The 57671-nt window shown below is 64.9% G+C and carries 54 protein-coding genes and 2 tRNA genes (2 of these 56 running past the window's edge); 27 read left to right on the forward strand and 29 right to left on the reverse strand.

Features of this window, described 5'->3' with window-relative positions; all coding sequences use genetic code 11:
• The 7 genes from IPK69_01835 to katG all read left to right on the forward strand — a co-directional run.
• A protein-coding gene (locus tag IPK69_01835; protein ID QQS09390.1) for an acetyl-CoA carboxylase carboxyltransferase subunit beta crosses the window boundary here: on the forward strand, positions 1-319 show its end. The gene continues 551 nt to the left of window position 1, outside the view; 319 of the gene's 870 nt are visible here — the last part of the coding sequence; its start codon lies beyond the left edge, outside the window; the stop codon is at positions 317-319.
• A complete protein-coding gene (gene lnt / locus IPK69_01840; GenBank protein ID QQS09391.1) occupies positions 319-2115 on the forward strand; it encodes an apolipoprotein N-acyltransferase in 1797 nt (598 codons plus the stop codon). Before IPK69_01835 ends, lnt begins: the two co-directional genes overlap by 1 nt.
• Positions 2116-2161: 46 nt before the next feature.
• The gene (locus IPK69_01845; protein QQS09392.1) at positions 2162-3232 is read left to right on the forward strand and encodes a HEAT repeat domain-containing protein; all 1071 of its coding nucleotides are present in this window, start codon (positions 2162-2164) and stop codon (positions 3230-3232) included.
• Positions 3233-3603: 371 nt separating this feature from the next.
• Positions 3604-4464 carry a hypothetical protein gene (locus IPK69_01850; protein ID QQS09393.1) on the forward strand — a complete coding sequence of 287 codons (861 nt, stop codon included), beginning with the start codon at positions 3604-3606 and terminating at the stop codon, positions 4462-4464.
• A gap of 27 nt (positions 4465-4491) precedes the next feature.
• Positions 4492-4710: a hypothetical protein gene (locus tag IPK69_01855; protein QQS09394.1), complete on the forward strand. Its 219-nt coding sequence runs from the start codon at positions 4492-4494 to the stop codon at positions 4708-4710.
• Positions 4711-4816: 106 nt separating this feature from the next.
• Positions 4817-4890: transfer RNA gene (locus tag IPK69_01860), tRNA-Asp, on the forward strand.
• 421 nt (positions 4891-5311) lie between these two features.
• Positions 5312-7534 carry a catalase/peroxidase HPI gene (gene katG, locus IPK69_01865; protein ID QQS09395.1) on the forward strand — a complete coding sequence of 741 codons (2223 nt, stop codon included), beginning with the start codon at positions 5312-5314 and terminating at the stop codon, positions 7532-7534.
• 277 nt (positions 7535-7811) lie between these two features.
• Here the strand turns inward: katG and IPK69_01870 are convergent, their stop codons facing one another.
• Together IPK69_01870 and IPK69_01875 are read right to left on the reverse strand one after the other, a co-directional pair.
• Positions 7812-8789, reverse strand: coding sequence for a hypothetical protein (locus IPK69_01870; protein ID QQS09396.1), 978 nt, complete (start codon positions 8787-8789; stop codon positions 7812-7814).
• A 14-nt stretch (positions 8790-8803) separates the two neighbouring features.
• The gene (locus IPK69_01875) at positions 8804-10177 is read right to left on the reverse strand and encodes a DNA cytosine methyltransferase (protein ID QQS09397.1); all 1374 of its coding nucleotides are present in this window, start codon (positions 10175-10177) and stop codon (positions 8804-8806) included.
• Positions 10178-10339: 162 nt separating this feature from the next.
• On the opposite strand from IPK69_01875, the gene IPK69_01880 reads away from it, so the two are divergent.
• The 3 genes from IPK69_01880 to IPK69_01890 all read left to right on the forward strand — a co-directional run bounded on the left by IPK69_01880 (position 10340) and on the right by IPK69_01890 (position 12331).
• Positions 10340-10579: a hypothetical protein gene (locus IPK69_01880; protein ID QQS09398.1), complete on the forward strand. Its 240-nt coding sequence runs from the start codon at positions 10340-10342 to the stop codon at positions 10577-10579.
• 323 nt (positions 10580-10902) lie between these two features.
• Complete coding sequence (locus tag IPK69_01885) at positions 10903-11646, forward strand: hypothetical protein (GenBank protein ID QQS09399.1); 744 nt, start codon at positions 10903-10905, stop codon at positions 11644-11646.
• Between the two features lie 157 nt (positions 11647-11803).
• Positions 11804-12331, forward strand: coding sequence for a hypothetical protein (locus IPK69_01890; GenBank protein ID QQS09400.1), 528 nt, complete (start codon positions 11804-11806; stop codon positions 12329-12331).
• Positions 12332-12363: 32 nt separating this feature from the next.
• On the opposite strand, the gene IPK69_01895 is transcribed toward IPK69_01890, so the two are convergent.
• From IPK69_01895 to IPK69_01905, 3 genes are read right to left on the reverse strand one after another with little or no spacing between them, the layout of a single operon-like run.
• On the reverse strand, positions 12364-13947 hold the full coding sequence (locus tag IPK69_01895) for an acetate--CoA ligase family protein (GenBank protein QQS09401.1): 1584 nt from the start codon (positions 13945-13947) through the stop codon (positions 12364-12366).
• Positions 13948-13998: 51 nt separating this feature from the next.
• Complete coding sequence (locus IPK69_01900) at positions 13999-14652, reverse strand: response regulator transcription factor (protein ID QQS09402.1); 654 nt, start codon at positions 14650-14652, stop codon at positions 13999-14001.
• Complete coding sequence (locus IPK69_01905; GenBank protein QQS09403.1) at positions 14649-15554, reverse strand: sensor histidine kinase; 906 nt, start codon at positions 15552-15554, stop codon at positions 14649-14651. The genes IPK69_01900 and IPK69_01905 overlap by 4 nt, the downstream gene beginning before the upstream one ends.
• Positions 15555-16069: 515 nt before the next feature.
• Here IPK69_01905 and IPK69_01910 point away from each other — a divergent pair.
• The gene (locus IPK69_01910; GenBank protein QQS09404.1) at positions 16070-16984 is read left to right on the forward strand and encodes a pentapeptide repeat-containing protein; all 915 of its coding nucleotides are present in this window, start codon (positions 16070-16072) and stop codon (positions 16982-16984) included.
• A 77-nt stretch (positions 16985-17061) separates the two neighbouring features.
• On the opposite strand, the gene IPK69_01915 is transcribed toward IPK69_01910, so the two are convergent.
• Together IPK69_01915 and IPK69_01920 are read right to left on the reverse strand one after the other, a co-directional pair.
• Positions 17062-17847: a transposase gene (locus IPK69_01915; protein ID QQS09405.1), complete on the reverse strand. Its 786-nt coding sequence runs from the start codon at positions 17845-17847 to the stop codon at positions 17062-17064.
• Between the two features lie 625 nt (positions 17848-18472).
• Positions 18473-18547: transfer RNA gene (locus tag IPK69_01920), tRNA-Pro, on the reverse strand.
• A 227-nt stretch (positions 18548-18774) separates the two neighbouring features.
• Here IPK69_01920 and IPK69_01925 point away from each other — a divergent pair.
• The 4 genes from IPK69_01925 (at position 18775) to IPK69_01940 (ending at position 24344) form a co-directional block, all read left to right on the forward strand.
• Complete coding sequence (locus tag IPK69_01925) at positions 18775-20109, forward strand: dihydroorotase (GenBank protein ID QQS09406.1); 1335 nt, start codon at positions 18775-18777, stop codon at positions 20107-20109.
• Between the two features lie 132 nt (positions 20110-20241).
• Positions 20242-22149, forward strand: a complete 1908-nt coding sequence (locus IPK69_01930; protein ID QQS09407.1) for a redoxin domain-containing protein — start codon at positions 20242-20244, stop codon at positions 22147-22149.
• A 16-nt stretch (positions 22150-22165) separates the two neighbouring features.
• Positions 22166-23134, forward strand: a complete 969-nt coding sequence (locus IPK69_01935; GenBank protein QQS09408.1) for an SPOR domain-containing protein — start codon at positions 22166-22168, stop codon at positions 23132-23134.
• A gap of 157 nt (positions 23135-23291) precedes the next feature.
• The gene (locus IPK69_01940) at positions 23292-24344 is read left to right on the forward strand and encodes a hypothetical protein (GenBank protein ID QQS09409.1); all 1053 of its coding nucleotides are present in this window, start codon (positions 23292-23294) and stop codon (positions 24342-24344) included.
• Between the two features lie 89 nt (positions 24345-24433).
• Here IPK69_01940 and acpS read toward each other — a convergent pair whose 3' ends face one another.
• The 9 genes from acpS to groL (IPK69_01985) all read right to left on the reverse strand — a co-directional run bounded on the left by acpS (position 24434) and on the right by groL (IPK69_01985) (position 32111).
• On the reverse strand, positions 24434-24814 hold the full coding sequence (gene acpS, locus IPK69_01945; protein QQS09410.1) for a holo-ACP synthase: 381 nt from the start codon (positions 24812-24814) through the stop codon (positions 24434-24436).
• A 115-nt stretch (positions 24815-24929) separates the two neighbouring features.
• Positions 24930-25295 carry a zinc ribbon domain-containing protein gene (locus tag IPK69_01950; GenBank protein QQS09411.1) on the reverse strand — a complete coding sequence of 122 codons (366 nt, stop codon included), beginning with the start codon at positions 25293-25295 and terminating at the stop codon, positions 24930-24932.
• A 15-nt stretch (positions 25296-25310) separates the two neighbouring features.
• The gene (locus tag IPK69_01955; protein ID QQS09412.1) at positions 25311-25913 is read right to left on the reverse strand and encodes a nucleotide exchange factor GrpE; all 603 of its coding nucleotides are present in this window, start codon (positions 25911-25913) and stop codon (positions 25311-25313) included.
• A gap of 21 nt (positions 25914-25934) precedes the next feature.
• Positions 25935-27095, reverse strand: coding sequence for a molecular chaperone DnaJ (gene dnaJ, locus IPK69_01960; protein ID QQS09413.1), 1161 nt, complete (start codon positions 27093-27095; stop codon positions 25935-25937).
• A 5-nt stretch (positions 27096-27100) separates the two neighbouring features.
• On the reverse strand, positions 27101-27508 hold the full coding sequence (locus tag IPK69_01965) for a hypothetical protein (protein ID QQS09414.1): 408 nt from the start codon (positions 27506-27508) through the stop codon (positions 27101-27103).
• Positions 27509-27553: 45 nt separating this feature from the next.
• Positions 27554-29173, reverse strand: coding sequence for a chaperonin GroEL (groL, locus tag IPK69_01970; GenBank protein ID QQS09415.1), 1620 nt, complete (start codon positions 29171-29173; stop codon positions 27554-27556).
• 56 nt (positions 29174-29229) lie between these two features.
• The gene (groES, locus tag IPK69_01975) at positions 29230-29520 is read right to left on the reverse strand and encodes a co-chaperone GroES (GenBank protein ID QQS09416.1); all 291 of its coding nucleotides are present in this window, start codon (positions 29518-29520) and stop codon (positions 29230-29232) included.
• Positions 29521-29616: 96 nt separating this feature from the next.
• Positions 29617-30282, reverse strand: coding sequence for a VTT domain-containing protein (locus IPK69_01980; protein QQS09417.1), 666 nt, complete (start codon positions 30280-30282; stop codon positions 29617-29619).
• 62 nt (positions 30283-30344) lie between these two features.
• Positions 30345-32111 (reverse strand): chaperonin GroEL, encoded by a 1767-nt coding sequence (gene groL / locus IPK69_01985; GenBank protein QQS09418.1) that lies wholly within the window; start codon positions 32109-32111, stop codon positions 30345-30347.
• Positions 32112-32374: 263 nt separating this feature from the next.
• On the opposite strand from groL (IPK69_01985), the gene IPK69_01990 reads away from it, so the two are divergent.
• From IPK69_01990 to queG, 4 genes are all read left to right on the forward strand, one after another.
• Positions 32375-33595, forward strand: a complete 1221-nt coding sequence (locus IPK69_01990; GenBank protein ID QQS09419.1) for a molybdopterin molybdotransferase MoeA — start codon at positions 32375-32377, stop codon at positions 33593-33595.
• A gap of 62 nt (positions 33596-33657) precedes the next feature.
• Complete coding sequence (moaC, locus tag IPK69_01995) at positions 33658-34200, forward strand: cyclic pyranopterin monophosphate synthase MoaC (protein ID QQS09420.1); 543 nt, start codon at positions 33658-33660, stop codon at positions 34198-34200.
• 41 nt (positions 34201-34241) lie between these two features.
• Complete coding sequence (locus IPK69_02000; protein QQS10393.1) at positions 34242-34745, forward strand: MogA/MoaB family molybdenum cofactor biosynthesis protein; 504 nt, start codon at positions 34242-34244, stop codon at positions 34743-34745.
• On the forward strand, positions 34742-35899 hold the full coding sequence (gene queG / locus IPK69_02005) for a tRNA epoxyqueuosine(34) reductase QueG (protein ID QQS09421.1): 1158 nt from the start codon (positions 34742-34744) through the stop codon (positions 35897-35899). Before IPK69_02000 ends, queG begins: the two co-directional genes overlap by 4 nt.
• A 6-nt stretch (positions 35900-35905) precedes the next feature.
• On the opposite strand, the gene IPK69_02010 is transcribed toward queG, so the two are convergent.
• The 4 genes from IPK69_02010 to IPK69_02025 all read right to left on the reverse strand — a co-directional run bounded on the left by IPK69_02010 (position 35906) and on the right by IPK69_02025 (position 39261).
• Positions 35906-36667, reverse strand: a complete 762-nt coding sequence (locus tag IPK69_02010; protein QQS09422.1) for an enoyl-CoA hydratase/isomerase family protein — start codon at positions 36665-36667, stop codon at positions 35906-35908.
• Positions 36664-37425, reverse strand: a complete 762-nt coding sequence (locus IPK69_02015) for an enoyl-CoA hydratase/isomerase family protein (protein ID QQS09423.1) — start codon at positions 37423-37425, stop codon at positions 36664-36666. Before IPK69_02015 ends, IPK69_02010 begins: the two co-directional genes overlap by 4 nt.
• Positions 37426-37429: 4 nt before the next feature.
• Positions 37430-38389, reverse strand: coding sequence for a hydroxymethylglutaryl-CoA lyase (locus tag IPK69_02020; GenBank protein QQS09424.1), 960 nt, complete (start codon positions 38387-38389; stop codon positions 37430-37432).
• Between the two features lie 116 nt (positions 38390-38505).
• Entirely contained in the window at positions 38506-39261 is a 756-nt protein-coding gene (locus IPK69_02025) for a hypothetical protein (protein QQS09425.1), read from the reverse strand.
• Between the two features lie 370 nt (positions 39262-39631).
• On the opposite strand from IPK69_02025, the gene IPK69_02030 reads away from it, so the two are divergent.
• The gene (locus tag IPK69_02030) at positions 39632-39946 is read left to right on the forward strand and encodes a hypothetical protein (protein ID QQS09426.1); all 315 of its coding nucleotides are present in this window, start codon (positions 39632-39634) and stop codon (positions 39944-39946) included.
• Between the two features lie 14 nt (positions 39947-39960).
• Here the strand turns inward: IPK69_02030 and IPK69_02035 are convergent, their stop codons facing one another.
• Positions 39961-40956, reverse strand: coding sequence for a putative sulfate exporter family transporter (locus tag IPK69_02035; GenBank protein ID QQS09427.1), 996 nt, complete (start codon positions 40954-40956; stop codon positions 39961-39963).
• A 52-nt stretch (positions 40957-41008) separates the two neighbouring features.
• Between IPK69_02035 and IPK69_02040 the strand changes: the two genes are divergently transcribed.
• From IPK69_02040 to IPK69_02050, 3 genes are all read left to right on the forward strand, one after another.
• A complete protein-coding gene (locus IPK69_02040; protein ID QQS09428.1) occupies positions 41009-42223 on the forward strand; it encodes an aminotransferase class V-fold PLP-dependent enzyme in 1215 nt (404 codons plus the stop codon).
• Between the two features lie 197 nt (positions 42224-42420).
• Complete coding sequence (locus IPK69_02045; GenBank protein QQS09429.1) at positions 42421-43005, forward strand: cysteine dioxygenase family protein; 585 nt, start codon at positions 42421-42423, stop codon at positions 43003-43005.
• Positions 43006-43143: 138 nt separating this feature from the next.
• A complete protein-coding gene (locus tag IPK69_02050) occupies positions 43144-44460 on the forward strand; it encodes an aminotransferase class V-fold PLP-dependent enzyme (protein QQS09430.1) in 1317 nt (438 codons plus the stop codon).
• 89 nt (positions 44461-44549) lie between these two features.
• Here the strand turns inward: IPK69_02050 and IPK69_02055 are convergent, their stop codons facing one another.
• From IPK69_02055 to IPK69_02070, 4 genes are all read right to left on the reverse strand, one after another.
• The gene (locus tag IPK69_02055; GenBank protein ID QQS09431.1) at positions 44550-46352 is read right to left on the reverse strand and encodes a hypothetical protein; all 1803 of its coding nucleotides are present in this window, start codon (positions 46350-46352) and stop codon (positions 44550-44552) included.
• Positions 46353-46500: 148 nt separating this feature from the next.
• Positions 46501-48066: a carboxypeptidase M32 gene (locus tag IPK69_02060; GenBank protein QQS09432.1), complete on the reverse strand. Its 1566-nt coding sequence runs from the start codon at positions 48064-48066 to the stop codon at positions 46501-46503.
• A gap of 173 nt (positions 48067-48239) precedes the next feature.
• On the reverse strand, positions 48240-49538 hold the full coding sequence (locus IPK69_02065; protein QQS09433.1) for a hypothetical protein: 1299 nt from the start codon (positions 49536-49538) through the stop codon (positions 48240-48242).
• A complete protein-coding gene (locus IPK69_02070; GenBank protein ID QQS09434.1) occupies positions 49535-50230 on the reverse strand; it encodes a 16S rRNA (uracil(1498)-N(3))-methyltransferase in 696 nt (231 codons plus the stop codon). The genes IPK69_02065 and IPK69_02070 overlap by 4 nt, the downstream gene beginning before the upstream one ends.
• A gap of 261 nt (positions 50231-50491) precedes the next feature.
• On the opposite strand from IPK69_02070, the gene IPK69_02075 reads away from it, so the two are divergent.
• Entirely contained in the window at positions 50492-51562 is a 1071-nt protein-coding gene (locus tag IPK69_02075) for a hypothetical protein (GenBank protein ID QQS09435.1), read from the forward strand.
• Between the two features lie 7 nt (positions 51563-51569).
• Here IPK69_02075 and IPK69_02080 read toward each other — a convergent pair whose 3' ends face one another.
• The 4 genes from IPK69_02080 to IPK69_02095 all read right to left on the reverse strand — a co-directional run bounded on the left by IPK69_02080 (position 51570) and on the right by IPK69_02095 (position 55038).
• Positions 51570-53441: a sodium:proton antiporter gene (locus IPK69_02080; protein QQS09436.1), complete on the reverse strand. Its 1872-nt coding sequence runs from the start codon at positions 53439-53441 to the stop codon at positions 51570-51572.
• A gap of 150 nt (positions 53442-53591) precedes the next feature.
• The gene (locus tag IPK69_02085; GenBank protein QQS09437.1) at positions 53592-53873 is read right to left on the reverse strand and encodes a hypothetical protein; all 282 of its coding nucleotides are present in this window, start codon (positions 53871-53873) and stop codon (positions 53592-53594) included.
• The gene (locus IPK69_02090) at positions 53873-54463 is read right to left on the reverse strand and encodes a hypothetical protein (GenBank protein QQS09438.1); all 591 of its coding nucleotides are present in this window, start codon (positions 54461-54463) and stop codon (positions 53873-53875) included. Before IPK69_02090 ends, IPK69_02085 begins: the two co-directional genes overlap by 1 nt.
• Entirely contained in the window at positions 54460-55038 is a 579-nt protein-coding gene (locus tag IPK69_02095; protein ID QQS09439.1) for a hypothetical protein, read from the reverse strand. The genes IPK69_02090 and IPK69_02095 overlap by 4 nt, the downstream gene beginning before the upstream one ends.
• 374 nt (positions 55039-55412) lie before the next feature.
• Between IPK69_02095 and rpsB the strand changes: the two genes are divergently transcribed.
• The 3 genes from rpsB to IPK69_02110 form a co-directional block, all read left to right on the forward strand.
• A complete protein-coding gene (gene rpsB / locus IPK69_02100; protein ID QQS09440.1) occupies positions 55413-56264 on the forward strand; it encodes a 30S ribosomal protein S2 in 852 nt (283 codons plus the stop codon).
• A gap of 104 nt (positions 56265-56368) precedes the next feature.
• Positions 56369-57187 (forward strand): translation elongation factor Ts, encoded by an 819-nt coding sequence (gene tsf, locus IPK69_02105; GenBank protein QQS09441.1) that lies wholly within the window; start codon positions 56369-56371, stop codon positions 57185-57187.
• A gap of 186 nt (positions 57188-57373) precedes the next feature.
• A protein-coding gene (locus tag IPK69_02110) for a hypothetical protein (GenBank protein ID QQS09442.1) crosses the window boundary here: on the forward strand, positions 57374-57671 show its 5' portion. It continues 281 nt past the right edge of the window; the window shows 298 of its 579 coding nt (coding positions 1-298); it begins with the start codon at positions 57374-57376; the stop codon falls past the right edge of the window.

Here is a 57671-nt window from a genome sequence, read left to right on the forward strand (position 1 = left end):
CATGCAAATGGCCAAGTCGAGCGCGGCGCTGGCTCGACTCGATGACGCCGGTGGGCTCTTCATCTCCGTCCTCACCGATCCGACCACCGGCGGTGTAACGGCATCCTTCGCGATGCTGGGCGACGTCTGCTTTGCCGAGCCCAATGCCCTGATCGGATTCGCCGGGCCACGCGTGATCCAGCAGACGATCCGCCAGGAACTCCCCGCGGGGTTCCAGCGCAGCGAGTTCCTGAAGAAGTCGGGCCTCGTGGATCGCGTCGTGCATCGCGGGCAACTCCGCAGCGAACTCGCCCGCATCATCGACTACGCCGGCAAGTGATGCCCGGCCAGGACCAGAATCCGAAGACCCCCGAGCAATCGCTCGCGAGCGACTCGATATCGCTTTCGCGACGCCGGGTGTTCTTCCGGGCCGCTGCGTGGTCGTGCCTGCACGGCCTCCTGATGTGGCTCGCGATGCCGACGCCGAACATCTGGTGGCTGGCGTTGCTCGCGCCCTTCGCGATGTTCAGGATCGCCCTACTCGATGGCCCCATCCGCTGGAACGCGCTCGGCACTATCGCGGGGATGATGCCCTTCTGGCTCGTGACCGAATGGTGGATCTTCGACGTCACGGCGATCGGGTTTGTGCCGCTCTGTCTGGTGCAATCGGCGTGGGCGGGCGTCTTCGTGGCGGCGGCGCAGTCATTCTCGCGTTCCCGCTTCGCATGGGCGTCGAGGCTTCCCGCGTCGGTCACCCTCCCACTGCTGTGGGTCGGCGTGGAGTTCCTCCGAGGCGAGGTCTTCATGAAGGGGTATCCATGGGCCTTCGTCGCCCATCCGCTCATCGAGTCGGAGATCCTCTCGTCGGCGGGCGCGTTCGTGGGCGTGTATGGCGTCTCGCTGCTCGCGTGTGTTCCCGCCGCGGCACTCGTGGATCTTCATTCGATCTCGCCTCGCACACGGCTCGCCGGCATCGCGTTGGTGGTGATTGTCGCGGGCCTCTTCGCCGCGGCGTTCCTCGGTCGTCCGGCGCTCGAGAAGGCCCCAACCCTCCGCGTCTCTCTGATCCAGACCAACGTGCCGCAGAGCAACAAACTGGAATGGGGCCGCGATTCGTCGAGCGAGATCGAGGAGTTCCGGCATCTCGCGGACATGACCCAGGACGCGTCGATCGGGCTGGAGGAGCGTGATCGCCCCGACCTGATCGTGTGGCCCGAGACGATGATGCCCGGGCCGACACTCACGCCGAGCGCGGTCGACGAGTATGAGAAGAAAGAGATCCGCAGCCGCATCCCCGGACGTGATGGGCAGCCCGACCAATGGATCCCCATCCGCGAGTTCACCGACACACTCCTGCAACTCCAGAGTCGTGTCGGCGTGCCCATGCTCGTGGGCGATGAGCATCTGGATGGACTGAACGTCACGGTACACGAGGACGGTTCGATCGAGCAGTCGTTCCGCGGCAGATACAACAGCGTCTTCTTTGTCGAGAAGGGGGCGCTCTCCTCGCTTCGGTACGACAAGATGAAACCGACGCCGTTCGGTGAGACCGTGCCGTATCTGGAGCAACTGCCGAAGGTCCGCTCGTGGCTGGAGAGCGTGGCGGCATCGGGGATGTCGCTCGATCTCCGCTCGGGGACCGAGCCGACGGTCTTTCCGATCATGGCGCGCGATGGCACGACGGTGCGATGCGTCACGCCGATCTGCTTTGAGGTGACGGTCGCGAGCGTCTGCCGAACGCTGTGCTACAACTCGGACGGCACACGCCGGGCGGATCTGATCGTCACGCTGACCAACGACGGCTGGTTCGGCCCGTCGCTCGCGGCCAAGGTGCAGCATCTGCAAATCGCCCGCTGGCGCTCCGTGGAACTCGGCATCGGCATGGTCCGCTCGGCGAACACGGGAATCTCGTGCGTGATCGACGCGCGGGGACGAGTCACCGACGCGGAGCGGTGGTCGAAGTCCCCGATCAGGACGCCGTTCGCGGACCAGGCAGGCTTCGTGAACGGACAGACCACGCCGCCGACGAGACCAACGCTGTATGGCCAGATCGGCGATCTCGTGGGCTGGATCGCCTTCGCGGGGCTGGTTCTGGGGCTTGGAGTCGGATTCGTCGGGCGGAGGAAACGGCTCTAGGCGGACGGCGCGAACCCATAGCCGTCCAAGGCACTATGGTGGTCCCATGAGCATTAAGCAAATCCGCGACGGCGTGGGCATGACGGCGATCATTGTCGCTCTTGCGTGCGTGGCCGCGACGGGGTGTTCGAGTAAGCCGCGTGCGACGCGCGTGAAGGCCGATCCGGCGCTCGCGACGCTGCGTTCCACCACCTTCGACCGATTGGCCCTCGACCAGTTGCGTGAGCAGGCCGTCGGCGTGCTCGTCGCGATGGCGGACCACGACGACCCGCAGGTGCGGGCCAACGCGATCGAGGGGCTGACCAAAGTCCCGGCTCGCGCGGCCGAAGTGATCGCGAAGGCCACCAAGGACGAGAGCGCCGCGGTCCGTGCTGTGGCGGCGATGGGCGCGGGTCGCGAGCGCCTCCGCGAGACCATGCCCAGTATTAGGACGCTGCTCAACGACCCTTCTGAGTACGTCCGGGCGGCGGCGATCTTCGCGATGGTTCGTTGTGACGAAACCGTCGATCGATCGCCACTGGGCGGGATGCTCGTCAGCGATGATTCACTCAAGTTGCGCGCGCACGCGGCGTACATCCTCGGCGAGATCGGCGACCGCTCGGCCCAGGGCATGCTCCGCGATGCGATGGGCAAGGTCCCGGCGCGCGCGTCCGAGGCCGAGGTCCGCCTCTTCCAGATGCAGGTCGCCGAGGCCCTCATCAAACTGGGCGATGATTCCGAACTCGCGGGTATCCGGGCGGCCCTCTTCCCGGCGGCCCCCGAGGACCTCGAGATGACCGCCCTCTCCATGCAGATCCTCGGCCAGGTCAAGGACACAAGCAGCGTCTCGGGGATCATCACCCTGATCGAGCGGCGGACCGACAACGCGTACGACATGCCCCCGGAGATTCGACTTCTCGGGGCATCGACCCTGGCCAAACTCGGGAATGTCGAGGGGGACTTCATTGGTGATCAGTACCGATCCGACGATCGCCCCATGGTCCGTATGCAGGTCGCGTCGGTCTATGGCGAGACCCGACATCGCGAGAATCTGGGCGTCCTCGCGGAGATGCTGCGAGACCCGGACGAGCGGGTCCTTGTGGCGGCAGCGACGGGCATCCTGAATATCGTGAGGTAGCCGAATGCGCTGGCGAAGCGGTTTGAGCTCCGATTCGAATTTGCGGTAAATGTTGGGGATGGGTTGGGGGGCCGATTGACAGGCCCGCAGAAGTCTGGTACATAACGCCTGCGGGTGGTGAGTGGCCGTGGAGAGGAACCGGAGTCGGTTCCTGGCCGGATAGCCCCCTGCCGCCGTATTCTTGTGGCACGCGCCGGGCGTGACGTGGTTCGCGTCGCAGGCGAGGCAGGATCGGCGAGGAACATGGGATTTCTGGATCGGCAGGAGGCCGACCGCCCGTGCGAAGAGCCGAAGCAGATGCAGGCGACGGGTTGAGCGTGGTTCAACCGGTTGTGCCCGCCGATGAATCCTTCTAACGTCAGGAGCATCCCGTGTCCGGACTGGCCAAGATTTTGATGGTGATCGCGACGGTGTTGAGCGTGTTCCTTTCTGCGCTGGTGATCGCCTATGCCGCGAACACGGATCGCATCCGCACGGACTATGAGTCGGCCCTTCAGGCGAAGCAGGCGGCCGAGGCGAGCCTCACCGCGGGCAGCGCCCAGTGGCAGACCGAGCAGGCCGAACTCCGCAACACGATCACGGCTCTCGAGTCGAAGATCGCGAGCAAGGACGAGAACATCGCCAACCTGCAACTCGACATGGCGAACCTCCAAACCGAGCGCGCCAAGGCCCAGACCGATCGCGACAGCGTGATCGCGAAGATCAAGGACCTCAGCGACCAGATCAAGGTCGCCAACACGCTGCTCACCTCCAACAACGACGAACTCCGCATGCTCCGCGCGAACGAACTGAACTATCGCACGCAACTGGCCGCGCTCGAGGATCGCCTCTCCGACGCGCTCAGCCGCAACGAGGTCCAGGATCAGACGATCCGCGCCCTCCGCGAGAGCCTCACCTCGGCCCAGCAGCAGGTCGCGTCGACGGCGACGGCCGTACCCGCGAGCGCGATCGGCAGCACCAGCGCCCGCAGCGAGCCTTTTGAGGCCAACGCCCTGATCTCCGGTCGCGTTGATGAGGTCCGCAACGACGCGGGCGCCAACAAGACACTCGTGAAGTTGACGTGCGGCACGAACAACGGCGTCTCGGAGAACATGAAGTTCTACGTCGTCCGTGACGGCAACTGGATCGCGAACCTCGTCGTCCGCAACACCGACCTGCAGTACGCCGTCGCCGAGACGACGCTGGGCGGCTCGGTCCGCGCGGGCGACATGGTCGTGTCGCGCCTTCGCTAATCCCTCATCCCGGAACAGGAGAATCGCATGAGTCAGTTCGGGATGCAGATGCCCAACGCCCGGGCGAGCCGCCGCAGTTCGCTGGATGTCCACGTCGCGATGATGGCCCTGGCCGTCCTCTTCCTCCTCACGGCCTGCGTCGTGATGTGGATGGCGGGGAGCAAGGTCGGCGTCGACGGCAACTGGTGGAGCCTCCAGGCCAAGCCTGCTGATGGGGGCGTCAAACTCCCCGCGGCGGCCAAGTAGGCACCGGCTCTCATCTTGCCCATGGCCCACGCGGGCCTCGGGCTTGACCCACACGGAATGCAGACTACTGTGAACGTCCCGGCGGGAAGCCGCGGGGACACATGTTGGGGCGGTAGCTCAATTGGTTAGAGTCCCGGACTGTCGATCCGGTGGTTGCGGGTTCGAGTCCCGTCCGCCTCGCTTCGCATGAGCCTCGGAGTTTCCGAGGCTCTTTGCATTTTTGGGACGACATGCCCAAGGTCACCCACGATTGATAGATGAAGTCCCAGATACGTCCGCGTGGTTCGATGCATCGCACGGCCCGCGTGTCCAGCAAAGTCCATATCCGAATCAACACGAACACGTGATCGAAGCGCCTCGTGATCGAGGCCGCACACGCGAACGTCCACGTGATCGTCCATCGTCGCGATCGCCGCATCGACGGTAGAACATGAGTCCACACGGCGATGTGTGGTGAACCGGCTCCACGCGACTTGCTGGAACGCGCGAGAGTCTCTTCGCCACTGAATCCCTAGGCTAGGACGACCGGCCAATCGGGTTGGGACTCTTCATGATCAGTCGCGACGGGGAGTCGCCTCGTCGTGTGACGGAAAGGACATCGATGACAACCGAGACCAAATGCCCATTCGGGCACGGGACCAAGGGCACAACCAACCGCCAGTGGTGGCCGAACCAGTTGAATGTCGACGTCCTGCACCAGCACTCGGGGAAGTCCGACCCGATGGACGCGGGGTTCGACTATGCCAGGGAGTTCAAGTCGCTCGACCTTGCCGCCGTCAAGCGTGATCTCACCGTGCTGATGACCGACTCGAAGGAGTGGTGGCCGGCGGACTTCGGGCACTACGGCCCGCTCATGATCCGCATGGCGTGGCACAGCGCGGGGACGTATCGCACCGGCGATGGACGCGGCGGCGGCGGACGCGGGAGCCAGCGCTTCGCGCCACTCAACAGTTGGCCCGACAACGTCAACCTCGACAAGGCGCGACGCCTGCTCTGGCCCATCAAGCAGAAGTACGGCAAGAAGATCTCGTGGGCCGACCTCATGATCCTCGCGGGGAACGTCGCGCTCGAGTCGATGGGGTTCAAGACCTTCGGCTTTGGCGGCGGGCGTGAGGACATCTGGGAGCCCGAGCAGGACATCTACTGGGGCGCCGAAAAGACCTGGCTCGGCGACGAGCGGTACTCGGCGGGGGGGGGGAAGCGCGACCTCGAGAACCCGCTCGCCGCCGTGCAGATGGGCCTGATCTATGTCAACCCCGAGGGGCCCAACGGCAACCCCGACCCGGTCGCGGCGGCGATCGACATCCGCGAGACATTCGCGCGAATGGCGATGAACGACGAGGAGACGGTGGCGCTCATCGCGGGCGGGCACACCTTCGGCAAGTGCCACGGCGCGGGCGACGCGAAACTCCTCGCGGCCGAGCCCGAGGGCGCGGGGCTGGAGGAGCAGGGGCTGGGCTGGACGAGCGCATTCAAGACCGGCAAGGCCGGCGACTCGATCACCAGCGGGCTCGAGGTCACGTGGACGACGACGCCGACGAAATGGAGCGCCAACTTCTTCTGGAATCTCTTCGGATACGAGTGGGAACTCTTCAAGAGTCCCGCGGGGGCGCACCAGTGGCGGCCCAAGGGCGGGATGGGCGCGGGGACCGTCCCCGATGCGCACGATCCCTCGAAGAAGCACGCCCCGTCGATGCTCACGACGGACCTCTCCCTGCGCTTCGACCCGGCCTACGAGAAGATCTCGCGCCGCTTCATGGAGAACCCCGACCAGTTCGCCGACGCCTTCGCGCGGGCGTGGTTCAAACTCACGCACCGCGACATGGGGCCCAAGGCGCGATACCTCGGGCCGGAAGTCCCCAAGGAAGACCTCATCTGGCAGGATCCGATCCCCACGTGCGATCATCCGCTTGTGGACGCGAAGGACATCGCGTCGCTGAAAGCCAAGATCCTCGCGACGGGACTCTCGATCGGCGAACTCGTCTCGACGGCCTGGGCCTCGGCCTCGACCTTCCGCGGCTCGGATCGTCGCGGCGGGGCCAACGGCGCCCGCATCCGCCTCGCGCCCCAGAAGGACTGGGAAGCCAACAACCCGGCCCAACTCGCGAGGGTCCTCAAGGCCCTCGAGGGCGTGCGCGACGCGTTCAACTCGTCGGCGACCGGGGGGAAGAAGGTCTCGCTCGCGGATCTCATCGTCTTGGGCGGGTGTGCCGCCGTGGAGCAGGCGGCGAAGAAGGCCGGCGTCGACATCGGCGTCCCTTTTACGCCGGGACGCATGGACGCGACCGAGGCCCAGACCGACGCGGCGTCGTTCGACGTGCTCGAACCCATTGCCGACGGCTTCCGCAACTTCAAGAAGCGCAAGTTCTCAGTCCCGGCCCCCCCTCTCGAACACCTGCTCATCGACAAGGCCCAGTTGCTCACGCTGACGGCCCCGGAGATGACGGTCCTTGTCGGCGGCCTGCGCGTGCTGGGGGCGGGGGGGGCGAACGCGGGGGGGGCGGGAGGCGCGAGCAACTCGCACGGCGTCTTCACGAATCGCCCGGGCACGCTCACCAACGACTTCTTCGTGAACCTGCTCGACATGGACACCCAGTGGAAGGCCTCTTCACAGGACGCCGACGTCTTCGTCGGGAGCGATCGGGCAAGTGGTGAAAAGAAGTGGACCGGCACACGCGTGGACCTGGTCTTCGGCTCGAACTCCCAGTTGCGGGCGATCGCCGAGGTCTACGCCTGTGCCGACGGGCAGGCGAAGTTCGTCAAGGACTTCGTCGCGGCGTGGGACAAGGTGATGAACCTCGACCGGTTCGACCTCACGAAGTAATCATCTCCTCCCCCCCACCCCCCCCCACCCCCCACGACCCCCCACGACCCCCGAGACCTCTTGACCCCCAGCCAAGCGCGCTCACCAAGCCGGGTGCCGCGGCACAGGCGGTCTTGGCAGACAGCGGTCCTGGCGGACGGCGGTCCTGGCAGACGGCGATCCTGCGGACGGCTGAGAGGCCCCACGAGTGGGCGTTCGGCATGGCACACGCCCGAGGCGAGGGCCCAGTGCCGCCAAACGTCTCGGGGCACCCGGCCGAGAATCCCGTAGAGCCGCTTCAAGCCTCTTCGAGCGTGTCGCAGAAATGCCGGGCGAGAAAGAACAGCCAAGCCAACTGACTGCGCTGAAGCACCGCCACGTTGAAGTCGGAGAGAACTCCGGCGGTAGAGACAATCTGTGCGAGGTCAGAGATTGCGTAGGTCTGGGTGGTGGGGTCCGCGTCTCCGGGCCGCACGCACGCCCGAATCATCGCCGCGCATATCTCTGTCAAACAAATGCTTCCGCCAAGATGCACCCACCAATCAAGTCCGATCCGTACCGCCACCTTGACCTCGATACCGTCCCTTGTGAAGGCGCAATCCCATCGACCATCGGGAGTGACGGTCATTGATCCGGCGGGCATCTTCTCCCCGATGTTTCGAAGAATGTGCCAGTCCTTCTTGTTTGATATCTTGGGCGTTCCGTAGAGCACCCCATAGGTGAAGTCGATCTTTCGGACACCCGCATCCGTCGCCCATGCGCGGTACCGGGAGATTATCGAATCTGCTAAGTTCTCGCTCATCTCATCGTTCAAGCATCGCGGACCACTCTTCAGCGTCGCAAGGCGGAGGGTGTCTCCGGAGAGTTGCTTCCCGTCTAATGCGGAGTTCGCAGAGTGCATCTCACTCAACACCACTTCCCACCCGTAGGCGGGCAGCGCCACCGCTTCGACCATCCGACCTGCCGATGTCTCCATTGACGAAAACTGCTTCGCGGGGAGGATGTCGCTCTCAATCTGACTTATCCGGCTGTAGCCGTTTATCATGCAATGGATCATCAGCACAAACGGGCTTGTGTTGAACTTCTCGAACTTGGCATCTTCGGCGGGGAGTGAATCGACGTGTATCTGGACGCGACGCCGGAACTCGTTCTCCAACGCCAGCACGCGCGCGGTTGAACCGGCATCTGCATCTACCGCGCGCAGTGCGGCGAGAAGTTCGGACTTCTTGAAGACTCTTCGCTCTGCTCGTGGTAGACCCGCGTGCCCTCGCGCCATGTGGACTCCGTTCCTTAGCCTATTGTGTTGACCTTGCGCAGCGTCTTTGGCGCTGAATACGTCGCGTCTTCCTTGCCCGCGCCGTCTTCCCAAACGAACGTCTCCCCATCCTTGAACCACTGGCGGGTTCGGACGTGCGATTGGACGTAGACAATACGGTAGTTCGTCGGGGCCTTCGCATAGGGCGACCATCGGCGAGCCGCGAGTTTGTCCAAAGACTCGGCGATGACAGTTCCGGCCACCGTGCCCAACCGCACGGGGACTGCGTTCCCAACTTGGGCGTACTGCTCTCCGACCCGGCCCGCAAACTCCCAATCGTCGGGGAACTCCTGCACCCTCGCGTACTCGCGGATTGAGAGGGCGCGAGTCTCCACCGGATGACAAAGCGAGGTGCTCGCGTGATTTGGCATCGTTACTAGAGTGGGGCATGGGAGGTCGAATGTCAGCCTCCGCCACCATCCCGACCTTCCACCTTTGGCGAACCAAGCGCGTCCCATCGACTCACGCTGAACCTCTTCCGGGAGACTCCGCCAGTTGGACCCCTGAGGAACCATCGCAAGGAAGCCCTTCTTTCGCGGGCTAAAGTCGAGAACGGTTGGGTTCGTCTCGTGTAGATCGCCAATCGCGTCTCGCAGGGTCGCCCAAGGTTTGAGCGCGGCCTTCGGACCATCAAAGAGGCTCCCTGGCCCTTCGGACTCGTCCTCTCCCCAAGGCGCACCGTGAGTCGGATCGGGGAAGTCAACTACCGCGTTGTAGCGGTTGCCGATGAATATGGCCCGTTCTCGAATTTGCGGCGCTCCGTAGTTCACGGAGTTCACTTCGAAGCAATCCATGTGGTAACTCGCCTCTTGCGAGCGTTGGAGGTCTGAGGCGAATAGCCGCACAACGGAGCCGGGTTGCTCGTCAACATCCAGAGGTGAACCGCCTTTCTCGGGGCGCTCGGCAATATGGCGATGCCGGAGCGCGGCGGAGAGAATGCCGCGGACGTTCTCCATGAGGAAGAATCGCGGTTGGATATGCTCCACAAACCGAAGGAACTGCCAGAGGAGCGTACCTCGCGGGTCTTGAGTAGTGCGCCGCTTTCCGGCAGTGCTGAATGACTGGCAGGGAGGCCCGCCCACCACAAGGTCAACCTCGCCACGCTTCAGCCCGATTGCGGCGAGCAGGTCGGCGGGTTCAATGCCTGAGATGTCTCCCTCGAACACTTTGAGCGATGGATTCAGCCGTCCAGCCGCGAGGTTTTTCCGAATCGTGGCGCAGAACGCCGGTTCCTTCTCAACGCACGCGACCACCTCGAACCGTCCGGTTCTATCTAGTCCCAAGTCAAGGCCCATACCCCCCGAGAAGAGGGAAACTACCTGGTACTTCCGTGTGCCGCGATCATCCATGCGGGTATGGTATCGCATTCGAGCCGGGTGCCCCGAGACGTTTGGCGACCTGGGCCATCGCCTCGGGGCGCGGCGACCGGACGTCCTCGCGTGGGGCGGGTCCACCGTCCGCGGGACCGCCCGGTCACGCCACCCGGCGACTTCTCCTCGACGTGAGACGCCATGGCGTTGGTCCTCGACGGCACGTCGTCGATTCCAGACGACACGACCGTGGTCGTCGGCGACGCGTCGTCGGTTCCGGACGACGTGACGTTCATCGTCGACGACACGGCCTTGGTCATCGACGACGTGTCGTTGGTCGTCGACGACGTGTCGCTGGTCGTCGACGACGTGTCGTTGGTCGTCGACGACGTGTCGTTGGTCATCGACGACGTGTCGTTGGTCATCGACGACGGCCCGTGATCGTCCCATGAGCGTCCGAAAACGACAGACGAGGGATGCACTATCGGTGTCGGTCGTGACGACTGGGGGGACGGTGCGGGTCATGCGGGGGGACTCGGCGTGATTCCGGGTCGGGCCCGGGCCTTTCGATGAGACGCGCTGGCGTGGGCGTGGTTCTCGGCCGATGAGAGACCACTTGCGAGGGGCGGCTCATCGCGTGGAGGCGTCGCGGGTTCGTGTCCGATGTCGGGCGCGAGCGGGGTCTTCCACGAGGGGTGCGGCCCATCCCGCCGGGCGGATCGAAGAGAGTACAAGGGCCCCTCGTCGGGCCGGGAGTATCTTCCATGTCATTGTTTCCTGATTCTCGCATTGGCAAGATCGAGTTCTATGAGGCCCACATCGGCCCGTGGACGACGAGTGCTGTTCAGATCGGGCTCGACCCTTCCGCCGTCGCGGCCCTGGCGACGCTCGTGGGCGAGGCCCGCGACGCCTACGACGCGGCGCAGTCGGCGCGCGAGGCGTCGAAGGCCGCGACCACGGCCTTTCATAACGCCGTCAAGGCGATGCACAGCGGCGCCGGCGCGGGGTCGGACATGATCGACACCATTCGGAACTACGCCCAGAGCAAGAACAATCCGAACGTGTATGTCCTCGCCCAGATCCCCGCCCCCGCGACCCCCGGGACGATTCCCCCCCCGGGCAAGGCGTATGAGTTCGAGGTCGGGCTCCTGGAGAACGGCGCCCTCACGTTGCGATGGAAGTGCGACAACCCGTCGGGGTCGAGCGGGACGCTCTACGAGGTCCGCCGCGTGATCGGCGACCCGAACGTCGGGGTGTGGGCGCTCATCGGCTCGTCGGGCAAGCGCTCCTTCGTCGACGACACCCTGCCGCAGGGGAGCGCCTCGTCGCCGGTGACATACCAGATCCGCGCCGTGCGCTCGACGTCCTTCGGCGAGCCGGCCCAGTTCACCGTGACCTTCGGCGTGGCGATGGGGTCGGGGGGGGCGGGCAATGCAGCGCGCTTCGCGACCGTCGTGCAGACGGCGCCGGCGCCGATTGGTGATTCCTCGATCCGCGCCGCGGCGTAAATCGGCGGGACGACCATCACGAACTCCGTTCTTGCACCCCGCGACCGGAACGCCGGCGCGGGGTGTTTCTCGTTCCGTTGAGGTTCTTCACGGATCTACAGTCCTCGTCGTGGAGACGCCAGTCGCGAGACATCACGCGGGTTCTTTGCGAGCCAGGATGTGGGGCCGGCGCGTCGTGTTGATCGTCGTTGCCGTGCTCCTGCTCAAGGCTCCAGGCACACTCACCGAGTCGCTCATCATGTTAACGGCATGGGGGTGCGTGCCGATCGCGACCGCGTGGGGGCTGGTCCGCATCAATCGACCGTGGCGAAGCCCCAATCACGATCCGCGATGTAAACAGTGCGAGTACGACCTCACGGGAATCGACACGGGAGTCTGTCCCGAGTGCGGGGCCGTGGACTCCCGTCGCGGGCACACGATCCGGCGATGGTCGACGGCTCGTGCGTATGCCTGGTTAGCCGTGGCGATTCTGGTGACGGCGGGTGCGACGTACGAGACCTACACCGCCCTGGCCTACATCTCGATGGATGAGATGTGGGGGTGTCCAGAACAAACGAACGAGTATCGGGCGATGAGCGAGGGACGCTCCGCTGCGGCCATGGCGGCTATCGCGTGGGGCGCGTTCTGGATCATCGCCTACGCGTACGTCCTGATCCGAACGTGGCTCAAGAGCGATGATAGGTGAGCACGGGCGGCGCTGGCCAACGACATCTCGCGTCAGAGACTCGCGGGCATGTCGAGGACGACGAACAGACCCTCGACGCCGTCGCGGCGGCACTCGACCTCGGCCGCGATCAGGTCGCTGTCCTTACTGGCGAACTCCGCAGCGGGCACGGCCATCGCGGGGCGGCCATGGTCGTCTTTCAGTAGGCCATTCGACCGCGCGATGATGGCGCGGGCGTTGGTCTTCCACGCGTGGAGGTCGATCCAGACTCGACTGCCACCCCCCCCGCTTCCCCCACCACCCCCACCACTCTTGATCTCGAACGAGACGGCGTGCGTCGAGCCGACGAAGGCGGGTCGGCGCGGCTCGCGCGGCGTCCACGCGGCCCTCGCGCCGTTCTTCTTCACGTGCTCCTCAACGAGCGTCGCGAAGCGCGAGGCGATGGCCTTGGGCGTGTCGGTCTTCTTATATCCTTCGACCTTCGCCGGGAGGTCTTTGGTTGACGTGTGCAGAATCTCGACGGCGCGGTCCTCGGTGTTGCCGCCCAGGCGGACGACCGCGGGGATCGAGAGTTCGAGTTCCCAGAAGGCCTTCGCGAGGCCATACGCCGACCAGAACTGCTCCTGGTTGGCGACGCCCGAGCCCGAGCCGAAGTAACCGACGAGGCCGGGCTGGGAGAGGATGACGCGGGCGGCGCGGTAGACCTTGGCGGGCGAGGGGTTGCCGCTGGTGTCGCAGAAGTTGGCGATGGTAAAGCCTTCCGCGGTGATCGCGTCCATGGACATCATCGAGCCGCCGCCGCCGGCGCCGTGGAAGCCGATGAGGCCCTTGCTGCCTTGCGCGGCCTCGCCATTCGCTTGACTGTTCATTTGCGCAAAGAAGAACGTGCCGCGGTGGTCCTGCTGCTCGATGGTGTAGGCGACGCGCTCGAGCGCGGTCGGCGGGTGGTCGAGTTCGCGGGCGATCTCGATGCCGAGTTCCGGGTGGCGCGCCACGGCATAATCATCAATCGTGATGCGGCAGTCGGCGGCGATCGTCTCGCCCGCCGGCGTGATCGCGAGGGGGTTGATCTCCAGCGAGCGGGCGTCGTTGGATCTGGCGATCTCGAAGAGGCGGACGATGGTGCGCTGGACATCGTGCGCGACGTCGATCTGGAGATTCAGCCGCGCGACGGCGGCCTTGAGTTCGTCGGGGTTGGGGCCCTTGACGACGTGGCAGGAGACGCGCGAGGTCGCGTCGGCGCGCTCCTCGACGCCGCTGCCGCCGGTGGCGGAGAGAAGTATGACCGGGGCGCGGGCGGCCTCGTCGATGGCGATGGAGACGAAAAGTTCGCGGGCGATCGAGATGCACTCTTCGATCAGCACCTCGGTCACGGGGAAGCGCCCGAAGGACATAGTGAGCATCCGCGACGCGTGGTCGGCGGCGTCGGCGGCGGTCGTCGCCTTCTTGATCCCCCCCGCGGCGGCGCGGCCCGTGGTCCACGCCTGGACCTTGACCATGACGCCGGCTTTCTCGACGCCGAGTTCGGTGGCGGCGGCGCGGGCCTCGTCGGCGGTGCGCGCGACGCGCCCTCGCGGGACGCGGAGGCCGGCCTTGGAGAGGATCGCTTTGCCCTGGTGCTCGTGGAGGCGCGCCATAGGCGAGGAGTTTAGCGGGCGGGCCGTGGGCCGGTGCGGGTTCCTGCCGCGCTACTTCTCAAGAAGGCCCATCTCCAGGGCGAGGCGGACGAGGTCGGCCCGTTCCTTGAGCCCGAGTTTCTTCATGAGGCGGGCGCGGTACGACTCGACCGTCTTGACGCTCAGGCCGATGTCGTCGGCGATCTGTTGATTGGTGTATCCCTTCGCGACCTGCTGGAGGACCTCGCGCTCGCGCTCGCTCAGCGTGTCCACGGGGGACTTCCCGGCCGACGACGGCGTGGGCGACGACAGAATCGACTCGAGCGTGGCGGCGTCGCCGACGTCCACGAAGACGCGGCCCTTCGCGACGGCCCGGATCGCCGAGATCAGTTCGGTGTCGGCGGCGCTCTTGTTGACATACCCCGACGCGCCGATCGCGATGGCGCTTCGGACATACGCCGGGTCGTCGTGCATCGAGACGACGATGATGCGGGCCTGGGGGACCATCGTGCGGATCTTCCCGATCGCCGAGACACCCGAGGCCCCGGGCATGGTGAGGTCGAGGGTGATGATCTGGGGCTTGGTCTTTCCGGCGGCGTCCATCGCCTCGTTCACGTTCCCCGCCTCCCCCACCACCTTGAGATCCGGCTGGGACTCGAGGGCGAGGCGAAGGCCCTTGCGGACCATCGCGTGATCGTCAACGATGAGGATCGTGATGGGACTCATGGATTGTGGACTCCGATGGGAAAGGACGCCTCGACCGTGGTGCCACGGCCGGGGTTGGATGTCATGCGGAAATCGCCGCCGAGCAGCACCACGCGCTCGCGCATGCCGGAAAGCCCGAGACCACGGCCCGATGGAGACTCCGTGTACTCCGTGCCACGAGGCAAGCCTCGGCCATCGTCACTCACGCGGACACGGAGACGATCGACGGCCTGCTCCAGCACGACGCGGATGGTCCGCGCCCCCGAGTGCTTCGCGGCGTTGGTGATCGCCTCCTGCACGACGCGATAGCACGCGATCTCCATAGGCGTGGTGTAACGCCGGTCGCCGATGGAGACGTCGGACTCGATAGAGATCTCGGTCGCGTGGGCGATGTCCTCGCAAAGCCGCGGTATCGCGATGGCGAGACCGAAGTCCGAGAGGATCGCCGGCGACAGCCCGCGCGCCAGTCGACGGGTGGAATCCATCGCGTTGGTGGCGGGTTCCAGCAACCACTCGGCCCGTTCACGAGCATCCGTAAGCGTCTCGGCCCGCGAGATGGCACGAAGCCCGAGCAGCAGCACGGCCTGGGCCTGCCCCAACTCATCGTGCAGATCACGCGCGACGCGGGCCCGCTCGTCCTCCTGGATCGAGAACGCCCTGGAGAGCAGATCGCCACGCTCGGCGACGAGGGCGCGAAGGGGGCGGACTACTAGTAGCCACAGAGCCGGGCAGAGCGCCGCCGTGAGAAGCGTCGAATCGAGCAGCGAGACCCAGAGGCTGTTCTGGGCGTCCTCGGGGAGCATCGAGATGAAGAGCATGATGATGAACTCGACCGTGAAGACGGTCGCGAGAATCAGCACAAAGACCCGGAACGGGGAGACACTGTGCAGCACCGAGGCCGAAGATGCGCCGCTCGTCGGCATGTGTGCGTCAGTATAGGGAGAGTCGCCCTTCGTCTCGGCGATGGGGGCGTGCCGTGCCGCAAGCAGCACGATACACAATGGCGGCCTCGATCTCGATTGCTTGGGCGAGGCCGCAAGGGATACCGCGCACGATCAGCGACCGACACGCCTTCCTCTTTCGAAGGCGGGTGGTCCGCATCTTCCGGACTGTGTGCCACCTTGCGAACCGTTCCATGTCCGCCAAACGTGGCCAGCGTGAATCGACACCGCCGCACGAGGCGACGGCCCAGAGCCGCCGTCGTCTCGTGGCACCCACCAGGGAGAGCGCGGACGCCACAACTCCTACACTGGTCGAGAGTGCATCAGTCGGTCCAGAGCAACCGACTGATGGCACCCAAACCTGAGGAACCCACGCCACCCGCCAAGACAAACGAATGGTATGATGTCACAACCCCCAAGCAGTGGCAAAATCACCTTCGTAAATATGAGCCTAGTTTCGGCAAAGGCAATCAGCTTATATATTTTATCGAGTAACCATGAGTGACATATATAGTGAAATATGGCGTCGACTTTCAGATAATGAGACGTTGGATGGACTGGGTCTCCTTAGTCGTAATGGGCGTATCGACCTCAGCGAGATCTCTGTCCCTTTGGTCGATTGCGGCAAGGCCTTGCCAGCACAGTTCGAACACATTCACCGGATAGACAATTACCTCCAGTTAACTAATGCAAAACTACGATTGCTAGACTTTACAGGCGCAAACCTACCACACATTCGTTTCGACGGGTGTGTATTGGAGGACTGCGTCTTTGATCAATGCAATGCTGAAGATTGGCGTATTTGGTCGACTAGTATCCGCAACTGCAGTTTCCGCAAGACTCGATTGCGAAACTCGAATCTAGGGTGTCATTCTGATGGAAGACGGACTAGTTATAACTGTGTGGACTTTACAAGAGCGGACATGCGTGGATCACACTTTACATATGTAGAGTTCAAAGATTGTCTGTTTCGACACACCAAACTCAATAAAATGGACTTCGGAGCTAGCACCTTCGACAGATGCGTCTTTGAAGGACCGTTACATGAAGTGTGCTTTACAAGAAATGAGTATAATGCCCCATACTCGCCGGCGGAGATCTTTAGCGTAGATTTTTCAAAGGCCGATCTCCACTATGTGGAATTCAAAGGGCTCAATATGGTAGACGTGAAATATCCGAACGACGGAAACCATATTGTTATCGATAACTTTAAACCAACACTAGAACGACTGATCACCTCACTCATAGCCTATGATGACCCACAGTGCCTTGGGTTAATTGCGATTCTTGAGAGCACACTTAGATGGGCCGGACCAAATCAATATCGTGGCGTTCTGAGCGTACATGACATTCTTGGCGTTAACAATAATCGTAAACTACTCAGTATTGTACTTGAGCATTTGGGGCAATGAATAATTTGCACGCATGTCCTTCCTGTACAATTATCCATCTCGCCAGATTCAGCGGCCATTACAGCCCGCAATCAGCATCATGCAGCCGTCCAGTAGAAGTGCCTGATCACGCCTCCGAGCATCGTTCGGCACCGGACCTGATCACGTGCAGCCAGCCCGGCACGGTTCGTTGGCCTCCGACCCAGCGGCGCCGCGAACTCCAGCGACGAGCGCGGCCTGTCCCTGTTGTAGTGGTAGACGTATTCGTGGAGCAGATAGTCCAAGTGCCCCGTGCCGAGGATCACGAAATCGTCGAGACACTCGGCCCGGACACTCTGGATCAGCCGTTCGATGTGCGCGTTGAGGTTCGGCGATCGGCGCGGCAACGGCATGGACCGCACCCCGCGCTCACCCAACTCGCGCTCGAACACGCCCTCACCCATGAGGAACTTGCTGTCGCGATCACGCACCAGCAGCGATGGCGGGCTCATGTCCCTCGGCACACTCGCCGCGAACTCCCTGACCGCATCGATGAGCCACGTGGCGCCGGGTTTCGTGGTGCTCGTCGACATGTGCGCCCGACGCGACTTCGGGTGAGTGAACACCAGGCTGAACGCTGGCTGCAGTCCCAGACGCGTCAGCACGCGCGTCGCCATGAAGTCGCAGGCCCACAACGTCGTGGCGTGCGCCTTGAGGAACTCGTCCCAACTCCGCTCGCCACGAACAGGACCGCTCGGCAGCCCGGCCTCACGCAGGATGTTCACGACCGTCGAGCGCGAGACGCTGGCGATGCCCAACTTCTTCAGTTCGCCGAGAATCCGCGTGTATCCCCATCCCGTCTCCCGCGGCTGGTGGCATGACTTGACCCCTGCCTTGGGTGCCATCAGTTGGCTCCACTTGCGGTGGGCGTTGGGGGACAACTGATGCCGGGCGTCGTGCGACGACGGACACCCCGCTCTGCCGCACGGGTATCGCCTCCACCACGCGAATCGACGCCGCGGCACGAGACGACGGCCCAGAGCCGCCGTCGTCTCGTGGCACCCGTGATCGGACCTCCGTGGGGCGCCGCCACACTCGCGTAGGGGACGATCCCATCGGCGTATGGAGGAGTCCCATCGGCGTATAGAACGATCCAACACGCGTGATGAACGATTCCATCGGCGTGTTGGACGATCCAATCGGCGTGATGAAGGCCCCAGCACGCGTGTTGGACTCTTCCGCACGCATGTTGAACCCTCCAGCACGCGTGTTGGACGACCCAATCGGCGTACGGGACGATCCAATCGGCGTACGGGACGATCCAATCGGCGTCTTGGACGATCCATCGCACGGTTATGGCGACGTGGAACCCCGCCCGGGCCGCGTTTTTGCGGTGATAAGGCGTGCGGACGTGGGGTCGGGCGTTTGGCGCGTGGTACTGGTGGGCGAGATTGTGGAGAAAGAGTCGGAACGTCGCGCCCAAGGGAGGGCCAATGCTCGTGCCGTTGGCGCGGGCTCGGCGTCTGAAAATCGGGGTGGGGGGATTCGAACCCCCGACCTCTTGACCCCCAGTCAAGCGCGCTAACCAAGCTGCGCTACACCCCGCGGTGGTCCTGCGGCATGGGCCTTTCGACGCCAGAGCCGGAGAGGACCATGAGCGTAGGTCGGTCCCCCGGACAAAGCGCGGCGGCGGCGGCATTGGGGAGGGTGTGGGCCGTGATCGAGGGACGACCGGGACACCAGGGGCCACGAGATGGGGTAGAAGGAGAAGGGGCAGGCGGGCCGCCTGCCCCACGAGATTCGAGGAGGGCCGCGCTACGCTGGTCATCGGCATGAGCACGATCCTGATCGAAGGCGGAAGGGTCATCGATCCGGCCTCTGGCATGGACCAGATCGCCGACGTCGCGGTCTCGTGTTCACCCGGGAACACGACGGGCACGATCGTCGCGATCGGAAGCGGGACTGGCGCCAAGGGCGGATTGGATCGGGGGCACGCCGACCGCGTCATCGACGCCGCGGGCCGGCTTGTCGTCCCCGGACTCATCGATCCTCATGTGCACCTCCGCGTCCCCGGCGGCGAGCACAAGGAGACGATTGCAAGCGGCACCCAGGCCGCGGTCTTCGGCGGGTTCACGAGCGTCTGCTGCATGCCCAACACAATCCCCGCGCTCGACTCGGCGGCGCTCATCGAGGGCATCGGCGAGACCGCGCGGGCCGAGGGCGTCGCGCGAGTCTTCTGCGTCGGAGCGGCGACGCGCGGACGCAAGGGCGACCAGATCGCGGATCTCGCGTCGATGCGGGGAGCGGGTGCCGTCGGATTCACCGACGATGGCGACGCGATCGCCTCGGCCGAGGTAATGGCGAAGGTGCTCAAGGAGGCCGCACGACTGGGTATCGTCGTCATGCAGCACGCGCAGGAGCCGTCGATGACGCGCGGGAGCGTGATGCACGCGGGGAGCGTGGCAACGAGGCTTGGCCTCAAGGGCTGGCCGCGGATCGCGGAGGAGTCGATCGTCGAGCGCGACGTGCGATTGGCGAGCGGCATCGCGAACGCGAGATACCACGTCCAGCATGTCTCGTCCGGCGGCACCGTCGAGATCCTGCGGAAGGCCCGCGCTGAGATCGGCGATCGAATCAGCGGCGAGGCCTCCCCCCACCACCTCCTTCTGACCCACGAATCGTGCGACGGGTACAACACCTCGGCGAAGATGAACCCGCCTCTGCGAGAGGAACGCGACGTGATGGCCCTGCGCGAGGGCGTCGCCGATGGCACCATCACCGTCCTCGCGACCGACCACGCCCCGCACGCCCTCCACGAGAAGGACGTGCCGTTCGAGGAGGCGGCGTTCGGGATCATCGGGCTGCAGACGGCCCTGCCGCTCTACGCCGAGGCGCTCGTGGCGACGGGCCTGATCGGCTGGCCACGCCTCATCGCGCTGATGACGATCGAGCCGGCGAGACTCTGCGGGCTGGACGCGATGGGACTCGGGCGCCTCGAGGTCGGCGGCCCCGCGGACGTCACGATCATCGACCCCGAGGCGACCTGGACGATCGACCCGAAGGCCATGCCCGGCAAGAGCATGAACACGCCCTTCACGGGGCGGAGGGTGAAAGGCCGCGTGACGCACACGATCGTCGGCGGCGTGGTGCGCCACGGCGGCGACTGAGCGTGCTCGACGAGAGAGGCGATTCGCGGCTGAGAATCCGTCTCGAATCGAGCCGTTGGACGCGCCATAGACCGTCGCCCGACGGGGGGCGCGGTATCATCGACCATGAATCATGGACGTTCGAGCCGACGGATGACAATGAGCCTCGCACCTGGACTCGCGATCATTACTTCGATCGCGTTGGCGGGCTGCCGGGGCGACCAGCACGCCCCATCGCCCACTCCCACCGCCACGTCCTTCTCTCCCGAAGCCTCCGCGCGACAACTCGAGCGTCTCACCAAGGTCGATGACCCGGCGTCGCTCGGCGTCGGGCGGGCCGTGGACTTGCCCGTGATGCCCACGCTCTCGGACGCGACCTTCGACCTCTCCGAAGCGGTCAAGGTGAATCGGTGCGTCGTCATCTCGATCACGAGTTTCGGCTGCCCGGTCTCGCAGAAGTACGCCCCGCGCTTCGCCGCCCTCTCACGCGAGTTCGCCAAACGTGGCGTGAAGTTCGTCGAACTCGACCCGATCCCCACCGACACACCCTTCGACCTCAAACGCCAGGCACGCACGAACGATTATCGAGGCGAGATCATCATGGACCCCGAGGCCAAGGCGACGATCGCCCTGGGCGCTCGAACCACGACCGACATCTTCGTCTTCGACTCACAAGGCGTGATGCGATATCGCGGCGCGTTCGATGATCAGTTCGGCGTGGGCGAGACCCTGGAGCAGCCCAGCCGCGAGTTCCTCCGCCCCGCCATCGAGGCCGTACTTGCGGGACACGCCCCCGAGTATCCCGCGACATGGGCCGCCGGCTGCCTCCTCGATCTCCCCGAAGCGACGCGAGAGTCGCCCGCCGACACGCCCCTGACCTATTACGCGAATATCGCCCCGATCATCGCTCGCAGTTGCGTCACCTGCCATCGCACAGGCGGCTCGGCTCCCTTCAGCATGACGAGCGTCGCCGCGATCGAGGGGCGTGCCTCCATGATCGAGGCGATGGTGCGTGAGCGGATCATGCCTCCCTCGCATGGCGTCGCGACCGCGGGCGAAGGTCCATGGCGCACGATCCCAACGCTCTCAGAGCCTGATCGAGAGACCTTTCTCACGTGGCTCCGTTCCGGTCGCGCCCTGGGAATGCCAGACGACGAGCCGAAACTCGACGAGTCGACCGCCGCACTCTCACACCCCATCGGCTGGGCGATTGGAAGTCCGGATGTGCTGCTCATGACGCCGAGCATGCGCCTCGAGGTCGATGGCCCGTTGCAACACTCGCGCTCGGTCCTGCCTATCCGTCTCGACGAGGCACGCGAGGTCCGGGCGATCGAGTTCAAGCCCATGAAGCCCGGGAGCATCCAACTCACCCTCGCGTGGCTCATCCCCCCGGGCGTGACTGTGCCCGAAGGGAACACGCTCCCGGGGGAAGAGCGTGGCATCCAGTTCTTCGGCGCCTATGGCGCGGGACACCAGCCGATCGAGTTCCCGCAAGGCGCCTCGCGCACCATCGAACCCGGCTCCAGCCTGCTCGTCGACACCTACTCGCGGCCGATGGGCCGACTGATCACCGTCTCCCAACGAATCGCGATGGTCTTCGAGCGAACCGAGAGCCGCACGAACAATCGCACGAACGTCAGTGGCCACGTGCTCATGGCCTCGACACCCGACGTCGTGATCCCACCCGGCGAGCCGAGCACCGAGGTCACGGCCTCGCTCGTGCTCACCAAAGACGTGCGCCTCGTCGCCCTCACGCCCCACATGCGCGCCCGCGGACATTCCATCACCATCGATGCGGCGTTGCCCAATGGCAGTATCAAGCGGCTCCTCACCTGCCCCACCTACGACTGGCGCTGGCAGCTTCGATACGCCTATGCCACTCCGCTCGACCTCCCCAAAGGCACACGGCTCGTGGCGACCGGTGTCTTCGAGAACTCGCGCAACAACCCCAGCAACCCCGACGCCTCGGCCACAGTCCGACAGGGCGCCGGCCCGGGAGACGAGGCCTTGCTCGTCGGGCTGGAATGGATGGAGTTGACCGAGACACCGCATGACAAATAGACGGCTACCGTTCATCATGGCAATCTCGACTCCAACGGACTGGACGAGCGGCGATTCCACATCATCACTCCCCCGCACGCGCGTGCATGCACGACGCATGGGCGGCGCCCTCGCGATGGTTGTGCTCACGCTCCTTACGGCTTGCGCCTCCAACCGATCGGGAGGCGACACGAGCGCCAGCGCCACCGACTACATGCTCCTCTACCAGACCGGCCAATACTCCACCGCGTACGACTCGGCGAGCAGCGCCGCCCGCGCCCTAGGCACCTCCTCCCAATCGCGCGAGCAGGCCTCCATGATCGCCGGCCTCAGCGCCCAGGCCCTGGGTCGTGCCGACGACGCCCGCCAGTGGCTCAAGCCGTTGCAAACGTCGCCACGCCCCGAGGTCAAGGGCAAGGCCCTCGCCGCCCTCGGCCTGATCTCGCAGAGCAAGGGCGAGCACGCGACCGCCGCGAACGATCTCCGCGACGCGAGCACGTGGCTCGAATCCGCGGGCCTCGTGAGCGAAGCGGCCCGCAGCGCGATGTACGCTTCCGATTCATACTCCTCGAATCGTGAAGAGGCCGCCGCCCAGCGCGAGTTGGAGCGGGCCTCGATCCTTGCCTCGAAACTCCCCGCCTACGACGGGCAGGCCGCCACCCTCCGGGCCATGATCGCCGACCGACAGTCGGGCCGGACCGTGACCGCCCCCTGGGATTCCAAGCCCACGCGGACCGTTCAGGCAAGACAGACGCAGAACACCGCGCCGACGGGTTCGGTCTTCACCGTGCAGGTCAACGCGTTCTCGGACCAGAATCGCGCCCAGCAATCGGCCGCGAGAATGGCGCGATACGCCCCGGCCCGGGTCGTCCCGATCCTTAACGCCGAAGGCAAGACGCTGTATGCCGTTCGTTTGGGTCAGTTCGCCACCAAGGCCGAAGCCGATTCGCTGAAACGCACCATCGGCGGCGGGGCCCGTGTCGTCGTAGCCTCGGCAACGCCCTAGGGAACTTGGCCTCGGCCCGACTTCGTGGCCACGCCTCGTGTAACGGCCAGCAAGAATCCTGGAAACCCGGGCGGCCGGCACGCGTCGGACCTTTGGAGTCATAGGAGAGTCACGTCACAGGTCGTGGCGATCGTGTGGGCATGAGGAGATTCGAGTCATGAAGACGAACTCGCGTCAGTGTACGTTCCCCGTGCTTCACGCCTGTGCCCTCGTGGCCCTGGTCGCTGGTTTGGCGGGCGTCGCGCATGCAACATGTCCTCCCGGGAGTGAGGGCGAGTCGATCGTCGCGCCAACGGCCTCTCCGGAGACATTGGAAGCCAACGCCGCTCGCGCCCGCCTCGAGAAAGAACTCAAGAAACTCCGATTCGAGTACTTCCGCCACGGCTCAAACGAACGGCTCGTGAGCGAGGGCCTCGCGAAACTCCGCGAACTCAACGCAGTCGAGAACTACCCCATCCTCTGCGACCTCTTCCTCGATGAACCGGGCGAGGTCGGCGTTACGGTCCGAACCGCAGTACTCGACATGTTCGCCAAGCGTCGCGACGACGCCGGCGACACCACGCTCGCGTGGCTTGGCATCTTTGCCAAGGGCGACGCCACACGCTCGGCCGCCTTCGAGCGTTTGCAATCACGCCGCACCGAACTCAAGCATGCGCCCGACGCCGCGACCAGAGTCGTCGAGGTCGCCCTCCAGTCGAAGCGTGACTGGGCGATGCAGCGTGCCGCCGAAATGGCCGGCGTCCTCGACATCATCGACGCGATTCCTCTGCTCATCAGCGCCCAGGCGGGCATCGGGGCCCTCGGTGGCGCCGGTGGTGGTGGCGCGACACAACCCAAAGGCGATCTCGCCTACATCGCCATTGCGAAGCAGGTCGCGTTCGTCGCCGACCTCCAGCCCGTCGTCGCCGAGGGTGCTGTCGGCTTCGATCCGACACTCGGCGTCGTGAACGAGGGCGTGCTCCTCCGCATCCACGACGCCCAGGTGAAGACCGTCAAGGTCGATCTCATCACGCCGCTCAACCGCCTCGCGTCCAGCGCCTGGGGACAGCCGACGGATTACCTAGGCCGTGATGCCGCCGCCTGGGCCAACTGGTACGACCGAGACTTCAAGCCATATTGGACGGCGAAGCAGGCGGCGATCGACGCAAACGCCCAGAAAGATCTGAAGCACGACGACTCGAGCGACAAAGTCGTCGGCAAGGCCTCATAAACGCACGCCGACACGCGGCCCGGACGTGAGTGTTCGACTTCGTCTCACCCGCGCGGGCACGTCGTTCATGCCGCGGTTGGCCAGTTCCATCACCCCAGCCCAATGACCGACGCGATCGCGTGGTCCTCGGTGTGGCTGAGGCTGACCAGCCATGACTTGATGCCCAGCGACGCGGCGATCGTCGCGGCTTTGCCCGTGAGCACGATCGCCGGACGGCCGGATTCATCACGGGTCACCTCGACATCCGTCCACGCGATCCCGCCGCTCCACCCGGTGCCCAACGCCTTGAACACCGCCTCCTTCGCCGCGAACCGCGCGGCCAGGTGCTCATCCCGCCTCTTGTTCGCATGGGCATAGTCGCGCTCGCCCGAGGTGAAGACCCGCTCGAGGAATCGATCGCCATGCTGATCGATGGACCGCGCGAGGCGGGCCACCGGAACAAGATCGATGCCATGGGCGAGGGTGTGCATGTGGGCGGCGCGAAGATCCGGGCTTGCTGGCTCTCGGACACCGCTCTGGAGAGCGGTGCCACCTTGGACGGTGCTTCTCGATCGATGGCACTCTCGTTGGGCACGCACGAGGAGCCTAGTCGGCCTTGGGCTTCGATGCTTTCGACTTCTTTCCAGACTTCTCAGCAGACTCGGCCTTTGATGGCTTTGGATCGGCGGCAGGAGTCGCCGCCTTCGAGTCCGTGGAGGCCGACTCCGTCTTGGTCGCGCCCGAATCGTTCGCCGGCTTGTCGCTCTCGGCGGCCTTCTTGTAGTTCTCGCTGCGGTAATCGGTCTGATAGAACCCCGAGCCTTTGAAGACGATCGCCGCCCCCGTGCCGATGAGGCGATCGAGCGCGTTCTTCCCGCACTTCGGGCACTTCCGGAGCGGCTTGTCCTTCATGGATTGGAACTGCTCGAACTCGTGCTTGCACGCGGTGCAGCGATAGTCGTAGGTGGGCATGGCGATTCAGTCGTGTTAGGGAGCGACGGCGACCTGCGCCGCGCGGATGATGCGATCACCCAGCGCGTACCCCGCGCGATAGGTCGCGACGACGTGCCCCGACTCGACGCCGTCGGCTCGTTGCTGCATGATCGCCTCGTGGATGCCCGGGCTGAACTCGTCGTTGGGCTGGGGATTGATGAGTCGCACGCCGGTCTGCCCGATCGCCTTGATGAGTTCCTCGCGGATGACGCGGACGCCGTCCATGATCTGCTCCGCCGAGGCCTTGCCCGGGTCCTGGTTGAGCGCCATGTCGAAGTGGTCGAGCACGCCGACGATCTTAGTGACCGTCGAAGCGATCCCCGACTGCAGCGCGACCTGCTCGTTCTGGTTGGCACGGCGCTGGAAGTTCTGGAAGTCCGCCATGGAGCGAAGGTACTTCGACCGGGCGTCCTCGAGTTCGGTCTTCAGCCGTTCGATCTCGTCGTGCGCCGACGCGCCGGAATCGGCGTGACCCATGTCCTGGCCGAGATCATCGGATGCATCGTCGAGATTGAAGATGGGCTGGTCCTCGTCGTTGTATGGACGACGGGACGAGGCCGGGTCTTCATCGGGTCGTGGTGTGTGTTCGTGGGGCATCATGTCGGCTATAAGACTACTTCAGGATAACAGATCTTTGACCGACTTCCAGAAGCCGGAACTCTCGGGGTTCACTTTCGCGTCCTCCGTCTGGGCAAACTCGCGGAGGAGTTTTTCCTGCTGCGAGGAGAGTTTCTGAGGCGTCTCGATCTTGACAGCCACCAGCAGGTCGCCCCGCTTGCCCGTCCGAAGGTTCGGCAGGCCCTTCCCAGGGGCCGTGAAGACCTTGCCGAACTGGGTGCCATGCGGGATCTCGATGGCGGCGGGACCATCGATCCCCGGCGCATCGAGTTTGGCCCCCAGGGCGGCCTGCGTGAAACTGATGGGCATCTCGAGGATCAGGTTGTCGCCATCGCGGTGGTACAGATCGTGCTCTTCGACACGGACGAGGACGTGGAGATCGCCACGCACGCCAGAGCCATCCGGCGAGACCTCCGGCGGCGGCGGCTCGCCCTCACTCGGCACGCGGATCGCCTGACCCGAGTGGATCCCCGCGGGGATCTTCACGCTCAGCGATCGCTTCTTCGGCGTGCGCCCCTTGCCGCGGCAGGAATCACAGAAATCCTTGATGACCTTCCCACGCCCCGCGCACGCGGGACACGTCGTCACCATGCGGAACATCCCGCCGAGCCCGGCCTGCGTCACGCGACCCTGCCCGCCGCACGTCGGGCACTTGATCGGCTCGGAACCGGGCTTCGCGCCCGAGCCCGTGCACGACTCGCAGACATCAAGCCGCGTGAACTCGACATCGCGCTCGGCCCCGCTGAGCACGTCCTTGAGTTCGATGGAGACCTCGGTCTCCAGGTCATAGCCACGCGCCGGCCCGCGCCGACCCTGCCGCCCCCCCCCACCGCCGCCCGCGAAGCCACCACCGGCGAAGATGTCGTTGAACATGTCGAAGATGTCCGACACGTTCATGCGTGAGAAGTCGTGTGTCGCGGGCCCGCCGCGCCCCTTCAGCCCCTCGTGCCCGTACTGGTCATAGATCTTCCGCTTCTCCTCGTCGGAGAGGACCTCATACGCCTCGGCGGAATCCTTGAAGTTCTTCTCGGCCTCGGCATCGCCCGGGTTGCGGTCCGGGTGGTACTTCATCGCCATGCGCCGGTACGCGCGCTTGATCTCCTCGCCGTCGGCCGTGCGCTCGACGGAGAGGATCTCGTAATAGTCGCGTGTGGTGGGCATTTCGACTATTGCGTCCTTTGGATCCATTCGCGTGCTTCAGAAAGCAGGCGAAATGGATCACTATGCGAACTGGCACTGTCATCAAAGTAGACGCCACGTGTCAATTCGAGGAGCACTCCAGCAACGATCATGGCTGATTGGCATTCTGTCTCATCAGAGTGCGTGACCAGCGTGCATACACAGTCACGCCCTTCAGGATCGATTCCGATATCTTTGCAAACGCTCGTATCGTCAATGTACCACTCGAAGCCGGCAGATTTCCCACCGAGTGTTGAAGGAAGAAATCCTGTATGTTCAAGGAGATTTGCGTGATCTATCTGTAGATCAAAGCCATGCATTCGCGAGCGATCTGCAACCGCATCTGTCGTCGGGATTCGATCCCGATGACAAACAACGCACTGTGACACTGACATCGTTCAATCTCCTATGTCAAGCATGTGCAATCGACTTGGAGAGTCCTATGCCGTCGCGCCGGTCGCCGCCTTCGAGTCCTCCTTGAGTTCGGTCACCAGCACATCGGTCGTGAGCATGAGGCCCGCGACGCTGGCGGCGTTGATGAGCGCGGTCTTCGCGACCAGGGCCGCATCAATGATCCCCGCCATCACGAGATCCACATACTCGTTGGTCGCCGCGTTGTAACCGACGGCACCCTTGGACTCCTTCACACGCTCAACGACGACGTCGCCATCGTGCCCGGCATTGTCGGCGATCTGGCGGCACGGTGACTCCACCGCCATCGCGACGATCTCATAGCCGATCTTCTCGTCATCGCTCAAACGACCCTTCTTCGCCGCGGCACGGATGGCTTCCTGCGTACGGAGGAGCGCCACGCCGCCACCGGCGACATAGCCCTCCTTGGCCGCCGCTCGGGTGGACTTCACCGCGTCGTCGACGAGGTCCTTGTTGGCCTTCATGACGGTCTCGGTGGCGCCGCCGACGGAGATCATCGCCACGCCGCTCGTCAACTTCGCGAGACGCTCCTGGAGTTTCTCGCGGTCGTAATCGCTGGTGGACTTGTCGTGCTGGGCCTTGATCTGCTCGGCACGGGCCTTGATGTCGGCCTTCTTGCCGGCGCCCTCGATGATGGTCGTGTCGTCCTTGGTGACAACGATCTTCTTGGCGCGGCCGAGTTCGGAGAGTTCGATGCTCTCGAGCGAGCGGCCGAGGTCCTCGCTGATGAACGTGCCGCCGGTGAGCACGGCGATGTCGCCGAGCATGGCCTTGCGACGATCGCCAAAGCCCGGCGCCTTGACGGCGCAGATGCGGAGCGTGCCGCGGAGACGATTCACGACGAGGGTCGCGAGCGCCTCGTTCTCGATCTCCTCGGCGATCAGGAGGATCGGCTTGCTCGACATCGCGATCTTGTTGAGCAGCGGCAGGAGATCGGGAAGATTGCTGATCTTCTTCTCATAGATCAGGATGTAGCAATCCTCGAGCACGCACTCGGCGGTCTTCGGATTGGTCATGAAGTAGGGCGAGAGGTAGCCCTTGTCGAACTGCATGCCCTCGACGTACTCCAGCGTCGTCGTCGCGGTCTTGCCCTCTTCGATCTCGACGACACCCTCGGGCCCCACCTTGCTGATCGCCTCGGCGATGAGTTCGCCGACATTCGCGTCGTGGTTCGCCGAGACAGTGGCGACCTTCTTGTAATCGTCCTTGCCCTTGCACTTCACGGCCATCTGGTCGATCGCCTCCGCGGCGATGGTGGCAGCGGCGTTGATCCCGCGGTGCAGGAGCACCGGGTTGGCGCCGGCGGCAACATGGCGCAGGCCCTCGCCGAAGATCGCCTGGGCGAGCACCGTCGCGGCGGTCGTGCCGTCGCCGGCCTTGTCGGCGGTCTTCTTCGCGACCTCGTGGACCATCTTTGCGCCCATGCTTTGGAATGGCTCGGGGAGCGTGACCTCCTTCGCAACCGAGACGCCATCCTTGGTGACCGACGGGCCGCCATACGACTTCTCGATGACGACATGGCGCCCGCTCGGGCCCATGGTGCACTTGACGGCATCGGCAAGACGATCAACACCCTTCTTCAGTTCAAGGAGAGCGGCGTCGTGGAACATAATTTGCTTCGTGGACATTTCGTACCTCGTGATGAATGCTGTGCGATGGACCGCGTGTGCCGTTTGTGAGTGATTCAGCCTTCGATGACGCCGAGAAGTTCGCTCTCGCGAAGGATCAGGTGTTTCGTCCCTTTGATCTCAACCTCGGTCCCGGCGTACTTGCCATAGACGACCGTGTCGCCCTTCTTGACGCTCATCTCGGCGCGCTTGCCGTTCTCCAGGCGCTTGCCCGGACCGGTCGAGACGACCTCGCCGCGCACGGGCTTCTCCTTCGACGCCTCGGGGAGATAGATCCCCGACGCGGTCTTGGACTCGGCTTCGATGGGCTTGACGAGAACGCGATCTTCGAGTGGTTTGACGGCCATTGGTGAGAGTCTCCTGACAAGTGATCAACAAGGATTCGATACTGTGTTTCCTGGAAACCGTTTGTGGCGCTCCAGTTGACGTCTATGGAGTGGGGCTCATGGCGTGGACCCCGTAGCTCGATCACGCCGACGAGCGAGCACCCACTCGACGGCTACGGGAATCAGCGATACGACGATGATGCCGATGATGACCGCCTCGAAGTTCGCGTTCACCCATGGAATGTTGCCAAACAGGTAGCCCGCCCCGATGCACACGCCGATCCAGAGGACTGCACCCGAGATGTTGTACAGCACAAACTTCGAGTAGTTCATCGCACCCGCCCCGGCGACGAAGGGGACAAACGTTCGAACGATCGGAATGAATCGACCGAGAATGACGGCCTTGCCGCCATACTTCTCGTAGAACTCGTGGGCGCGATCCAGGTGCTTGCGGTTGAGCGCACGCTTCCAGAACGTGTCTGTGAGTTCGTTGCGAAAGACGCGTGGCCCAATCCATTTGCCGAGGTGATAGTTGACCGCGTCGCCAAGAATCGCGGCCACAACCAGAAGGACGCTCGCGATCCACAGCGTCATCGAACCACGAGCACACAAGGCCCCGACCGTGAAGAGCAGCGAGTCGCCCGGGAGAAACGGTGCAACGACAAGTCCCGTCTCCGCGAAGATGATCGCGAAGAGCAGGCCATAGACCCAAGGTCCGTGGCTGGCGATGAACCCGTCGAGAAACCCGGGGAGATCGCGGAAGATGTCGAGAAACTGCTGCATTCATTGCTCGACGCCAAGGTCTGCGACATGGCAGGACCGCCTTGGAAACGATCGGGTTCCGATTAGAACCCCATCCCTCCCATGCCGCCCATTCCACCCATGCCCGGCATGCCGCCCATGCCACCCATCCCGCCGCCCATGCCGCCACCAGCGGGCGAGGCCTCCTTGGGCTCGGGCTTGCTCGTCACGATGCAGTCCGCCGCCAGAAGAATGCTCGCCACGCTCGCCGCGTTCTGCAGCGCCGAGCGATCGACCTTCGCCGGCGTGATCACACCCTGCTCCAGCAGATTGCCATACTCCAGCGTCAACGCGTTGAAGCCGAAGTTGCTCTTCGACTTCGCGGTCCCGCCGTCGGAGACCTTCTGCACGACGACCGTTCCCTTTGCGCCCGCGTTATCGGCGAGCGTCTGGAGCGGAACGGCCATCGCGGTGTACACCGTGCGAACGCCCGCGGCAAAGTCGAACGCGAAACGACCGACATCCTCGGCGGTCTTGTCGTCGTGGTCGTCGCTCGCCTTCCCGAAGACCTTCTTGTACTCCTTCATCTCGGCGATCGCCTTGCGCGCCTGGATGAACGAGACCCCGCCGCCGGGAACGATGCCCTCGGCCACCGCGGCACGCGTCGCGTGGAGCGCGTCCTCGATGCGGGCCTTCTTCTCCTTGAGTTCGGCCTCAGACGCCGCGCCGACCTTCACCTGCGCCACGCCGCCCGCGAGTTTCGCCAGACGCTCCTGGAGTTTCTCGCGGTCATAGTCGCTGGTGGTCCGCTCGATCTCGCTGCGGATCTGGGCGATACGCGCCTGGATGGCCTTGGTCTCGCCCGCGCCCTCGATCACGGTCGTGTTGTCCGCGTCGATCTCGATCTTCTTCGCCAGGCCCAGGTGCTTGATCTCGACCTTGTCGAGTTCGAAGCCCAGGTCCTTCATGACCGCCGTCGCGCCTGTCAGGATCGCGAGGTCCTCGAGCATCGCCTTGCGACGATCGCCATACCCCGGCGCCTTGACCGCGGCGACGTTCAGCGTGCCACGCAACTTGTTGATCACCAGCGTCGAGAGCGCCTCGCCCGTCACGTCCTCGGCGATGATGAGCAGCGGCTTCTTCGCCTTCATCACTTGCTCGAGGATCGGGATCAGTTTCTGCACGCTCTCGATCTTGTCCTCGTGGATGAGCACGAGGCATTTTTCGAGCTCCACCCGCATCGCGTCCGGATCGGTCACGAAGTTCGCCGACAGGAACCCGCGGTCGAACTGCATGCCCTCGACGACCTCGATCTGCGTGTCGAGGCCCTTGCCCTCCTCGACCGTGATCACGCCGTCCTTGCCGACCTTCTCGAACGCGTCGGCCATGATCTTCCCGATCTCCGGGTCGTTGTTCGCCGAGATCGTCGCGACGTTCTGGATGTCCGCCTTGCCCTTGATCGGCGTTGCCATGTCGTCGATCGACTTTGCCGCCACCTCGACCGCGCTCTTCATCCCACGAACCAGCGCGTTCGCATCAACGCCCGCGGCGATGTGACGAAGACCCTCGCGGAAGAGCGCCTCGGCCAGGACCGTCGCCGTCGTCGTGCCGTCGCCGGCCTCGTCGCTCGTCTTGCTCGCCGCTTCCTTCACAAGTTTCGCGCCCATGTTCTCGGCCTTGTTCGCCAGCTCGATCTCCTCGGCGACCGAGACCCCGTCCTTCGTCACCGTCGGGCCGCCCCACGACTTGTCGAGCACCGCGTTCCGTCCGCGCGGCCCGAGCGTGGCCTTCACGGCCTTGGCGAGTTTCTCCACGCCGGCGAGCAGGGCCTGACGAGCCTCGATGTCAAAGACGAGTTCCTTGGCGGGCATATGCACATACTCCTCTGTGATGACCGTGTGTTCTTCAGTCGTTCGTGTGTTGTTCAGGCCCGGTGCCGATCGCCATCGCGGGCGCACCACAACCATAATGAAGCACTAGGCAACCAATGTGCCAACTCACCAAACTCCGAACCTCAAACAAACTCGCACATTCGATCGGAATTCGCCCGTTTCCATGTGCCAGGAAGGCTCTGGGGGTCCTCAGCCTGCCGACTTGGCAGGCCATTCATTCCCGGCGGCCCAACAATGCCCCGATGCCCGACACGATCCCGAACCCGCCACAACTCGACCACCCCAACGAGGCCATCGCAGCCTTCCAAGGAGCGACTCGTCCGGTTGGTGTCTCGCAGAGCCCTCTCGGTGCCGCCGCTGGCCGGGTACTCGCCCGACCCATCCTCGCTGACCGCGACAGCCCGCCGCTCACTGTCTCGTCCATGGATGGCTTCGCCGTCCGTGCCGCGGAACTGTCGGGCCAGGATGTATCACTCCCGATTGCCGTCACTTGCCACATCGGCCGGCCGTGCGAGATCTTGCCCAAAGGCAGCGTCGCCCGCATCGTCACCGGCGCGCCCATGCCCGAAGGCGCCGACACGGTCGTCCCCAAAGAGAACGCGATCGAGAGCGATCACGTCTTCCGCCTTCGCCCCGACGCACCACCCCTCGTGCGCGACTCGTTCGTCCGCCATCGCGGCGAGAACGCGAAGACTGGCGACAAGATCCTGACCCCCGGCGAGCCCCTCATGCCCGCCAACATCGCCGCCGCCGCGGCCTTCGGCGCAAACACCATCGACATCCACGAAAGAGTCCGTGTCGCTGTCGTCATCACAGGCGACGAACTCGCGACCCACGACGGCACGATCGAGCCATGGACAATCCGCGATTCCAATAGCGCCACACTCACGGCCATGTTCTCGACGCTGCCCTGGATCGAGTGGGTCGGCGTGTGCCGCGTCGCCGACACGCTCACGGCCGTCCGTGCCGGGCTGGAGAACGCACTCGAGTCCGCCGACGCCATCATCGTGACCGGCGGCGTCTCCATGGGCGAGAGCGACCACGTCCCCGCAGCCATCCGCGAGATCAACGCGACCACGCTCTTCCATCGCATCTCCCAACGCCCCGGCAAGCCCATGCTCGGCGCCGTCACCTCGACCGGCGTGCCGATCTTCGCCCTCCCGGGCAACCCCGTCTCCGTCGCTGTTACCTCACGAAGAATCGTCCTCCCTGCCCTCGCGCACCGCGCCGGCATCACACGCATGCCCGCACCAGCCGCGGTCTCTCTCGACAACCCCGACCACAAATCCCTCCACCTCGTGTGGCATCGCCCCGTGCGCTTCACATCCGCAGGCCACGCCGAACTCATCCCCACCCAAGGCTCGGGCGACATCGTCTCGATAGCCCGCTCCGACGGCTTCATCGAGATCCCCATGCAGACACCGTCGGCCGCGGGGCCTTGGCCGTTCTATCCCTGGACCTGAGCCGAGTTTCCCCTGAGACGTCTGTCATGCACTGTTCACCACACGCCCACGTAGACTCATCCATGCCCGACCCCGCACCACGCACAGCCTCACCACACACGCCACTCTCGCACCTCGACGCGAACGGCCAGACCCGCATGGTCGACGTCGCCGAAAAACCCATCACCGCGCGCGAGGCCACCGCCGAGGCCTTCGTCCGCTGCTCCGAGCCGCTCCTCCGCGCCATCCGCGAGAACACCCTGAAGAAGGGCAGCCTCATCGACACTGCCCGTCTCGCCGGCATCATGGCCGCCAAGCGCACCGACGAACTCATCCCCCTCTGCCACACCCTCCCCCTCGACCACATCGACGTTTGCATCGACATGCTCACCGATCGCCTCTGGATCCGCGCCACCGCGCGAACCACCGCCCGCACCGGCGTCGAGATGGAAGCCCTCACCGCCGTCACCGTCGCCGCTCTCACCGCCATCGACATGGGCAAGGCCATCGACAAGGCGATGATCATCGAGGGCGTGCGCATCACCTCAAAGAAAGGTGGGCGCAGCGGCGAGTATGTCGCCCCATCAACCACTCCCACCACACCGCACGAAGTGAGGAACGCGTAACCATGCCCCCGCTCCCCGCCGCCGCTGCTCTCCATCGCCCGATCCAGGCCGCGGTCCTGACCATCAGCGATCGCTGCTCGCGAGGCGAGGCCGTCGATCTCTCCGGGCCGGCGCTCGTCGAACGATGCCGCGAGGTCCTGGGCGCCGATCGCGTCGAGACGGCCTGCGTCCCCGACGAGGCCGACCTCATCGAGTTCCGCCTCCGAGCCTGGTCCACCCTCGACGCCGGCATCGACCTCATCCTCACCACCGGCGGCACAGGCCTCGCCCCACGCGATGTCACGCCCGAGGCCGCCATGCGCGTCATCCAGCGCCCCCACAGCGGCCTCATGGAACTCGCCCGTTCCCGAAGCAGCGCCAAGACCATCCGAGCCTACATGTCCCGAGGCGTCGCCGGCGCGTGCAACTCCACGCTCATCCTCACCCTCCCCGGCTCGGTCAAAGGATGCACCGAACAGTTCGACGCCATCGCCGAACTCCTCCCCCACGCCGTCGATACGATCCGAGGCGACGTCACCGACGACGGCCGAGGCCAAAGGGCATGAAGCCCGCGCGGCGCCTGCCCAAGCCCAAGACACTCGAACTCACAACGCCCCCACCACCCGGCGGCGAAGCGCTCTCGCACTTTGTTCTCGAACTCTGCCATCGACTCGGCTTCGCCGCCGTGGGCGTGGGCCCCGCCACACCCATCCCCCACGCCGATGATCTCCGCGAATGGCTCACCGCCGGCAAGCATGGTGAGATGCGGTTCATGTTGGACGATCTCGTCGTCCGTCTCGATCCCTCCCGCGTGCTCGAGGGCACCAAGTCCATGATCATGGTCGCCGACGCGTACGCCCACCACGCGCCGAACGAACAACCCGCCTCTTCGCCATCACACGACTCCAAGCCACAACGCCCACGCGGGGTCATCGCCCGCTACGCCCAAGGCAGCGACTACCACCACACCATCAAGCGCCGTCTCCGCATGCTCGCCGACACCCTCCGCCCCCACTTTCCCGGGCACACCTTCCGCTCCTACGCCGACACCGCACCCATCCACGAACGCGAGGTCGCCGCCGTCCTCGGCCTCGGCTGGATCGGCAAGCACACCCTCCTCATCAACCCCAACCTCGGCAGTTACCTCCTCCTCGGCGGCATCGGCACCTCGCTCGAACTCCCCAAGCCCCGCGACCAACATCCATTCGAGGACCACTGCGGCTCGTGCACACGCTGCATCGACGCCTGCCCCACCAAGGCCATCACGCCCTACACGGTCGACGCCCGTCGCTGCATCAGTTACCTCACCATCGAGCACGAATCACCGATCGCCGAGGAGTTCGAACGCCCCATCGGCTCATGGCTCGCCGGGTGCGACATCTGCCAGGACGTCTGCCCGCACAACTCGAAGCACGCCGCACGAGAACGAGACTTCCATATCCAACCCGAGTACTCGCCTCGCCGCGATGGATTCGATCTCCTCGAAGTCCTCCGCTGGACCGAACGCGACCGCCGAAACGCCTTCCAGACCTCGGCCCTGAAGCGCCTCACGCTCGCCATGATGAAACGCAACGCGCTCATCGCCCTCTCGAACCACATCCAAAGCACCGGCGATCGCTCGCTGCTCGGCGCCTTCGACGACGTCGCCTGGCGCGCCGCAGAGCCGCAGAGCGTGCGCGAACTCGCCTCGCGACTCGCCCGCCGACTTCGCCAAGATTGAATCGCGTCACGACGACATCTTCGCCCTGAGCATCGCCTGCGCCTCGGGCGTCGCCAGCACCCTCGCCGACAACGCCGCCCCCTCTCGCGCGAGGTCGTGATCCAGCGAGTCATCCAGCGTGTTGAGCAGCGACTTGGTCGCCTGGAGCGCCATCGCCCCACCTGTCGCGATCCGCTCCGCCATTCTCGACGCCTCGCCCGCAAGCGCCTCACGCGACGCTGCCACCGCGTCCACCATCCCGATCGCGTGTGCCTCGGCCCCAGACATCAGCCCGCCCGAGAGCAGCACCTTCCGCGCCCTCCCCGGCCCGATCTTCCGCACCAGCCACGGCGCCACCACCGCGGGGCACACACCAAGATCAACCTCCGGGAACCCCAACTTGCTATCCGCGTGCGTGATCGCAAGATCGCACACGCACGCCAGACCGCACCCGCCACCGATCGCCGCGCCATTCACACACGCCAGCGTCACCTGGGGCAACGCCCGGATCTTGATGCACAACTCGCCCAGCAGCGAAAGCAATCGATGCGCCGCCGCAGTGTCCGAGAGCACCGCCTTGAGATCCATCCCCGCGCAGAACGCCTTCCCGGCCCCCGTGATCACGACGACCTTGTCCTTGGAACGCTCGAGTGAGTCCACACGTGCGTGCAGCGATTCGAGCAAGTCGATCGAGAGCGCGTTCCGCGCCGCCTCGCGGTTCAGCGTGAGCGTCGAGACCCCGCTCGCCGACGTGAGCCCTGTCAACGAGTGATTCGTCTTTTCGTTCATGGCGTTTTCCTCCACACCGTGCTCGCGAGCGTGCCCAGCGCCTCCCGCTGCTCCGGATTGTCCGCCAACTCCAACGACGCGTCGAGCGACGCACGTGCCTCGCGTTCCGTCGGCCCCGTCAATCGATTCAGCCACGCCTTCGTCGCCGAAATCGCCCACGCAGGCTTCCCCGCCAACATCGTGGCGACAGCACGGGCTCGATCCAACACCTCGTCCGGCAACTCCACGATCTCATGCACCAGCCCGATCGCGTACGCCTCCTCACCCGTGTGCAACACCGGATCGAGTTGCCAACCCCGCGTCGCCCCGTCGCTCGCCACCGATCGCAGATACGCCGCCGACACCGCCGGCGAGATCCCCAGAGGCACCACCGGATACCCAACCCTCGCCCCGCGATCCGCAACCACCACATCCGCGCCACCAAGCAGCGCACACCCGCCCGCGATCGCCGCCCCATGGCACGCCATCACCACGGGCACATCCAGCGATCTCAACTCGCCGACGCACGCCGAAAGTCCGGTGAGCAGTCGCGCCAGCGTCCCGGGCTCGGCGTGGCACAACACCAGATCAAACCCGCCGCAGAAGACCTTCCCCTCGCCACGCACAACCACCGCCCGCGCCGACGACCCGCGCACCGATCGCAACGCGGCAAGAAACTCGTCCAGCATCCCCGGCGTCATCGCGTTCCGCTTCTCTGGACGAGCCAATGACACCACCGCCACCGGCCCCTCAAACTGGAGCGTCACAAGCGATCCCACGGCGTTACTCCGCCCCGCCTGTCGCGTCATCGCTCTCGGGCGAACGCCTCGTCACCGCCACGATCGACCGCGCAAACGCCGCCGCCTCCGCCAGCCGATCCGTATTCACGCCAGTCTTGTACCCCGCGCCGTGCACCGCTTTGATGAGCGTCTCGGTCGCGATGTTCCCCGGCGCCCGCCGCTCCTTCGTGCTCGCGTACGGACACCCGCCCAGCCCGCCCGCCGACGAATCAAACGATCGGATTCCCAACTCGAGCGCCCGAACCACACACTCCGCCGCCCGACCGAACGTGTCGTGCAGGTGCAGCGTCACGAGCGGCCTCAACGAGTGATCCGCCAGTGCCGCTTGCACCACCTCGATCACCCGACCCACCGTCTCGGGCGTCCCCACGCCGATCGTGTCCCCCAGATCGATCTCCGTGAACCCCATCCGACAGAGCTGCACCGCGATCTCCGCCACCCGCGCCGGATCCGTCGGCCCGTCAAACGGGCACGCCACCGCACACGAGATGTACGCCCGCAGCGCGATCGAGTGCTTCTGCGCCAGATCCACCACCGGCACAAACCGCTGGATCGACTCCTCGATCGACGCGTTGGTGTTCTTCAGCGAGAACGCCTCGCTCGCCGCCGTGAACACCGCGACCTTGTCCACCACACGGATCCCCGCCGACTCATTCGCATCGAGCGCCGCCCGCATCCCCTTCTCGTTCGGCACCAGCGCCGAAAATATCGGCGACGCCCCAAGATCCGCCCGCAACGACGCGGCCAGCGCAAACACCTTGTCCGCGTCGCCCAACTGCGGCACCCACTTCGGACTGACGAAACTCGACACCTCGATCTCGTCCACGCCCGTTGTCGAGAGTAACTGCACCAGGCGGAACTTCTGCGTCGTGCTGATCACGCCGGGCTCGCTCTGGAGTCCGTCGCGCGGGGCGACCTCGGTGATGCGCACTCGTCCGGGCATGGGCGGAAGAGTGTACACCAAGGCCCACGATCCATCGCCCGCCCACCAAAAATGAAGCCGGCGCCCCGATCACGGAGCGCCGGCCAGTGTGCAATGTATCGAGATCACCCAACCAATCAGCGGCGACGACGACGCAGCGCCAGCAGCGAACCCGTCGCGAGCAGCGCCAGCGATCCGGGCGTCGGCACCACGCTCAACTCCACGACCGAGTCGTTGAAGTCGTAATCCGAGAAGTCCTGACCCGCGATCCGGTCCTCCCAGAAAAGGAGCCACGTCGACGCATTGGGGCTCTGCGGGTTGAAGACTTTGTACATCACCATCTGGTCGCGCCCGGTCTCGGTCGCGTCCAGGTTGTCCGCCATACGGCTGGTGAACTGGTTCTGTGTCAACCGGTGGTTGTTCAGAGCGAACCGGAAGTTCGACGACAGCGTGACCGTCGTGTCCGCCCCGATGTCCCGGGTGTCAAGGATCGACTGGAACGAGCCATCGCCCGTGTCGTCACGCCATCCGAAGGTCGCGATGTCCGTCGCGTACCGGGCGCGAGCCGTCAGCGTGATCGGCCCCGAAGAACTGAACCGCTGGTCCGTGTTCTGCAGCGGATCGCCGCTCGCGAGGTCCAGAGGCTCCGAAGCCCCGAAGTCATACACACGGGTCGCGGTGATCCCCGCCCCGTTCACAAAGTTCACCTGGTTCTGCGTGAAGGTGTCGCCATACAGCATCGCAAAGATCTGCTGGTGGCTCAACTCCTCGACCTTCGTCGGCGCGTTGACCGTCGTGTACCCGGCGATCCCCGCCGAGGCCTGACCGGCGATCATCCCAAACATCGCGATTGCCCCCGCGACAAGGGTCCCCCTCCCAAGAACTGACAGCATCACACACTCCCTCTCTAGAGTTTTGCCCAAACGAACGACTCGGAGCGCAACCCTATCGCAAACCCAATAACACCAGACGTTTACAACGCCTGCCGGGTCAGTCGATACCATGCTCCAAGAGGAATGTGCGCCAAAATCCCAAAAAAACCAGGAAAATGGACGACTCTTGCGCAGTTTTTTTTGTTCTCAGACGCCCAACCACATCTCCGTGCCGAATAACCGCATCCGGACCGCTCACTTTCGCGCATCGACTGCGCTCGAGAACGAGAACTGGGGCAATCTTCGTCCCTCGTCCGATACCACTACCCCAGCTTCTTTGAGCGACCACGCCCTACGAATCCAACCAAGACCATCCACGGAGCCGAGTTGAATGGCAGACAACTGGTCCATCCAGGACGTACGGCAAGCGAGCGGGGTCATCCCCATCCGCGTCGCTCAGGCTTATGGCATTCGCCAAACGTCAAACCAAACATCAAACGTCCAGGCGGCCACCGCCCCGACGAAAGCCCAAGACCCCCAGGCCGCGGCACGAATCTCCCGCCTCGTTGCGGGCGTCGTCCCGGGCAAAGTCTCCTTCGAGGAAGACTCGCCCCGATCCTCGATGTCGATCTATCGCCATGCTGGCGAACGCGTCGAAGCCGCCGTCGGCGTCGAGGCCGGCCGCCGCATCGACGTGAACGCCTAATCGCGCTCAATCTCTTACCCCGGCAACGACACCGTCGCTCGGATGACCAGCAGTGATCCCACCGCCACGAGGATCCACAGGACCGTCGCGTGCACCAGCGCGCGCCAGCCCACGGCCTTGAGCGTCGCCCACGTCAGCGCCGCCCCGATCAGAAACAATGCCACCTTGAACCCCTCTCCCGAGAGGAACTTGATCCAACGGTCCATCGCCCCCAGCGTCTCCCCTGAGAGCCACGCGTTCGACGCCACCAGGCTCCGCACGCCGCTCGCTGCCACAAAGAAGAGGATGAACCAAGGGAACGCTGCCTTGGGCCGAGGCGTACCACTCGCCTCGTCATGCCCGCGATGGAACCACTTCCCCGCCGCGAGCGAGAGCGGCAGGATCCAGATCACCCTCGTGAGTTTCACGATGTTCGCCGTGTCGAGCGCCAGCCCCGGACTCCCCGCGGGATCGTGCCCATAGGACCGAGCCGCATCCGCCACCGACGCCATGTCATGCAGCGCCACCCCGGCCCACGTCCCAAACTGCAACGCGTCAAGTCCCAGCACATGCGCGATATGAGGCAGCGTGTACAACCCGATCGCGTTGAGGATGAAGATCGCCCCCGTGCTCACCGCCATCGCGCCAGCGCTCGCCGCGATTGATGTCCCCACCGCCGCGATCGCCGTCGCCCCACAGATCGCCGTCCCCGACGAGATCAGCACCGTGCTCTCGCGCCCCGCGCGGAGCACACGCCCCAGCACCAGCCCCGCCACCAGCGTCGTCACGATCGAGCCAATCGTCAGTGCGAACGCGTCCGCCGCCGCCGCGAAGAGTTCCGCAAGATTCAGCCGAAGCCCCAGCGCCACGATGCACGCCTGCATGAGGAACCGCGAGACCTTCCTCGACTCCTTCGGAAACGCGTTCAGCCCCAGCAGCCCCACCACCATCCCCACCGTCAGCGTCACCTGCCCGGGCACACTCGGCACCAGCGACGCCAGCACCAACGCGACAAAGATCGCGACAACCACACTTCGGGGAATGGATGACGGAGACTCGGCCACGGGCGGCTAGTGTATTGGCATGAGCGCCCCGTTGCCCAATCCCAGCGAACTCGCCACACACTGGGACCTCGACCAAAGCACCGTCTACCTCAACCATGGCAGTTTCGGTGCCACACCACGCCGCGTCCGCGAGGCCCAGCACCACCTCCAGACCGATCTCGAGCGCGAGCCTGTCCGCTTTTTCGTCGAGAAACTCGAGGCCGCAATCGACCGCTCACGCAAGGCCATCGCCCCACTCCTCGGCTGTCCCTGGGACCAGGTCGCCCCAGTCCCCAATGCCACCACCGGCGTCGCCACAGTCCTCGCCTCGGTCGTCGACCAGAAACTCATCGCGCCCGGCGATGAACTCCTCGCCACCGCGCACGAGTATCCCGCCTGCCTGAACAATCTCCGCCGCGCCGCCAGACAAGCCGGTGCGCGCGTCGTCACCGTCGATCTCCCCTTCCCGGTGCGCCACGCCGATGAGATCCTCGAGCGCATCCTCGACGCCGTCACCCCTCGCACACGCCTCGCGCTCATCAGCCACGTCACCGCCGCCAGCGGCATACGCCTCCCCGTCGAACGCCTCGCCCCCGAACTCGAAACGCGCGGCGTCCGAGTCCTCATCGACGGCGCTCACGCCCCCGGCATGCTCGACCTCAACCTTGCCACCCTCGGCGCCACCTGGTACACCGGCAACGCCCACAAGTGGATCTGCTCCCCCAAAGGCTCCGCCATCCTCTGGGCCTGCGACGCCGTGCGCGACGCCCTCCGTCCCCTCGTCCTCTCCAACAACGCCGAACGCCCCAAACCAGGCCGAGACCGCTTCCTCACCGAGTTCGACTATCAGGGCACCAGCGACCCCACACCCTTCGCCAGCGTCGCCGACGCCGTGGAGTGCATGGCCTCCCTCGTCCCCGGCGGCTGGCCCGAGATCCGCCAGCGGAACCACAACCTCTGCCTCGCCGGCCGCGACATCCTTTGTAAGGCCCTGGGCCTCGAGCCTCCCGTCCCCAACGACATGCTGGGCAGCATCTCCACCCTCACCCTCCCCGCCGCGGCCAACACTCCGCCCGCCCCCACCCGCTACCACGACCCGCTCCAGGACGCCCTCGTCGACCGCCACCACATCCAGGTCCCCGTCTGGAGCCTGCCCAATGGCACACGCTGCCTGAGAATCAGTGCCCAGGTGTACAACTCCCTCGACCAATACCGCTACCTCGCCGACGCCCTCAAGGCCGAACTCCGCCGATAATCGCCGCATCTGAGACCCTACACAATCTCGTGGCACAGGCGTCCCGCTTGTGTCTACTCCTTCTACAAGTTCACCCCACACCGATACTCTTTCCACCCCGCTGCGCCACGAATCCCCCCGAAGCGCCGGGCTTGACAGATGTGGTATGCTGTAGTTCTCGCCCGGCCTTTTACTCCAGGTCCACTCCGGAGTCTCGCATGGTCTCCGCCCAAACATCCTGCCCCAACGCCACGCGGAACTACCCCAAACTCGCCGAGGTCATCGACTATCTCGGCTCGCTCCAATCTCGCGCCGACCTCGCGATCCTCAGCGACCTGCTCTCCAAGTTGAACGTCTCCCGCCACGACATCGCCCCCGCCTGCGTCTTTGGCGCACGTGGCTACCGTCGCAACACCATCTGCGAGACCCAGTGGTTCGAACTCCTCGCCCTCTGCTGGCGCAGCGGCGACTGCACCCCCATCCACGACCATCGCGGCGTCAGTTGCGCCTTCCGCATCGTTGAGGGCACGGGCACCGAGATCCGCTTCCAGAAAACGCCTTCCGGACTCGTCTGTCCCGTGGAGGCGATCAGCATGCCGCCGGGCTACGTCTGCGCCGCCGATGAGCCCGACATCCACCAGGTCTCCAACATGCAGGCCCCGGGCAAGGACCTCATCACGCTCCACATCTACTCGCCGCCCATCCAGAAGATGAACACATACCGCTTCGCCCAGTCTGTCTCCGCCGAGTGCGCCGATCGCTACGACAACTGCGAGATCGCCTCCGACGACATGCCCTGCTGACGCCCGGGCTCCATGAATACTCGCCGACATTCGGCCTTCATTCGCGTCCATCCCCCCACACTCAAATATCACGCCCGACGCTCACGCGACAGACCACGCGCAAGCCGATATTCTTGTCCCATGAGCACGGATGCCAGAGTGAGAGAGCGCGGTGGGATCGGCGGGCGAGGGATGGAGATCCAGGGCGTGCCCTATCGGCGCGTCGCGGTCGACCAGTCCGACGATCTCCGCCACACCACCAGAGCCACCGACTTCTGGGCCCTCGATCCCACGATCACCTTCCTCAACCACGGCTCGTACGGCTCCACGCCCCGCGCCGTCCTCGAAGCCCAATCCAACTTCCGCGAACGCATGGAGCGCGACCCCGTCCGATTCTTCAAGGTCGATCTCGAGCGACTCTTGGACGACGTCCGCGAACGCCTCGGCACGCTCCTCAACTGCCGAGCCGCCGACCTCGCCCCCATGCCCAACGCCACCGTCGCTCTCAACACCATCCTCCGAAACAGCGGCGTCGGCCCCGGCGACGAGATCCTCATCAGCGACCACGAGTACATGTCGGTCGTCAACGAACTCGAACGCTTCGCCGCCGCCACCGGCGCCAAGGTCGTCAAGGCCAAGGTCCCCTTCCCAATCCACAACTCGGATCAGGTGACCAAAGCCTTCCTCGACGCCGTCACCCCCAACACGCGCCTCGCCTTCGTCGCCCACATCACCAGCGCCACCAGCCTCATCTTCCCCGTCGAGAAGATCGTCCCCGCCCTCATGGCCAAAGGCATTGAGGTCTGCGTCGATGGCGCCCACACCCCTGGCCAGATCCCCGTGGACATCCGCGGGCTGAACCCAACCTTCTACGTCGGCAGTTTCCACAAGTGGATGAGCGCCCCCAAGGGCACCGGCTTCCTCTGGGTCCGCCCCGACAAGCAGGTCTCGCCGCGCCAGTTCCGCCCGCTCAGCCTCTCCAGCCGTGCCCATCGCGTCCGTCCGGATCGCGCCCTTTTCCTCCGCGACTTCGATTACGTCGGCACCGACGACTACACCGGCATCCTCGCCGTCCCCGCCGCCATCGACGCCCTCTCCAGCCTCTACCCCGGCGGCCTCAACGAACTCATGCGTCGCAACCACGAGATGATCCTCCGTGGCCGCGACGCCGTATGCCGGATCCTCGGCGTCGAGTCCTCCGCCCCAACCTCAATGATCGGATCCATGGCCACGATCCCCCTCCCCGATCCCGACCCGGAGTTCGCCGATCGCCCCACGCTCTACGACGACCCGCTCCAGGATCGCCTCGTCGAACGCCACAAGGTTCAGGCCCCAGTCTGGCGCCTCGGTGCCGACAACCAGCGCGTCATCCGCATCAGCGCCCAGGCCTACAACCGCATCGACGACTTCGAAACGCTGGGCCACGCCCTCGTCGAAGAGTTGGCCGCCGAACGCACGCGCAAAGCCATCGCCTGAACAGCAAACTCCACCGTTCTGCAAATAGAAAAGGCCCGCGGCATCGAACCGCGGGCCTTGGTGTTGGACTCCATCAACTCAACGCGGGATCAGCACCCGCCCTGGAATCGCACAATGAAGTAGAGCAGGTCGTCGATGGTGACGGCACCATCGGTCGTCCCCGTCCCCGTGCCGTCGTCAACGTCCGCCGCGGCCACGCCGCCCTGGAAGAGCGAGATGTAGTACAGCAGGTCGTCGATGGTGACGGCCCCGTCGCTCGCGCCCGTGCCGCTGCCATCATCGACATCCGCGACGCACGCAGGAGTCCCGCCGGGCACCGGCACGCTGACGTTCAACGCGTTCCCGCCATTCCCGGGCTTGAAGAAGACGATGGACGCATCGCCATTGCTCGGTCCCTCGGTCGCCGTGAACCAGTACGTGTAGCACGTCCCCCACCGCAGCGCGTTCGCGTTGGCGTTCTGGTCCGATGTCGCGCCGCACGACCACCGGATCTCATTGGGCGACTCGGAGAACGCCCAATCGGTATTGTCATACGGCTCGCCCGAGTGGCTGAAGACATCATGGAACCCCGTGGCGCTGATCGTCGCCCCGCTCTTGGGCACGACGAACGACGCCGCCGAGCGGTCCGAGTTCACGTTGTGCACCGCGTACACATACGTCCACGTCCCATCGCCGTTGTCGGTGACCTTCGAGCCGACGACGAACCGGGCCATCAGCCCCGCGCCGGCGTCATAGTCCGCCTCGACGATCGTTACGCTCGGGTCCGCCGCCGCCCAGGCCCGCATCGCGACCTGCTGCTGCACCGTCGGCCCGGCGAACGCGGGCGTCGTCGCGCTGGCCATGTTCACAAGGCGATAGGAGACGTTGTTCCGTCCGTTGTCCCATTGCGCGTCGTCACGAGTGACATAGTGCGCCTCGCCGATGTACTGCGCGCCCACGTTCTGCGCCGGGTCCACGTCGGCCATCGCCACTTGCAGACGACGCCCAATCCCTGACGCGGCAACCGGCGGAACGATGTACCCCGCGCCCGGACTGGTGAACGGATACGGATACTGCCCCGTCGTCGCATTCACGTGGCTCCGCGGCCCAAGCAGACCCTGGTCCCCGTTGAGGCCCGTGCCGTACGGATCCGAGCACGCGATCCCCAACTGCGCCCCGCCGTCCGGCGGATCGATGCACGAGCCGCAGTAGTTCCCGTTCACCGAGGCAAAGCCGTGCTTCAGCCACGACTGCCCGATCTGCATGAACTTGCCGTCCTTGATGCGATACAGGTTCTGTGCAATCACCGGGTGCCGGTTGTCGTTCGCATACCACGCCACCGGCGCATTGCCCAGATTGCACGACGTCGTCCCGATCGAATACGCACGCAGGCTCCCGCTTGTCGCGAAGTACTGGATGCCATTGAGATCACCTACGTAAACATCCGGCCCATCCGTCGGCGGCGGCGGCGGCTCTGCGAACGAGATGTTCAGAGTAAATGCTCCCGAGGACCCACCATACCCACCCATGCGGATGTAGTACGTGTTCCCCGCCGTCACCGTCGCACGCGCCTCGCTCTGCAGCCCGCACGAGTCGTCGTTGCACCCCACGACGCTCCCGCCCGCGCTCGGGCACGCGTCATAGATCGTGATCGACGTGTCCCACGACGCCCCGCCGCACGTCGACGCGATCAACTGCCGATCCTCCGTCGGTTGAACCTTGAACCACGTCGCCACGCTGCTCGAGCCACACGAACCGCCCCCCTCGGTCGAGCCTCCCGCGCTCGTCCCCGTGAACGAACCCTGCGAGACCAACGTCGCCGTGGCGCATGGCACCGCCTGCCCAAGTGCGGAAAGTGACATGCACGACCCGGCCGCCAGCGCGACCACACCGTTCAGCGAGAGCGTTCGCATTCGACGATCCTCCAAGTTCTGCCCCACAAGTTCGAGAGATCAACATCCGACGGCATCGCCGACCGGACCCGCTCAGAATACCAGAATCCACCCCGATCGCCAACCCCGCAGTTCGGAATCCGTTACGTTTGCATTGAGATTTTCGGACCTACAGCCGGTACACGTCCGCCGCACGCCCTTCCAGGTGCCGGAGCAACGCCTCGGAAGTAAGTAACTTTCCGGTCACTCGTTCACACAACTCCGCCGCGTGGTACCGCCGCCCGTGCCGGTGGATGTTGGTCCGCAGCCACTCCAACAACGGCCCAAACTGCCCCTTCGCGTGCTGCTTCGCCAGATCCGGAATGTCAGCGTTGATCTTCTCCCAGAACTGGGCCGCATAAAGGTTCCCCAGCGTGTATGTCGGGAAGTACCCCACAAGCCCGAACGACCAGTGGACATCCTGCAGGCACCCGCGCCGATCGTCGGGCACCTTCACCCCCAGATAGTCCTTGTACTTCCGATTCCACGTCGCGGGCAGGTCCGCGACCTTGAGATCGCCCGCGACCAGCGCCCGCTCGATCTCGAACCGGATCATGACGTGCATGTTGTACGTCGCCTCGTCCGACTCCACACGGATCAGGGACGGCGTCACCGTGTTCACCGCCTTGTACAGCGTCTCGGGCTTGTACTTCGACAACGCCGTCCCCACGATCTTCGTGCTCTTGGGAAGCAGCCACTTCCAGAAGGGAAGGCTCCTTCCAACGAAGTTCTCCCACATGCGGCTCTGGCTCTCATGCATCCCCAACGAGATCGCGTCGGCGAGCGGCGTCCCGAAGAGATCGATCGTGCCGTTGTTCGACGTTGCTGGGGGCAGTTTCGGCAAGCCCTGCTCGTACAGCCCGTGCCCGGCCTCGTGCATCGTGCTGTAGAGCGCATCGGTGAAAGCCTGATCCTGGTACCGCGTCGTGAGTCGCGTGTCGCCGGGCGCCATGCCGGAGCAGAAGGGGTGCGTCGTCGTGTCCAAGCGTCCGGCATCGAGGTCGAACCCGATCGACTTCATCACCATGAGCCCCAGCGCGTGCTGCTTGTCCGCGGGGATCTTGGCTTTCAGACACGCCGTGGGAACCTTGACCGTCTTCTTCGCCGACTCCACTCGCATGATGAGATCGGTCAGTCGATCGCGGAGGGGGTTGAAGGTGGCCGTGACCTGGACCGCCGTCGCCCCTGGCTCGTACTCATCGAGCAGCGCGTCGTACAACTCGCCGCCCTTGGGGACGCCATAGCACTTTGCCTTCTGTCGCTGCAACTCGAACATCTTCTCGAGCCACGGCGCGAACCCTTTGAAGTCGTCGTCGGCCCGTGCCTTCTTCCACGCGTCCTGCGCCAGACTCCCCACACGCGCGAGTTCCGTGACGAGTTCCTTGGGGAGTTTCGTCGCGAGGGAATAGTCACGCCGGATCTCGCGGATGTTGGCGGCCCGTGCCGCGTCGCCCATCACGCCGCCGTCCCCCTCGCACGCCGCGAGCAGGTCCGCGATTCGAGGGTTCGTCTTTCGCTCGTGCGTCAGACTCGCAAGCGTGGCCTGCTGCTCGGACCGGAAGGCCGACCCCGCAGGCGGCATGTACGTCTCCTGGTCCCACCCCACCAGCGCGGCGACCGATCCAATCGTCGCGGCCTCGCGCAGCGCCGAGCAGAGTTCAACGTACGACGAGGGAAGCGTGGCGTGTTTCGACATTGACATTCCGTGTGTGGATGGTTGCGGTTGTGATACGACAGCAGAACAAACTACTCAATCTCGTGGAGCAGGCGGCCAGCCTGCCGCTTCTTCTCCTAACTCATCTCAATCGTCTTCACCGAACTGGCATCGAGCCCCAAGCGAATGATGATCCAGTACGACTCACGTCGAAACTACCGCCCGAGCGCGTGCTCGAGCGCGAGAACCGAGTACGACGTGATCAACACCGGATTGTCCTCCATCCAGCGATCATCGACCGACCGGAACGAGCCGTCGGAGTTCTGGAGCGTGAGGAGTTTCGCCACAAGTTCGTCGGCCCACTCGTGCTTCTTGACCCCGCCTTCGCCCTTCACGTCGATCGTCGCGATGTTCCCGGCGCTCAGCGCCCGCGAGAGCATCAGGTAGTAGTAATACAACCCGTCCGTCCCCGCGCCTGGGTTCTCCTCGAGCGTGTAGTTCCGCATCATCCACTCGTGCGCGAGCCGCACGCGCGGATCATTCGCCCGAAGATTCGCATACAGGTAACTCTTGAACCCGGCGTACGTCATGCTCCCATAGGCCCGCAGACGGCTCACCACCGTCCCATCATCGAGCGTCTCCTCGATCGTCGCCGCGGCCTGGGACTGGCCCGAGCCGACCTGGTCCTTGTTCACGCTCGTCGCGTACACGAACCCGCCCTGCCTCGATCCCTTCGCGTACGGCATGTCGTTGATCGTGATGACCCCCGTCGCCGAGTCCGCCTTCTCCGCCATCTGGCATCGCTGGAGGAAGACAAGCGCCCGCTGAATCGAAGCGTCTGAAGCATCCACGCCCGCGTCATGCAGCGCCTGGACCGCGAACGCCGTGTTCGACATGTCAGGACGCCCGTGCTTGCCATAGCCCCACCCGCCATAGAACGCGTGGTCCTTGTCGACCTTCTCCGCGCCCTCGCCGAGATCCGCCTGGATGATCGCCCCCTCGCCATACTGCAACGACTTCAGGAACGCGACGGCCTTCTTCACCGCCTCCTTGGACTGAGGCGTGTTCACCTTGGAGAGTGCCGAGATGCAGATCGCTGTGTTGTAGTTCGGCAGGATCTTGTCATAGAACCCGCCGTCGGCCTGTTGCGAGTTCAGGATGAACTTTACTGCATCTTGGACGAGGGCGCTCTCCATCGGCGTCGCGGGATCGAGCAGATACCCCTGCAACGCCAGCGCCGTGATCGCCGGGAAGTTCGGGCGCTTCTCATCGATGCACCATCCGCCGGTCGCCTTGTCCTGCTGGCTCGCGAGAAACTCGTGCGCCCGCGTGAGCGCGGCCTGTGCCCGGATCCGATTCTCCTCGCTCACGTGGAACGCAGGCTGCGAGCGAATCGCCATCTCGCCCGGCTTCGAAGCCTGTTGGGCGGAGGCTTCGCCCATAAACGCCCCACACACGCCCATCACGCCGAGCAACGACGCGACCAAGGACCTCGACACGCGATTCATTGTCATTCTGGACCTCCTGTGGACTTGGTGAGTGTACGGTCGCTCCGAACGAGCATCGCCACCGCCGCCGCGGCCACAACCGCTGCCGTTTCAATTCGAAGAACGTGGGCCCCCAGCGACATGGATCGAACGCCATGCTCCCGGCACATCGCGAGTTCCTCAGGCGAAAGCCCACCCTCAGGCCCCACGATTACCCGGATCACAGAATCTGCAATGCCCGCTCGAACGCACGACTCAAGCCGTACACCACCGGCATCAGCAACGAGCGTGATCACACCGGATTCTCGCGCCGAATCCTCCACCACTGCGCGCAACTCCACGGGATCACCGATCTCCATCGTCCACGCCCGACCGCACTGCTTCATCGACTCCAAGGCCACGCGACGAAGCCGCTCCATCTTCCCCGTCCGTGGCTCCACCACCGTCCGCTCCGCCAGCAGAGGCACATACTCATCCGCCCCCACCTGGCTCAACTGATCGATCATCATCTCCAACCGATCACCCTTGGGCGGAGCGGCAAACACCTCGATCCGGGGCTTTGACGCCGGCACGACCTGCCGATCGCGTATCTCCACAGTGACCATAAATCCAGACTGCTTCGTCGGCCTCGTGATCGACTCCACCACTCCCGCCGCCGTCGCCCCGCGTCCATCGAAGAGTTCGACCGCCTCGCCCACTTCCAGGCGTTTCGATCGCACGGCATGGTGGGCCTCCTCACCCGTCACGGGCACCCGTTCGTGGAGGTCAAACGCGGGCGAAAAAAAGCGGTGGCGTCCCATAGCACTCGATGTTTGGACTTCCGGGCTGTTTGGATGGGAGAAAACGTGGCTACTGTCGGGCGTGTCCGCCGTTGGCGTGGAGTCGGCCCTTCACAAGGCCGATTTCTGCACGGGATCGACACGACCACGGAGGTTATTGGGCGGACGCCCCCGAATCGAGCGTCCTCACCCACTTTGCCCATGACGGACAAGCAGAGCGACATCTCCGATTCGATCGAGGCGGCCGAGGACGCCCAGGACCTCGACGCCGCCCTTGCCGAACTCGCCGAAGCCCAGGGCGACATCGATGTCGACATTTCCGAACTTTCCCTCGACGATCTCGAGTCCCAGGTCGAGAGCCTCCTCAGCGAGATAGTCGTCACGCCCGAACACGACGACGCGCCGATGGGCAACCTCGGCGATGTGGCCGCTGACCCGATCGCCGACAACGAAGCCGCACAGACTGCGATCGAGCCTCTCGCCGAGAACGAGGCCATCCCCGAGATCGCCGCCGACGACGACTCACTCGCCGCCGCCATCGAGGACGCCGCACACGCCGCTGATCTCACCGACGAACGTGAGCCAACGACTCAGAAGAGCGATCCCGCCGAGAGCGAGTTCGCTGAGCCCGCCGCGCAGGCCGACGAATCATCAGCCATCACCGCGCAGGCCGGAGACCTCCCCTCTCTCGACGCCCAACTCGCCGAGATGACCGAGACGATGCTCTCCGAGCCGTCACCAGATTCACCAGCCGCCCAATCCGAGTTCGCCGCAAGCGTCGTTGAGGCTTCCTCCGATACGCCCCCGCCTCCCGGTCACACCGAATCCCCCGAGCCGCCCCAGCCCACCGCACCCGAACCCGAGCCAAAGCCACGGGTTGCCATCGGCGCCCACGTCCAACGCGTCGCCTTCACGCTCCTGAATCCGCTCTCGAAGCCGCTCGAGAAGGCCTCACCCGAAATCCGCCACACCGTCGGCTGGGTCGGCGTCGTCACGCTCTTCATGGGCGCCGTGATGTGGGCGGTTGTCCTCACACGCGCCCCGAAGGAATCCGGCGCGGCACCCCCATTCGACCTCGCCAATGCCTCGCTCCCCGAGGTCCACGTCGGAACCAGCACACCCTTGCCCAGCGCGAGCGACCACGCCGAAGCCGCCGGGCACGGCGAAGCCCCAAAGAAAGAAGCCTCGCACGCTCCCACGAAGTCGACCTCCCACGCCTCCAAGAAAAGCAAATCCCCGGCGAAGAAGAAAGAAGCCAGTAGCGGGCACTAAGCGATCCTCACGCGGACGCTGACCCATCACCCTCGACCACCGGGTCGGGATCCGGCTTCGACTCACTCGACGCTGCTCCGCCGTTCCCCTCGACCCCATCAGCCTTCATGACGTCGAGAACCATCGCCGTTCCCCCCTTGGGAACCGGCGTTCCGCCAAGCCCAGGCCCAAGTCCGAAGCGCTGCTTCTCATCCACCCACGCGAGCACGGGCGTCGTCGCCTCACCACCCTCCAACGCCCTCACGTGCTGCATGTCGAACTCGACGCTGCTGATCGCTCCTCGGCACGTCATCAGCGAGCCAGACCCCTCGCCGGGCTTCTGCTCAGGCCAGGCCCCGGCGTGCCCCTCGCCCAATCGCTCGATCCCCCAACGCCGAACCACGCGGTCGACATCCACATTTCCCGTCCACGCGACGAGCCAGCCCTGATCGGGTCTGAAGACGGCCTCGTCCATCCAGCGCGGGTCGGTCGCGTCGCCCTCGACCGTCGGGATCCCCGCGCGAGCCGCCGCATTCACACGATCCGAGTTCGTATCGATGAGCAGTACCGGAACCTTCCGCCGTACCAGTTGCGTCGCCAGTTGCTGCCCCAGTTTGTGAGCCCCCACGATGACGACGGCATTCCGCACGCCCGCGCGAACCCGCAGGACCGACGCGACCAGCCCCCCCGCCGAACCGGCGAAAGCGACTGTCACAAAGATCACGAGAAAGACCAGCGTCTCGATCTGCTGGGCGTGGCGTGAGATCGCGATCGCCGATTCGCTCGCCGTGGCCAACTCCTCTTCGGGAAGTGAAAGTCGTACAGCCGCGACCGACGCCATCGACGCCGCCACGATCCCGCGCGGCGCGAACAGCCCCGCAAAGAGCCGCTCATTCACCGAGAGCCGCGATCGGATCGTCGAGACAAACACGCTGACAGGCCGCACAAGCAGGAAGAGCACACCCACAAACGCCGCGTCGAGCCACGAGATCGACGTGATCCGGGACCACTCCAATCGCGACGCGAGCAGAATGAACAACGCGCCCACGAGAATCGTCGCGATCTGCTGCTTGAACGTCCGAAGATCCCGCGTCCCCGAGATGTTCGCGTTCGCGAGGATCACCGCGGCCACCGTCGTCGCCACCAGCCCCGCTTCGGGGGCCGCACTCTCCCCAAGTCCCACCGCCAGCATGCACGTCCCGAGCGCGAACAGATTCAAATGCGTCGGGTCCAGACGCCCACGCCGAACCAGGAATCGCAGCACGCTCCGCCCAAGCACACCCACCACCACCCCGATCACCGCACCACCAAGGAACGGCACCGCCAACAACTTGAAAACACCGGAGAACGGATTCTCGAACGTCCCGTGCTGATACAGCAGGACCAACTCGAGCGTCGAGATCGCCACAATGACGCCAATCGGGTCGATCAGGACGCCCTCGGCGCTCAACGCTGCGTGCAGATTCGGCTTCAGCGGTAACCGTCGAAGAATCGGCTGGATCACCGTCGGGCCCGTCACGATCAGGATCGCTCCCAGGACCAGCGAGTTCGCCCACTCCAAGCCCACGACGTAGTGTGCGGCCAACGCCACCCCGATCCATGTCAGGAGCGCCCCGATCGTGAGCAGCCCCCACACCGCGCGCGGCGCCTTCCCCAGTTCATGCTTGTCCAGGTGCAGCCCGCCCTCAAAGACAAGCAAACCGATGGCCACAGAGATGAACGCGCGCAGCGACTCTCCCAGGCTGTTCCCATCGACCACCCCCAACCCAGCCCCGCCAAGGCAGACGCCCGTCACCAGCAGCGGCAAGACCGCCGGAAACTTGAACCGGTCGCACGCCACGCTCACCAGCGCACCGACACCGACCGCCAACGACAGGCTCTGTGTCGCCATCTCTTTCATGAGAGTCCCTTCATGCGGGCAGAGTGTAACCGGCGAGAGACGCCACGGTCGCAGCAACGCAAAATCAATCACCGAGGAAACTACCGGCACTCGTGGCACAGGCGCCCCGTCTATGACTTCATCTTCGACTCGTTGATCTCGGCCACGCCCTCAATCCCGACCAAACGGCGAAGGCCCGAATCCTCTGCCCCGCGAACCTTCAGCCGCACGCGCCGCCTCCGCATCGATCTGAGCAGGCGCCAGCATCTCAACGCTCACCAGAGGCAACTGCGGCTGCTCAGGCTCACTCGACGCCAACGCCGACGCCGGCGACCAGAACTTCGACAACCCGCGCGACGCCCAGATCGCCGACGCCGGAATGAACAGCATCGCCAGCACGTACGCCATCCCCCGCGCCCGCTCCGACCGGACATACGCCATCACACGAAGCATCACGGCATCACCTCTCCCGTCGCGATTGCCCCCGCCGACAGCACCAGCCTGCGGATGCGAATCTCGCATCCCACCCACCCGGCCCGAGTCGCGTCCCCACTCTTCTCGACAGCCGTCATGCGGAACGACTCGACCGACACCGGATCCCACCCGCGCGAAACCGACGCAAGAAAGCCCGAAACCTTCGAGAAAGGCCCCTCGACGCGCGCCGAATACTCCCCAACACCCAACCGATCGATCGTGCGAACCTCGACACCCGCCCCCGTCGCCTTCGCCCTGATCGCCGAGGGCATGCTCTCCACGCTCGGCGCCAGCGAGAGCACGCCCGCCAGAGCCGCCCGCGTCGCCTCCAGGTGATCCGAATGCTCGTGCAAGGCCGCACGCGAGATCGCCCCGCGAGTCGCGTTGTGGACGAGCGACTGCTCGATCGCCACGCGATCACGAGCCGACGCCGCCTGCTCTTCCAATGGCCTCGCGATCAGGTTCCACAACACCCCAAGCAACGCCCCAGCGAGCGTCACGCGCACCACCACCGGCATCATCGCCGAGTTCAACGATCGAGGCTGCGTACTCAACCCGGCTCGCGTCATGACCCCTTCTCCGCCACACGGGTCACCATCGTTCTCGCCACGCCCTCGAGCACGAACGTGGTCGCCAGCAGACTCGTCTCACTCGCCGCCTTCCGCACCTCAACCTCACGCACCAACGCCGATCCTCGCATCGCCGCGGCAAACCGATCGATCATCTCGACGTGCACACCGTCGCGAACATGCCCCTCAATCCGAACCCGCATCACCCCGCCCCGCAACTCGCTCGTGATCGCCGTGATCACCAATCCCTCTGGCGTCGCGCGCGACACCTCCGCCATCACCGCCTCCCAGTCCACCCGCGTCGCGTCCAGCGACCGAAGATCCCGCACCGATCGCGCCAGCGCATTCGTCGGCTCGATCAGCGCCTGGTGCCGGTCCATCTGCTGCCGCGCATACTCAATCACACTCGGCGCAAACGCCCCGGCATCCTCAAGCCGCGACAACTCCCGACGGCTCGACACAATCCCCCACACCAAGACCCCGGCCCCCAACGCCATACCCGCCCGCCCGCCGAAACTGGCGGCCAGTCGAAGCGATCGCAACCGCCGACTCTGGCTGATCAACCCAATGCGCATGAACACTCACTCTGAAATACTACAAACGGATACCGTACCGATTTATCGGCGATCCAGCCCTCCCACTTTCCGGCGATCCCGCACCTTCCCACGCTCTGGGTGGCCCTGTGACGCCCAAACACGCCCGTCTTCGCTCGCCACGCTCAGGATCCCCCCTATACTCCCGAGTTCGGCATGATCGAGTGCCGACCTTGGCGGTACGCGTATTCGTTTGGTGGTGGACCGCCACAGGTCACTTGAAAGCAACCGCGGGGCCGACACATCGGACCCCGACTTTGAAGCGCCCTTGGGCGCGGCCGACGCGGGTCGGTGGCGATGTCGCCCCCTCCCACGCCTCGATCTCGGCCCGCCGGTGTCGCTGCAGGAGATTCGTCATGGCCAATCAACTCGTTCAAGATCTCATCGAGGCCGGCATCCACTTCGGCCAGCGCGCCAGCGGGTGGAACCCCAAGATGCAGCCGTACATCTACGGCAAGCGCAACGGGATCCACATCATCGACATCAAGGAGACCGTCAAGGGCCTCCTCCTCGCCAAGCGATTCATCGCCAAGACCGTCGCCGACGGCAAGGACGTCTGCTTCGTCGGCACCAAGCGCCAGGCCAAGAGCGTCCTTGAGGCCCGCGTCCCCGACGTCAAGATGCACTACGTCACCGAGCGCTGGCTCGGCGGCACGCTCACCAACTTCCGCACCATCCGCACCCGCCTCAAGCGCCTCGAGGAACTCGAGGGCATCGACGCCGGCGCCGACGGCTTCACCAAGTACTCCAAGAAGATGGAGAGCCAACTCAAGCGCGAGAAACGCAAGATCTCCCGCAACCTCGAGGGCATCCGCCACATGGAGAAACTCCCCGGCGTCCTCGTCGTCCTCGACGTCCGCAAGGAGCACACCGCCCTCAAGGAAGCCCGCAAACTCGGCATCCCCACGATCTGCCTCATCGACACCGACGGCGACCCCGACGCGGCCGACATCGCCATTCCCGGCAACGACGACAGCATGCGCTCCATTGACGTCGTCATCCGCGAACTCTGCCTCGCCATCAGCGAAGGCCGCCAGAATCGCGACATGACCAGGAACGCCGAGGCGGCCTCGGGCGAGTCGGCGGGCGACGCCGGCCAGCCCCGTCGCAGCCGCCGAGCCCAGTTCCGCGCCGCCGACGCCGAGGGCGAGTCCGCCGAGGGGTCCACCCCGGCCTCCCCGTCTCGCCCCGAAGCCTCCAAGGTCTAATGACCCAGGACGCCTCGCTACACAGACCGAATCGCACGATTGGCACACACTGAACACCGGCCCGGAGGTTCCCCTCCGCGCCGCGAGCCTTTGGAGCACGAGAGATGGCTGAGTTGAACGCGAAAGACGTGATGGCCCTCCGCAACAAGACGGGCCTCCCCATGATGGCCTGCAAGGCTGCCTTGCTGGAGACCAACGGCGACATCGAGAAGGCCGAGGATCTCCTCCGAAAGCAACTCAAGGGCAAGATGGAGACCAAAATGGACCGTGCAGCAGGCGAGGGTCGCATCGCGATCTCGCGCACCGACGAGGCCGCCACAATTGTTGAGGTCCGCGCCGAGACCGATTTCACCGCCAAGAACGAGAAGTTCGTCGCCGCGGCCCAGAAGTGCGCCGACCTCGCGATCAACGAGACCTCGGGCGAACTCAAGCCCTCCGCCGCCATGGCCGCCGCCATCGATGATCTCCGCATCTCGACCGGCGAGAACATCTCCATCGCTCGCGCCCACAAACTCACCCAGGATCCCGGCTCGGGCGCCTTCGGGTCCTACGTCCACCACGACGGCAAGACCGGCGTGCTCGTCCAGGCCGAGGGCTCCATCTCCGATGAGACTCTCCGCCAGATCTGCATGCACATCACCGCCGCCCACCCGCGTCCCCAGGGCGTCTCGGCCAACGACGTTCCCGCCCACATCGTCGAGAAGGAGCGCAAGTTCCGCATCGAACAGGCCATGGAATCCGGCAAGCCCAAGGAAATCGCCGAGAAGATGGTCGAGGGCGGCATGCGCAAGTTCTTCGAAGAGATCGCCCTCCTCGAGCAGCCCTTCGTCATGGACCCGACCAAGAAGATCAAGGACATCGTCGGGCCCAAGGCCAGCATCGTCGGCTTCCTCCGCTGGCAGGTCGGCGAGGGCACGAACTAACGAGTTCTACCCCATCTCGTGGGGCAGGCGGCCCGCCTGTCCCTACTCTCTTCTCCTCTCAATCACACACTTTCAAGCCACTCCACGAACGCCCGGACCACCACATCCGGGCGTGTTTGCATGCGCACTCGAGTTCTCGGTAGACTAACCGTCTATACCGCCTGCGAACACACAAGGAGCCCCGACATGGTGAACCTCATGGAACTCTGGCTGCCCATCCTCGTCAGCACCGTCATCTGCTTCATCGCCAGTGCCATCATCTGGATGGCCCTTCCCATCCACAAGCACGACTACAAAGACCCCGGCGACAAGGAAGGCCCCATCCTCGACCTCCTCCGCACGAGCAAACTCGATCCCGGCGTCTACTACGTCCCGTGGTGCGGCGGCAAGGACTGGAAAGATCCCGCCAACCAGGCCAAACTCAAGGCCGGACCCTGGGCCATGCTCACCGTGCAAGCCGGCCAACCCAACATGGGCAAGAACC

Source organism: Phycisphaerales bacterium (assembly GCA_016699835.1).
In the GTDB taxonomy this organism is placed as follows: domain Bacteria; phylum Planctomycetota; class Phycisphaerae; order Phycisphaerales; family UBA1924.

Bases quoted from the DNA above. Each gene is read 5' to 3' on its own strand.
- IPK69_01890 (QQS09400.1), top strand. From the start codon at position 11,804: ATGTGGGGCCGGCGCGTCGTGTTGATCGTCGTTGCCGTGCTCCTGCTC.
- lnt (QQS09391.1), top strand. From the start codon at position 319: ATGCCCGGCCAGGACCAGAATCCGAAGACCCCCGAGCAATCGCTCGCG.
- IPK69_02010 (QQS09422.1), bottom strand. From the start codon at position 36,667: ATGAACGAAAAGACGAATCACTCGTTGACAGGGCTCACGTCGGCGAGC.
- IPK69_02040 (QQS09428.1), top strand. From the start codon at position 41,009: ATGAGCGCCCCGTTGCCCAATCCCAGCGAACTCGCCACACACTGGGAC.
- groL (QQS09415.1), bottom strand. From the start codon at position 29,173: ATGTCCACGAAGCAAATTATGTTCCACGACGCCGCTCTCCTTGAACTG.
- IPK69_01910 (QQS09404.1), top strand. From the start codon at position 16,070: ATGAGTGACATATATAGTGAAATATGGCGTCGACTTTCAGATAATGAG.
- IPK69_01845 (QQS09392.1), top strand. From the start codon at position 2,162: ATGAGCATTAAGCAAATCCGCGACGGCGTGGGCATGACGGCGATCATT.
- katG (QQS09395.1), top strand. From the start codon at position 5,312: ATGACAACCGAGACCAAATGCCCATTCGGGCACGGGACCAAGGGCACA.
- queG (QQS09421.1), top strand. From the start codon at position 34,742: ATGAAGCCCGCGCGGCGCCTGCCCAAGCCCAAGACACTCGAACTCACA.
- IPK69_01930 (QQS09407.1), top strand. From the start codon at position 20,242: ATGACAATGAGCCTCGCACCTGGACTCGCGATCATTACTTCGATCGCG.
- IPK69_02080 (QQS09436.1), bottom strand. From the start codon at position 53,441: ATGAAAGAGATGGCGACACAGAGCCTGTCGTTGGCGGTCGGTGTCGGT.
- acpS (QQS09410.1), bottom strand. From the start codon at position 24,814: ATGCACACCCTCGCCCATGGCATCGATCTTGTTCCGGTGGCCCGCCTC.
- IPK69_01950 (QQS09411.1), bottom strand. From the start codon at position 25,295: ATGCCCACCTACGACTATCGCTGCACCGCGTGCAAGCACGAGTTCGAG.
- IPK69_01875 (QQS09397.1), bottom strand. From the start codon at position 10,177: ATGGATGATCGCGGCACACGGAAGTACCAGGTAGTTTCCCTCTTCTCG.
- IPK69_01980 (QQS09417.1), bottom strand. From the start codon at position 30,282: ATGCAGCAGTTTCTCGACATCTTCCGCGATCTCCCCGGGTTTCTCGAC.
- groES (QQS09416.1), bottom strand. From the start codon at position 29,520: ATGGCCGTCAAACCACTCGAAGATCGCGTTCTCGTCAAGCCCATCGAA.
- IPK69_01940 (QQS09409.1), top strand. From the start codon at position 23,292: ATGAAGACGAACTCGCGTCAGTGTACGTTCCCCGTGCTTCACGCCTGT.
- dnaJ (QQS09413.1), bottom strand. From the start codon at position 27,095: ATGCCCACCACACGCGACTATTACGAGATCCTCTCCGTCGAGCGCACG.
- IPK69_02095 (QQS09439.1), bottom strand. From the start codon at position 55,038: ATGCGCATTGGGTTGATCAGCCAGAGTCGGCGGTTGCGATCGCTTCGA.
- IPK69_02055 (QQS09431.1), bottom strand. From the start codon at position 46,352: ATGCGAACGCTCTCGCTGAACGGTGTGGTCGCGCTGGCGGCCGGGTCG.
- IPK69_01880 (QQS09398.1), top strand. From the start codon at position 10,340: ATGGCGTTGGTCCTCGACGGCACGTCGTCGATTCCAGACGACACGACC.
- groL (QQS09418.1), bottom strand. From the start codon at position 32,111: ATGCCCGCCAAGGAACTCGTCTTTGACATCGAGGCTCGTCAGGCCCTG.
- IPK69_01925 (QQS09406.1), top strand. From the start codon at position 18,775: ATGAGCACGATCCTGATCGAAGGCGGAAGGGTCATCGATCCGGCCTCT.
- IPK69_01990 (QQS09419.1), top strand. From the start codon at position 32,375: ATGCCCGACACGATCCCGAACCCGCCACAACTCGACCACCCCAACGAG.
- IPK69_02045 (QQS09429.1), top strand. From the start codon at position 42,421: ATGGTCTCCGCCCAAACATCCTGCCCCAACGCCACGCGGAACTACCCC.
- IPK69_01905 (QQS09403.1), bottom strand. From the start codon at position 15,554: ATGCCGACGAGCGGCGCATCTTCGGCCTCGGTGCTGCACAGTGTCTCC.
- IPK69_02090 (QQS09438.1), bottom strand. From the start codon at position 54,463: ATGACGCGAGCCGGGTTGAGTACGCAGCCTCGATCGTTGAACTCGGCG.
- tsf (QQS09441.1), top strand. From the start codon at position 56,369: ATGGCTGAGTTGAACGCGAAAGACGTGATGGCCCTCCGCAACAAGACG.
- IPK69_01870 (QQS09396.1), bottom strand. From the start codon at position 8,789: ATGGCGCGAGGGCACGCGGGTCTACCACGAGCAGAGCGAAGAGTCTTC.
- moaC (QQS09420.1), top strand. From the start codon at position 33,658: ATGCCCGACCCCGCACCACGCACAGCCTCACCACACACGCCACTCTCG.
- IPK69_01895 (QQS09401.1), bottom strand. From the start codon at position 13,947: ATGGCGCGCCTCCACGAGCACCAGGGCAAAGCGATCCTCTCCAAGGCC.
- IPK69_02025 (QQS09425.1), bottom strand. From the start codon at position 39,261: ATGCTGTCAGTTCTTGGGAGGGGGACCCTTGTCGCGGGGGCAATCGCG.
- IPK69_02020 (QQS09424.1), bottom strand. From the start codon at position 38,389: ATGCCCGGACGAGTGCGCATCACCGAGGTCGCCCCGCGCGACGGACTC.
- IPK69_01855 (QQS09394.1), top strand. From the start codon at position 4,492: ATGAGTCAGTTCGGGATGCAGATGCCCAACGCCCGGGCGAGCCGCCGC.
- IPK69_01935 (QQS09408.1), top strand. From the start codon at position 22,166: ATGGCAATCTCGACTCCAACGGACTGGACGAGCGGCGATTCCACATCA.
- IPK69_02075 (QQS09435.1), top strand. From the start codon at position 50,492: ATGACGGACAAGCAGAGCGACATCTCCGATTCGATCGAGGCGGCCGAG.
- IPK69_01955 (QQS09412.1), bottom strand. From the start codon at position 25,913: ATGCCCCACGAACACACACCACGACCCGATGAAGACCCGGCCTCGTCC.
- IPK69_01885 (QQS09399.1), top strand. From the start codon at position 10,903: ATGTCATTGTTTCCTGATTCTCGCATTGGCAAGATCGAGTTCTATGAG.
- rpsB (QQS09440.1), top strand. From the start codon at position 55,413: ATGGCCAATCAACTCGTTCAAGATCTCATCGAGGCCGGCATCCACTTC.
- IPK69_02030 (QQS09426.1), top strand. From the start codon at position 39,632: ATGGCAGACAACTGGTCCATCCAGGACGTACGGCAAGCGAGCGGGGTC.
- IPK69_02060 (QQS09432.1), bottom strand. From the start codon at position 48,066: ATGTCGAAACACGCCACGCTTCCCTCGTCGTACGTTGAACTCTGCTCG.
- IPK69_01965 (QQS09414.1), bottom strand. From the start codon at position 27,508: ATGTCAGTGTCACAGTGCGTTGTTTGTCATCGGGATCGAATCCCGACG.
- IPK69_02085 (QQS09437.1), bottom strand. From the start codon at position 53,873: ATGCTTCGTGTGATGGCGTATGTCCGGTCGGAGCGGGCGCGGGGGATG.
- IPK69_01900 (QQS09402.1), bottom strand. From the start codon at position 14,652: ATGAGTCCCATCACGATCCTCATCGTTGACGATCACGCGATGGTCCGC.
- IPK69_02065 (QQS09433.1), bottom strand. From the start codon at position 49,538: ATGACAATGAATCGCGTGTCGAGGTCCTTGGTCGCGTCGTTGCTCGGC.
- IPK69_01915 (QQS09405.1), bottom strand. From the start codon at position 17,847: ATGGCACCCAAGGCAGGGGTCAAGTCATGCCACCAGCCGCGGGAGACG.